The following is a 45,670-nucleotide window of genomic DNA, read 5'->3' on the forward strand; positions in this document are numbered from 1 at the left end:
TGGTAGGGTGTTGCGTGGCTTTCTTTTTTTCCTCTTTTCTCTTTTAGTAAAGGGAAAGACAGCTAAAAAGTAAAAAGAACGTTCTTATCTATTTACGATAATCCAGTCCCCTCAAGTTTCGGCTTGGGGGGATTTTTGTTGTAAACAAAAATTTCCGTTTTTGCTTGTTCGAGAGTATGATCATAGTATGCTAAGCGGTGAGATTGGATAAAATATTTACACATCGTAAAGTTGAAAGTCTCGAATAGGCAAAACGTGGAGAAGGATAGGGGCAATGTATGCGATTGGCGATTGAATGTATTGACTCAATTAAGTCAGCACAACAGATTTTAGGCTTATTGATTATTGAGAAGGTTAATTTTGAGAGCTTTGAGATAAGAAAATGTGTAGAAAAGGAAATGACCTATTTACATACAGAAACATTGTGTAAGGCACAGCAGAAACGGTTGATAGGCTTGATTACACAGCTTTCGGGAGTTGTTGCGGTTAATTTAATTGAAGAGCTGTCGCCATTTATGTCAAATCAACGCAGTGAATTTGATTATCTTGTGGCTCAAGATCTCAAAATGAAAGCGGTGGTTGAACAGGCGAAAAAATTTGCTCGGTTAAATGCACCATTGTTAATTCAAGGCGAAACAGGAACTGGCAAGGATATCTTTGCAAAAGCCTGTCATCAATTTAGTGGTCGTCGTTCACAAAAATTTATTGCCGTTAATTGTGCGGGCTTGCCAAAAGATGAAGCAGAAAGTGAGATGTTTGGCTATCATAGTCAGAGCGAGGGGCGAAAAAGTGTTGGTTTTTTTGAATATGCTAATGGCGGTACGGTATTGCTTGATTCTGTCGCAGAATTGTCTCTTGAAATGCAAGCCAAGTTGTTACGTTTTTTGAATGATGGCTCGTTTCGCCGTGTGGGCGAAGATCGAGAAATTCAGGTTGATGTGCGAGTGATTTGTACTTCACAAAAACCGCTAGAACGGTGGGTTGCAGAAGGGAAAATGCGAGAGGATTTATACCATCGTTTGAACGTGTTGGTGTTGAATTTGCCGCCATTGCGTGAGCGTCGCAAGGATTTGCCATTATTAGTTGAGGATTTTATTCAACAAATTAGTCAGCAACTTGCGATCACGCCGCCCCCCTATTCCACGCAATTTGTTCAGGCTATATTGGGTTACCCTTGGTCGGGTAATTTGCGTGAACTCTATAACAGCTTGTACCGTGCCTGTTCAATGGCAAATGGTCAGTTACGAATTGAGGATTTGAATTTGCCCAAAGAGCGTATTTTTGAGACTCATTTTGTCGATGAGATAGATGTGGATAGTTTCGAGCAAATCTCGCTTGAGGAATGTCTGAATCAGTTTGAAGCAAGATTGTTGAGTAAGTTTTATGCAAAATACCCAAGTACACGCAAATTAGCACAGCGTTTAGGATTGTCGCATACTGCTGTGGCAAATAAGTTACGGGCTTATGGGATTGGGAAACATAAGTGATGAGTAAGATGAATAAGATAAGACAAGCGGTCAGATATACGCTTTTTTTTGCAATTTTTTTCTTAAATTTGACCGCCTATGCTAACTCGGCTTCCTCTTCTTCCATTGCCGTTGTTCCCAGTATATTACGAGAGCAAAGTTTAATTTTTTGTACGCATTCATCAGATTTAGTAGACGAGCAAATCTACGATAAATTAATTGAGTTTGACCCTATTGAAAACAAGTTTATGCCTGCGTTGGCATCGCACTTTGAGGTGAGTGAAGACGGGCTATCGGTAACCCTATTTTTACGTCCAAATGTGGCTTTTCATCAGACAAAATGGTTTACGCCCACTCGCTTTTTGAATGCTGACGATGTTGTGTTTTCGTTAAACCGAATGTTAGACGAGCCTGCTTTAAAGCAATCTAATCTGGATACTAAGATTGTATCAATGACTGCTTTGGCAGATGATGTGATAAACATTCAATTGGCTGAACCCAATGCTTCATTATTGACTTATTTGGCAAGCCAGTATGGGAGTATTTTGTCGAAAGAATATGCGTTGCAGCTTGAGGCTGGTAATAATTTGCGACAATTAGATCTGTTGCCTGTTGGGACAGGGGCTTATCAGTTAAGTTTTGATGGTGAATATCAACAAAATGATTATGTGCGTTTGACTCCTCATTTAGGCTATTGGGGAGAAAAGGCGAATGTGGCAAATGTAATTGTGGATTTTTCAACTACTAGCACGGGAAGAATGGCAAAATTTTTAAATGGCGAATGTGATATTGTGGCGTTCCCCGAACCCAGCCAATTATTGATTTCTCCATTTTTATCTAAACAATACTCTTCTAATCCGCTACGAGCTCGTCTAGCAAAAGAGGGATATATGGTAGAGAGCCAAGGGGCAAATATAGCTTTTTTAGCGTTTAATATGAGACGGTCTAAAATGCAAGATAGGGCGTTACGTCAGCAGATTGCACAGTCAATTGTTCGTGAGCGGTTGGCAAAGGTGCTATTTTATGGATTGGCAGAGCCTGCTTATACGATGTTGCCAAAGCTGTTTTGGGAAAAAGGGCAAACTGTGGTAGGAGAGCAAGTGATAGACAATGTGGCACAACCTAATGGGGTATCAACGAGTGTTATTCGTAAAAATTTACAGGAAACTGACCGCTTATCTGATTTACCAGCCAATTCGTTGTTATTGTGGGTTGTGGACGAAAATCAGGCTCACCATTTGCATTCGCTGAAGATGGCGGAGTTAATCAGAGCGGATTTAGCGAGAAGTGGTTTGAACTTAAAGGTGCGTAAAGTTAGCCGAGCATATTTTATTCAGCAATTGCAGCAAGGGCAGGCGGATTATGATTTAATTTTGTCAAGCTGGTTGGCAGATAATGCTGATCTTGATCGTTTTCTAACGCCATTGTTAAGTTGTCAAGCACAGCATTCGGTAACGAATTTGGCAAATTGGTGTGATCCCAAACTGGATTTGTTATTAGATGCGGTGGGGTTAAGCGAAGAAAGTGAAGTTCGCCAATTGCTGTATCAGCAGATACAAAAGCGGTTAATTGAGACGTTGCCTATTTTGCCGTTAGTGAATGTGAAGCAGGCATTGTTGGTGAGAAATAATGTGAAACAAGTCCGCTTAACGCCATTTGGTCAGGTCAATTTGTCGCACATTAGAGTGGAATAACAGAGAGTGAGAGAAAAATGTGGAATGCCTTTATTCGTCAAATATTTCTGACGCTGATTACATTAACCATTCTATCTTTTATTAGCTATCATATTTTATTGCGTGATCCGCTCAGTTCGCTTGCCCAAGAAAACTATTTTTGGGGCTATTGGCTATATTTGACGGCTTTGCTACGAGGTGATTTAGGAGTGAGTTATCAGACAGGGGAGCAGATTATTCAGCAGATTTTAGTTGTTTTTCCTACTACCTTATCGCTTTGCTTATCAGCTTCATTTTTGTCGTTGTTATTGGGGATTCCACTGGGCTTTGGGGTGGCGATTAAGCATGAGACGGTGATTGGGCGTTTTTTGATTGCAATGGGGAATGTCAGTTTTGCGATTCCTGTTTTTTGGCTGGCGATTGTGTTGTTAGCCTATGCATCGCTTGAGCAATGGAGCATTTCCGCTGTGGGCGAACTGCACCCTATTTATGATGTGCCAGCGGTAACTGGGGTAAAAATTATTGATATTTTCTTGTCGGATTCACCCTATAAATTGGCGATGATACAAAATGCGTTACAACATTTAGCTCTACCCACGTTGATTTTATCTATACCTGCGACATTAGAAATTTTACGCATTACACATCTGCGAGCGAGCTATGTGATGCAGCAAAATTATGTCAAAGTGGCCAAGGCAAGAGGCTGGTCGCCGTTAAAAGTATGGCGTACGCATATTCTTGGCAATACGCTTTTTCCTCTTATTCCGTCGATAGCTCGTAATATTACCTTGATTTTTGCTTTTGGAATGTTGATTGAAAATGTGATGAGTTGGGGAGGGATTGGACGTTGGATTATTACCGCACTTAATTTGCAGGATTATCGTGCGATTTCAGCAGGGGTGATGGCGATTGGAGGCTTTATTTTGATGATTGATTTGCTGGCTCGAATACTCACCACAATGCTTGACCCTTATCAGAAAAAGGATTGGTATGTTAAATCGTGATGAAGTTGAACAATTTCGGCAGGTGGCTTATTTTTCGCAATTTTGGCGTGAACTAAAACGAGATCCGATTGCATTAGTCAGTATCTATCTCTTTTCAATGTTGTTGGTATTGGTTCTTTTGGGAAGGGGGCTTGCCCCTTATGCGGCAGAGAGCCAGTTTATTGGCAAGGAATTGTTGCCACCATTTTGGCACGCTCTTGGGCAATTTAGTCATTTTTTGGGTACAGATGATTTAGGGCGAGATATTTTCAGCCGTATTTTATATGGATTTCATTATACTGCAGGGGCTGCATTAGCGATTACTTTTGTGATTGCCTTTTTGGGGGGGCTGATTGGCATTTTAGCAGCCCTTAAAAAAGGGAGTTCTTTTACGTTATTAAATCATCTGTTTGATACGTTTTTATTTACGCCTATTTTGTTGATTGCGATTATCATCGCCACGTTAATGGAGCCGAGTTTAGTCAATGCGGTGTTGGCAGTTTTTTTGGCGATGTTGCCACATTTTAGCCACAAAATTTATCAAGCTACCCAGCAAGAATTAGCTAAAGATTATGTGATAATGCTACGTTTAGAAGGAGTAACCCATTGGCAACTTGTTGTAGAGGTGATTTTGCCGAATTTAATTATTGTGGCATTAAAAGAGCTGTCGTACATTTTTTCGATCGCTGTGTTGGATATTAGTGCTTTGAGTTTTATTGGGTTAGGGGCTCAAAGTCCAATGCCTGAGTGGGGGGCGATGATTCGTGATTCAATGGAGTTGATTTATCTTTCGCCTTGGGCTGTGATTTTATCTGGGGTTGCGATTATTCTTGTGATTTTTATTGTCACGTTGTTTGGTAACAGTATGGTACGAGTATTGGAAAAATACCGTTATTAAATCCCCCTCAAAGTGGTAGAAATAGGAAGCATAAAATAAATGGCATTGTTAGATATTCGTCATCTCACTATCGAAATTGATACCCCAAATGGGCGGATTAAAATGGTTGATAATATCAATTTAACCGTTGCTAGAGGGGAAATTTGCGGTTTGGTGGGGGAGTCTGGATCAGGCAAGAGTTTAATTGCAAAAGTGATTTGTGGTTTAATCAAAGATGATTGGATTATCAGTGCTGACCGTTTCCGTTTTAATGATGTTGAGCTACTTAAACTCACGCCAGCCCAAAGGCGTAAGCTGGTAGGTGATCAGATTTCGATGATTTTCCAAGATCCACTTTCTTGTTTAAATCCAAGTCAGCCAATTGGTCAGCAACTTGTGGCAACGATTCGTTTTAAGGGCAAATGGTGGCAGTGGTTTGGTTGGAAAAAACGTAAAGCGGTGGAATTGCTCCACCGTGTGGGGATTAAGGATCATCAAGATATTATGCAGAGTTATCCGTCTGATATTACACAAGGCGAAGCTCAAAAAGTAATGATTGCAATGGCGGTGGCAAACCAGCCTCGCTTGTTGGTAGCTGATGAGCCAACTAATACAATGGAAGCCACGACTCAATTGCAAATTTACCGTTTGTTATCAAGTATGAATAAAAACTTGGATACTTCAATTATTTTGGTCAGTAACAGTATGGTTGCTATACATCATTGGGTGGATACATTTAACGTGCTGTATTGTGGACAGACCGTTGAAATAGCAAGTAAAGATGTCATTATGCAGATGCCTTATCACCCCTACACAAATGCCTTGTTACATAGTGAGCCTGATTTTTCACAACCTTTGCTGTTTAAAGGACAGCTCAATACGTTAAAGGGCAGTATGCCGATGTTACAGAATATGCCGATTGGTTGCCGTTTAGGCCCTCGATGTCCTTTTTCTCAAAAAAAATGTACGGTAAAACCGCCATTGCGTAAGTTTAAGCAGCACGAATTTGCTTGCCATTTTCCAGTGAATTTCCAAGAGCAGGCTTTTTTAAAAAAACTGGATATGTCGCCTGTTGTAATAAGTGAAAAAAATTAAGAAATAGCTTAGAAAGCAAAATTAGATTTAAAGAAGCATAAAATGAAAAAGATAGATAACCCTAGAGGTTCCAGCGTGATTCGTCCAAAAGCGGCGAGATCGAATTCTGAACAGTATAGCCCAGCACAACAAGCATTACGGTCTCAACTCAACAACCTGACCTTGGTTGATGAGCGTCATTTGATTAGTCGCATAAAAGGGATTGGTCGCCTAAAAAAAGCAGCGTTGCAAGCAGCTGAAATTGCAAAAATAGAAGAACAATTGACCGCTTGTCAGACTCGATTTACCGCTCGTCAATTGCAACAACAGACCATTGCGATCGATTATCCTGATTTACCTGTTTCTGCTCGTCGAGAGGAAATCCTAAAGTTAATTGCAGAAAATCAAGTGGTGGTGATCGCAGGTGAAACAGGATCAGGTAAAACCACCCAGCTACCGAAGATGTGCTTAGAGCTAGGGCGTGGTGTGCGAGGCTTGATTGGACATACTCAACCTCGTCGCCTAGCCGCTCGTTCGGTGGCAAATCGCATTGCAGACGAGCTAAAAAGCGAGATGGGCGGAACGGTTGGTTATAAGGTGCGTTTTAACGATCAGATAAGTGAAAATACGTTGGTGAAATTGATGACAGACGGCATTTTGCTGGCTGAAATTCAGCAGGATCGCTACCTCAATCAGTATGACACGCTGATTATCGATGAAGCTCACGAACGTTCGTTGAACAATGACTTTATTTTAGGCTATCTCAAACAAATTTTGCCCAAACGTCCTGATCTTAAAGTGATCATCACTTCTGCTACCATTGATGTGGAACGTTTTTCCCGTCATTTTAACAATGCACCAATCATTGAAGTCTCTGGACGAACTTTTCCTGTGGAAGTTCGCTATCACCCTGTTGTGGAGGAAGAAGATCAAGACCAGTTACAAGGTATTTTGAATGCCGTTGATGAGCTACAAGCCGAAGGGCGAGGCGATATTTTAATTTTTATGAGCGGTGAGCGGGAAATTCGTGATACGGCGGAGGCGTTGGAAAAACAGAATTTGAGGCTAACTGAAATTTTGCCGTTATTTGCGCGCTTATCAGCACAAGAGCAGCAGCGGATTTTTCAGCCAAGCAGTTTAAATCGGATTATTTTAGCCACCAATGTGGCAGAAACCTCGCTAACCATTCCGAATATTAAATATGTGATTGATACAGGAACGGCTCGTATTTCTCGTTATAGCTATCGAACTAAAGTGCAGCGTTTACCGATTGAGCCAATTTCACAAGCCTCCGCTAACCAGCGAAAAGGGCGTTGTGGGCGAACGAGTGAGGGGATCTGTATTCGCCTTTATTCAGAAGAAGATTTCAACGCACGGCCTGAATTTACCGATCCTGAAATTTTGCGAACCAATCTTGCTTCGGTGATTTTGCAAATGACCTCACTGGGATTATCCGATATTGAGGCATTTCCATTTGTGGATCGTCCTGATACGAGACAGGTGCAAGACGGTATTCGTTTGTTGGAAGAACTAGGGGCAATAGTTGGGGCGCCACGTTTTGCGTGTGAAAAGGCGAATAAATTGACGACAATCGGTCGCCAACTTGCCCAATTGCCTATCGATCCCCGTTTAGGGCGTATGGTGATTGCGGCAAGCCAAAATGGTGCATTGCACGAAGTGATGATAATTGTGTCTGCTTTATCCATTCAAGATCCCCGTGAGCGTCCGCAAGAACGCCAGCAAGCCGCAGATGAAAAACACCGCCGTTTTGCAGATAAAGAATCGGATTTCTTAGCGTTTGTCAATTTATGGCATTATATTCAGGCAGAGCAAAAAATATTGAGCAAAAATCAGCTCCGCAAACAGTGTCAGAAAGATTTCCTAAATTATCTGCGTGTGCGTGAATGGCAGGATATTTATCATCAGCTACGTTTGAGCGTGCGAGAAATGGGATTGCCGATTAATAGCGAGCCTGCAAATTTTCAGCAAATTCACACCGCTTTATTGACGGGATTGTTGTCGCATATCGGTATAAAAGATAATGAAAAAATGCATTATTTAGGGGCAAGAAATGCGCATTTTTATGTATTCCCAAATTCAGTCCTTTTTAAAAAACAGCCTAAATGGTTGATGGCATCAGAATTGGTTGAGACCACGAAACTTTGGGCGAGAACAGCTGCAAAAATCGAGCCAGAGTGGATTGAACCCTTGGCTCAGCATTTAATTAAGCGAAGCTACAGCGAACCGCATTGGTCAAAATCTCGTGGTGCGGTGATGGCGTATGAAAAAGTGTCGCTGTATGGGATTCCGATTGTGTCAAATCGTTTAGTGAGTTATGCGACAATCGATCCCGTAGTGAGCCGTGAGATTTTTATTCGCTCGGCAATGGTGGAAGGTGATTGGCATAATAATTACAAATTTTTTAAAGAAAATCACCGCTTGATCAAAGAGGTGGAAGCGTTGGAGCATAAAGCTCGTCGCCGAGATATTTTGGTTGATGAGCAGACGCTCTTTGAGTTTTACGATCAGCGAGTGGGAACAGAAGTGGTGTCCAGCCGCCATTTTGATAGTTGGTGGAAAAAGGCTAGCCAACAAGATCCAGAACAATTGAATTTTGAGAAATCATTCTTGATGAATGAAAATGCTCAGACTGTGAGTGATTTGGATTTTCCTAATTTTTGGTATCAAGGCAATCTTAAATTGAAATTGAGTTATCAATTTGAATTGGGACAAGATCACGATGGGGTCACGGTGCATATTCCGCTGCCATTGCTAAATCAAGTGGAGCCAGAAGGCTTTGACTGGCAAATCGCAGGGTTGCGTCAAGAGCTTGTGGTGGCATTAATTAAATCGTTGCCGAAAACCTTACGCCGAAATTTTGTGCCTGCTCCCAATTATGCACAGGCATTTTTGGCGAGGGTTGAGCCTTATAAACAACCATTATTAGTCAGTTTAAGTCAAGAATTGCGTAAAATGACAGGCGTTACTGTTGAGACTAGCGTTTGGGATTTAACTCAACTTGCCTCACATTTACGGATTAACTTCTGTGTTGTGGACGAAAAAGGTAAAAAAATTCAAGAAAGTGAAAATTTAGATGAACTGAAATTTGCGTTGAAAGATCAGGTGCAGTCTAGCCTTTCGACTATTGCTGATGATGGCATTGAGCAAAGCGGTGTACATTTGTGGAATTTCGCTGAGTTACCACAGTGTTATGAGCAGAAAAAAGCCCATTTTAGTGTGAGAGCTTACCCTGCGATTGTCGATGAGAAGACTGCAGTAGGGGTGAAATTATTTGAAACGGAATTTGAGCAAGCAAGAGCAATGCAAGCAGGATTACGTCGTTTATTATTACTCAATGTGCCTTCACCGATTAAATATTTGCACGAAAAATTGCCGAATAAAGCGAAATTAGGCTTGTATTTTGCACCATTTGGTCAGGTGTTAGCATTGATTGATGATTGTATTGCTTGTGCTGTGGATAAATTAATTGATGAGTTTGGTGGATTAGTTTGGTCGGAAGAAAAATTTCATCAGCTACACGAATTTGTGCGAGCAAATTTAAACGACACTACCGTTGAAATTGCCTTGCAAGTCGAGAAAATTTTGACACTTGCTTTTGAATTGAATAAACGAATGAAAGGCAGAATGGATTTCACGATGGCATTTGCTTTGTCAGATATTAAAGCCCAGCTTAATGGATTGATTTATCCTGAGTTTGTTACCCAAATAGGTTATCAACGCCTTGCAGATTTACAGCGTTATTTGACCGCTATTGATAGGCGTTTAGATAAATTGGGCGTTGATATTAATGCAGATCGTGCGAAAATGTTGCGAGTTGAGCAAGTTGAGGCTGCATATAGGCAGCTTTTGGGGAAATTACCAAAATCGAAAGCCATTCCTGATGAGGTGTTGGAAATTCGTTATATGATTGAAGAGTTGCGAGTGAGTCTTTTTGCTCAGCAGCTTGGGACAAAATACCCCATTTCGGATAAACGGATTTTGAATGTCATTGAGGCAGTTGGGTAATCGTGATGTGTGAGGGTGTGTCATATACGTCTCTAAACCTTTTTCCTTACAGCTTGAATTTATGGCATAATGCTGCCTAAATGAAGGGTATTAGCAACGGTTGTACTGCAACCTTGTGGTAGAACGTAGTAGAAAATTGTATAGCGAAATGAATAAACGTTTAAATGGTGTCTTGCTGCTGATGGTCGCAGGGTTAATTGGGTGGTATTTAGGTATGCAACCAAATGAGATCGGCGATTTATCACGTTTGATTAAAAAACAAGGTGAGCCAGAATACATTGGCAGAGCTGTCTCTGCTAAAGTCTATGATATGCACGGTCAGCCACAATATTTTGCAAAAGCAAATGAGATCAAACATTATGAACAAACGGCTAAAACCGAATTGTTTCAACCGTTGTTATATTTGTTTAATACAAATACTGCAAAAGAGCAATGGAAAATTACTGCGAATCACGCAGAAATTACGCAAGAAAAATTGCTTTATTTAACAGGCGATATTCGACTTGAAAATATTGAGCCTAACTCACGTTTACAACGTTTGGAAACTCAAACGTTATTAGTGGACTTGATTACGCAAGATATTTCTTCTGAAAGTGAAGTGGTTTCAACAGGACTGGGGTTTAACACTTCAGGCATTGGGTTATCAGGCAATCTTAAAAAGCAAATTGCGACCCTGTTGAAAGATACTCGAACCTATCTTGAGCCGATATTGCTTGAAAAGCAGCAGTAGGTGCTAAAATAAAGAGTGTATTTTTATTAAGTAATGCAAGATAAAATTAAAGGCATATAGAATTAGAGGAATAATAAAGTATGAAAGCTACGATAAAATCGCTTTTCCTTGTGGTGTTATCTACATTTTCTGGGGCAATTTACGCATTAAAGAGTGATACTTCACAGCCGATTAATGTGCATTCAGGCAGCCAGTCATTGGATATTGAAAAAAATATTGTTACGTTCAGTGATAATGTATTGATTACACAAGGTTCGATTAAGATCAATGCCGCTAAGGTTGTTATTATTCGTCAAGAGGGCAAAAAAGAAAAAATTGAAGCTATGGGCAGTCCTGTTATTTTTGAACAAACATTAGACGATGGCAAACGAGTAGAAGGACGTGCAAATCAGATTAGTTATGATTTAGGAGCAGAGTTTTTAACACTTACAGGGCGTGCAGAACTTAAGCAACTAGACAGTTTTATCCAAGCTGAGAAGATAACTTATAGTGTGAAGAAACAACAATTAAATGCAACTAGTAGTAATAAATCTCGTGTAAAAACTGTATTAATGCCGACGCAGTTTCAAGAAAAGAAAAGCCAAGAAAAGAAAAAGTAGAGCGAAAAATGTCAATTCTGTATGCAGAAAATTTAGCTAAAAGTTATAAAAATCGCCAAGTGGTCAAAGGGGTGAGTTTGAATGTTAAAGCTGGCGAAATTGTCGGCTTACTTGGACCGAATGGAGCAGGAAAAACGACCACTTTTTATATGGTGGTGGGTTTAGTTCGCCACGATCAAGGTAAAATTCGAATTGATGAACGTGATATTAGTTTGTTACCAATGCATGAGCGAGCTAAGCAGGGCATTGGTTATTTGCCACAAGAAGCCTCAATTTTTCGCCGTCTGAGTGTGTATGAGAATTTGATGGCGGTGTTACAAGTGCGTAAGGATTTAAATGATCAACAACGCAGAGATAAAGCTGACGAACTAATTGCGGAGTTTCATATTGAGCATATTCGAGAGAACTTAGGACAGGCTTTGTCTGGTGGGGAACGTCGCCGTGTAGAAATTGCTCGTGCATTGGCCGCTAATCCGCAATTTATTTTGCTTGATGAGCCTTTTGCTGGTGTTGATCCCATTTCTGTGATTGATATAAAAAAAATTATTGTCAATTTAAAAGAGCGTGGGTTGGGTGTATTGATCACCGATCATAATGTGAGGGAAACATTAGCTGTGTGTGAGCGTGCGTATATTGTTGGTAGTGGAAAAATGATTGCAACAGGCACACCTGAAGCGGTGCTTACCAATGAAGATGTAAAACGTGTCTACCTAGGTGAAGGTTTTAAACTTTGAAACTGACGACTTTCCTTGCATTACAAAATGTACAGCATAATGTTTTTGTCTCTAGTAAGAAGCGTGCTTTGGAATTGGTTGCTAAACTTATAGCAAAGCAATTAAACCAGCTTAATCAACCCAATGAGGCATTGGTACAGCAGAATTGTGCAGAAAACAAAGGACAAGTTTGTCCTATTGAATGCTTTGCAAATTTATTTAAGCGAGAGAAATTAGGTTCGACTGCTTTAAATCACGGAATTGCTCTGCCACACGCTAAATTGTCGCTTAGTGAGCCATTATTTTTTAATGAACCAATGGCGGTATTTTTGCAATTGGAAAATCCCATTGATTATGATGCAAGTGATCATAGGGAGGTCGATTTAATCTATGCTATTTTGTTTCCTGAAAATGACAGTGAAAAATATCAAGATTATTTAGCTTATATTGGACAAGTTTTAACAAATAAAAATGTGCTGAGGAATTTACGAGCAGCAGAGAGTGTTGAAGATATTTGGCAAATTTTGGACTATGCGGAACCACTTGGCTGAGTATTTAGCTTGGATAAAAAATCAAACACAATGAAAGATGGAATAAAAGAGATAGCAAGAGATGGAATTGATTATTATAAGTGGACGTTCTGGAGCGGGTAAATCTGTTGCTCTTCGAGCGTTAGAAGATGTTGGTTATTACTGCGTGGATAACATTCCGTTGCCATTGATCCCTCAATTAGCGGAATTATTGGCGAAATCTTATCAAGCAGCGGTAGTTAGCTTAGACGTGCGTAATTTGCCAGCAGATTCGGCACTACTGGACGCTGTACTGGTAAAACTTCCATCGGATATTCGTGTTAAGTTGGTATTCCTTGATTGTGACTGTAAAACATTAATCCGTCGCTATAGCGACTCTCGCAGGATACATCCATTGGCAAGTGAGGAACCAACTTTAGAAAATGCCATTGAGTTGGAAGATTCTCATCTCGAACCATTATTACATCAAGCCAATTATGTGATTGATACCACTTATCTTTCTGCTCACGAATTGGCAGAAAAATTGCGTGAATTATTGCGTGGTACGTCTAAAAAAGAACTAAAAATCATAGTGGAGTCTTTCGGTTTTAAATACGGCGTGCCAACGAGTGCAGATTATGTTTTTGATGTACGTTTTTTGCCTAACCCTCATTGGAATTCAGAGTTGCGTCCTATGACGGGACTTGACCAGCCTGTCGTTGATTTTTTAGAACGCCAACCTGAAGTACACCATTTTATTTACCAAACTCGTAATTATTTAGAAATGTGGTTACCTGCATTGGAACAAAACAATCGCAGTTATTTGACAATTGCAATTGGCTGCACAGGTGGAAAACATCGCTCAGTGTTCATTGCGGAACAGTTGGTAAAATACTTTGCTAGTAGAGATAAGCAGGTACAGGTACGTCATCGTAGTTTAGAAAAGCATAAAATGAATTTATGAAAACAGCGGATATTGTGATTGTTGGCGGTGGAATGATTGGATTGGCACTTGCTGCATTACTAGCACAAAGTTCGTGCCAGATAAAAATTATTGAGAAATCACAGCCTAACTTGAAGGGAAATTCAGTTCAGCGAGTGAGTGCGATAAATGCAAAAAGCCAACAAATGTTTGATAGGATCGGCTTATGGCAATATATTCCGCAGGAAAAGCGTTCGCCTTATCACCAAATGTTGATTTGGGAAAAAGACAGTTTTGCTAAGTTGCATTTTGAACAACAAGATAGTGCAATCAGACAACTTGGTTTAGCTCAATTAGGTTTTATACTGGATAATCACGATATTCAGCATGCACTTTATCAGTTAGTTAATTTGCAAGAGAATGTAGAAATTTTGCATACTGTGCCGACTAATATGAGTATTACTGAAAATGGTGCGGTATTAATACTTGAAAATGGTGAAGTTATTTTTACCAAACTTGTGGTTGGTGCTGATGGAGCAAATTCTTGGGTACGCCAGCAGGCTAATATCCCACTTGTAAGCCGTGATTATTCGCACAGTGCTTTGGTGTGTCAAATTAAAACTGAAGAAGCACATCAAAAAATGGCACGTCAAGTTTTTACCTCAGACAGTATTTTGGCTCTACTGCCGCTACCTGATAAGCATTATTGTTCGATTGTGTGGTCGTTACCGCCAGAAAAAGCCATACAGCTTTTAAACTGCAATGAAATGGAATTTAATAAAGCACTGACTGTTGCAAGTAATAATCAGCTTGGTTTGTGTGAATTACAAAATCCGTCTAAATTGCAAAATCCCCGAGCCATTTATCCGCTTGTTGCACGTTATGCTCGTGATTTTGCTCAACCTCGCCTCGCATTAGTGGGTGATGCTGCCCATACTATCCACCCATTAGCTGGTTTGGGAGTAAATTTAGGATTTTCTGATATAATTATGCTTGCTGATGCTATTCAAATGAGTTTAGTGCAGGAGCGAGATATTGGAGAATATCGCCAGCTTCGCCAATTTGAGCGAGAGCGTAAGCTTGATGCGATGAAAATGTTAGCAACGATGGAGACGATTAAGCAGATATTTACGGGTGAGAATCCATTAAAAAAATTACTTCGAGGAGTGGGCTTAACCATAACGAACCAGCTCCCTGTAGTGAAAAAATTACTCATTGAACAAGCAATAAATGTTTAGTTATTCATCAAGTTGCTGATGATAAAAACAAAATGTGAACTAAACTACAAATAGTATGTCTTTGAGTAGTATTCTTTATAACCTATTGGTAAGGTTATTTTTATTTACTTTTTTATTCGAGGATATTATGGATAAATTTACTAAGATGACTGCTGCTACATTGTTTTCTCTTTTTTTAGCGGCTTGTGATAAACCAGCTGAAGCACCAGCTTCTTCAACGCAAGCCCCTGTAGCGACTGAAACAACAAATGTACAATCTACACAAGTAATGGATCAAGTTGGTGTTGAGGATTACAACAAATTAGCTGAGTGGAATAAAGAACACGAGAAATCAATTGAAACTGCACAACTATCATTACAAGAGCAATTACAAAGTCAAGATGAAAAACAAATTGAAGAAGCACTTAAGGCGTTTAAAGGGACACTTGATGAGGTATTGGTCAGTCTAGATAAACTTGATATTAAACACGTTGAAGTAAATGCTTTAAAAGGAAAGCTAAGAGAGATTTTAGTGGGATCTAGTGATGTAATGAATGAATCTGTTAATATTATGATGGCACCAGAAAAAGTAGCAACGGAAGAAATAAAACAAAGATTGCAAAATAAAACTGAAAATTTACAAAATACGGTGCTTGAACTACAGAAGCTCGAAGCTGAATTAAGCCAAAAATTTGGTGGTGCTTCACAACCACAACATTCACAGCCAAAATAATAATTTCCTTTCAATTCTAGATTATTTTATTCGCCCTTCCTTGACCAAGTCTAAAAGTCAGAAGGGTTTTTTGTTCTCTTCTTTTCAGTTTTTCTGTCCTCGTCATTTTTACCAATATAACTATATTTCTTGAACATTTTGCAGCTATTTTAGCTTTTTAAATTGTAATAGAATTTATTTTTATTTGTAAATTTATCTTATTAATATAGAATAATAATCATTATTATTTTTATTTTTTATTTGTTTACAATGAAAAAATCCATTATAGAAATCTTGTGTGTTATTTGTTTATCCATTTGTCTTGCGGCTTGCAGCACACTTTTTGAGCCTGAGCAAGCACAGATTTATGATATAAAGGCTCAAAAATACATCAGTGTCGAATCGCTGGTTAAACAGCTGGAAAAATCACCGTTAATTTTGGTTGGTGAGCGGCATGATGTGAAGTTGCATCACGATATCCAACGCTGGTTAATAGCTCAGTTGCACAGTCCACGTTCAGTTGTCTTGGAAATGTTGCCTTCTACACAACAAAAAACACTGGATCAAGAACTATCGGCTATACGCAAAAATATGATAAATAATGACCGCTTATACATCTTGCCAAAGCATATAAACTGGCAAGCAGCTTGGGATTGGCGGCAATATGGAGAACTAGTTAATACGATTGTTAATTCTCAGCATCGATTGATGGGCGGAAATTTAGATAAAGAGGAAATTCGAACGATTATGCAGGGTGCTTATCCATTAATAGGTAAAAAATCGACAGCTCTATCCGTTCAGCAACAATTGGAAGCACTTATCACACAAGCTCATCACGGTGTTGAAATACAGGATAAACAGCTTAAAAAATTTGTGCAGACTCAACAATTTAAAGATCGTCGAATGGCTGAGATTTTAGTTAAAAATAAGCCGAGTATATTGATTGCAGGCAATGTACATACTTCAAAATCAGTCGGTGTGCCGTTGCATTTAGATGATTATGAGCAAAGTGACTATGTTGTTTTAAAGCTTGGTTCGAAGCAAGATATTGAGCAAAAACAGGCAGATTTTATTTGGATAACTGACAAATGAGCAAAAAACATCGCAACGAAAAGTTTAACTAAGCCTTTGTGAATTGAGTAAGAGCAACAACCAGTAAATAAAAATGGAGAAAAATGAATGAAATTGCAGTTAAGTCCTGTGGCGAGAGTACTGATACCTGTGTTATTACCTTTAATCGCTTGGGCGGAAAATAATCAAACATTGACCTTGGAGTTCGAAGAATTAGACATCATTGCTCAGAAGCAAAGTATGGAAAGACAAGGATATTCTCGTTCTGGTGCGGTAAGTTCTATTTCAATTTCTGAAGATAAAAGAATGCAATCGTTGGATAGCGTGGTGCGTGCATTGGCGGGTAGTTATACAAATATCAATCCTACACAAGGAACGGTGAGTATTAATATCCGAGGCGAGAGCGGATTTGGGCGTGTCAATACGATGGTTGATGGTGTGCCGCAAGCATTTTATGGCACATCGGCAAATTCTGATGGTAAATATCATTCTGAAGAGAACGGATATGGTCCAACAAGTCAATTTGGCACAATGATTTCCCCTGATTTTTTAGTCGGAGCGGATATTGTTCGTGGATATGCTTCTGGAGCTGGTGGCGTGAATGGTTTAATGGGACACGCCAATTTACGCACATTTGATGTTGATGATGTGCTGATAAATGACCATCAGGTTGGTATATTGTCTAAGTGGCAGTATGGTACAAATCAAATTGGCAAAGGGGGAATGCTGACACTTGCGGGCAAAACATCAATATTATCGCAAGGAGAGGTTGGTGCGTTACTGGGATATAGTGCCAAAACAATAGGGGCAAATTATAAAACAGGCAGCGGTGTAAGGTTGTCTGAGAATATGGCGGTGAAAAAGCTTGAGCAAAAGCCGACTGCTTATCTAGCAAAGCTAGAGTTCAGCCCGAATCCTCAACATCAGTTTCTTATTGGGTATAACCAATTTGATAATAACGTTGGTGGTAGGGAAATAGATAATCGGGCATCGCAGTTAAAATATCAATATAGCCCTGCAACACCGCTGTTAAATATTTCATTTTTAGCTGCAAAAACACAAAGTAAACAACGCTTTAATGAGGATTCATTGATTTGGTTGCTGGAGAAAGGGCGGACACAGAATGAAACTCGCTATTTAAATTTGCAAAATATTGCGATTATTTCGCTGCTTGATACGCAGACCAGTTTCACTCTAGGGGCGAGTATGTTTGATAATCGTTATGAAAAATCAGCAGTAGGCATTGATCAAGATAATTTAGAACATACTACTTTTTCGCCTGAGGGCACACAAAAATTACAGAGCATTTATGCTGAATCTGAAGTGAAAAAAGGTATTGTTTTATTTAATAGCGGTTTGACATATACCGTAGGTGAGGTTAGGGGGTTTAAATCTGCTTGTCGAACTTATTTAGTTGAATCTGGTAAGCGAATTTTTTCGCAAAATTGTGTGCCAACTGGGGAAGGAGTAATGCGTTTACATAGCAGTGCGTTAAATGGCGTGGCTATGCTGACCTTGGAAATCAATGATGGGTTCAAACCATTTGTGAGTTATTCACAAAATACTCGAGTTCCTAATGTACAAGAAGTCTTTTTTAATAATGAGAGTGCAAGTTCTATGAACCCATTTTTAAAGCCTGAGGAAGTGGCAACGTGGCAGTGGGGATTTAACAGTCGTAAAGAAAATGTACTGCAAGAAGGGGATTTTTTAGGACTTAAGGTGGTCGGCTATCAGGCTCGGATTAAAAATTATATTCATAGTGTGAGCTTTTATTTATTGAACGATGGCGGATTAACTAGAAATATTCATGGTGATCTTGCCCCCGCCGCGTTTCACGCTCAAATGAATGTGAATGCAATAAAACCTGTTACCAATAAAGGTATTGAAGTTTCTGTACATTATGATAGCAAGAATACTTTTGCTTCAATGACTTACAGCTATCAAAAAACTAACCATCATTATAATGCATCTAGCACAACAGGGACTGGTTTTGGCACGATTAGCGTAACTGAATTACCAAGGGATTATGCCACACTTGATGTGGGGGGGAGGGCATTGAATAAGAAATTAACGTTTGGTGGTATTGCTAAATATACTGGCAAATTCCGTCGCTATTCCCCCGAAGGGCTGACAGTGGAGGAACAAGACCTGTTGCAAGATGTGCCGAGTATGCCAATCATTTTTGATATATATGCGCATTATCAGCTAAATGATCATATTCTACTGAAAGCGACAGTACAGAATGTTACAAATAGAAATTATATTGATGCGTTAAATGCACTTAATTCGACACAATCACAGCATATTGATGATAGCAAATTTAGCTATACCAATGCTGCACGAGGTAGGACTTATTTGTTGGGGACAGAAATTCGCTTTTAATTGATGACTTGCACTATTTTTAATCGTTTTAATTTTATTTTTAACATCTGAGTTAGTGTTTTTTTATCCACTTTTATTTTATTCAAGGAGAAAATAATGAAAATCTCGCAATTTGCGTTACCTGCTGTGTTTGTCTTTGCATTGACAGCCTGCTCAAGTAGTAAATCATCTTATGAACCAACCAAAAATTCGGCTGCACCAAAAAATGATGGAGCCAGCGTAACCCAGTCTAAAGTAGAGACAAAACCGCAGCCAACTTATCAAACAACTTATCCGCTAGCTGAGAGAGGATTTAAGGTATTAACCAGCACTGAGGGTGGATTTGCTAATGAACCGCCTGTTGCAAAAGACAATGTGGTATTTTATTCCAATGGGATGAATGGTTTACAAAAAGATAAACTGACTAAAGGGAAAAATATTGCTGATGTAATTAGAAAATCAGCAAGCACCATTGATCCTTATAAAATGAATGAGGTTAAGGTAACAGACGAGCAGGGCAAGTTGGTGGGTACTTTCCAAATTGTTAATCAACAATATGCAAGCTATGGCACTTTTATGTTTGATGATCCAATTAAAGACGATGCAGGTAAACCTAAGTATGAGCCAGTTGCTTTTTACAATGCACAGCTTACGACAGAGGAGCAGTTTAATAAGCAAACAGGTCAAGCTACTTATCGAGGCAAGCTAGTAGGTTATAAAGATGGCGTAAAAGGTAAAACACCAACAGAAGCCGCTTCGGCAGATATTACACTGAATGTGGATTTTGCGAAAAAGACAATTAGTGGCAAAGTGGCAGGAGAAACACGTTTTGATGGTTTAGTTAAATATCATAGTAAATTTTTAGGTTATGGTAAGGAAGAGTTTAAACACGATCCATATAATGCTGGCGATGTTACCGATAAAGGTGAAAAGTATTCTAAAGTTGATTTAATTCTTCAAGAAACAAAAATAGAAAGAAATGGTGATGGTGTGATGAGCTTTGATGGTTATGATAAAGTCGTGATTAATGGTATCTCACACCGTGATTGGCTCAATGCGAAAGAATCTGATTCGAATAGCGATCCAAATACTAAATTGGCTGAAAAAGTAATCACGATCGACTCCTATTACGGTGTTTTGGCAGGACCAAATGTTGAAAATATCGTTGGACAAATTGGCGATGGCGAAAACCGCTTAATGTTTGGTACGCAAAAAACGGATAAATAATGAAAAATATTATTTATAGTTTCTTGATGCTATTTGTAGGCTCAGCATTTGCTGAGCCTACAGCAGTAGATTTATTTGCAAATTCAACATTCGCACATGATTTTTCCATACAAGGAATGTATCACAATGCCCATTCCGTTGTAAAAATGGTAATGGTTATTTTAGTGTTTACCTCGGTGCTAACGTGGACTATTTTTTTTGCAAAAGCGATTCAGCTTTGGCGATACGCTCGCCAATGTAAACTCGCTTTGCAACAGCTTAGTAAAACCAATACGCTTGCTGAAGCACGCCAGCAAGTGTGCCGTTCCGATTTTCATATTTCGACTAGTCTACTGGCGGAAATTGACGATGAGATGGTGTGTAGTCAGCAGCAATATGATCAGGATTTTATTCAGAGAGTAGAAGATCGACTTACGCAAAAGATGACAGAGTGGCAAGTTAAAACACGTTATAGCATTGGTATTCTTGCAACAATCGGTGCGGTTACGCCTTTTATTGGGCTGTTTGGTACGGTATGGGGCATAATGAACAGTTTTATTGGTATCTCAAATGCTAGAAATGTTACGCTATCTGTGGTTGCACCAGGCATTGCAGAAGCATTATTTGCCACAGCTTTAGGACTTGTTGCCGCAATTCCTGCTGTTGTCATCTATAACCAATTTAACCGTCAAAGTATAAATTTCCAGCAGCAACTTAACCGTATTGCTGCACACTTTTTTTTGACATTAAAGCGAGATGTTTCGCTAAATCGCTTGACATACAAAAATTAACTTTATTGCAATGATGAAATTTGAAAACTCTTCACAAGAAGAAATAAGCGAAATAAACGTTACTCCTTTTATTGATGTATTACTGGTTCTGCTGGTTATTTTTATGGTAACAATCCCAATTTCTACTGTTACTATTCCTTTAGAATTACCTGCAAGTAATAGTCAATCAACAGCATCAACTGATAAGCCTATTATATTATCATTGACGGCAGAAAATAAACTTTTTTTGGGTGATAAGCCAATAACGCATGAGCAATTAGCAGATAATGTTTATCAACAAACACAAGGCAATTTTAACTCAGTGATTTTTTTTCACATTGATAAGCAAGTAAATTATGCAGAACTGATGGGTGTGATGAATATTTTACGTCAAGCAGGTTACCTCAAAATCGGTTTAGTTGGATTAAATCAAGGTGAAGAAATGCAATGAAATACAGGGAGGCACATTTTCACTGGAGCATTGCTTTTATCTTATCAATTATGCTTCATTTGGCTATTTTTAGTTACATTTCTGCAAAAGAATCAGAGAAATCGACCGCTATCTCCAGCCATATGTTGATGGTAGAATTCTCAGATTTTCCCGAATCTATGGTTGTGAATATATCGGACTTGCCTATCGGTTTGTTGAAACAACAAAATTATGTTCAACAAGCTGTGCAAAATGTGGATAATTTTGATGAACCACCCATTGAACAAATGTTACCAGAAGTGAGTAAAACAATTGAAGCAGTAAAGCCGAACATTATTGCTAAAACGAAAAAGATAGGGGATTCTGAAAGCAAAAAGCAAGAAACGAAGAAAAAATTAAACAATAAGCCAAGAAAAGCCGAGTTATTGCAGCAAGTAGAGCAATCCAATGTTTCTTCTATTGAGCAATCCGCTTCTTCTCCGCCGCCAATGGAAGGGAGGCAACTTACTGCTCCAGTGAGTAGCTTAGCAGATAAGCAAGGTCGTACAAAAAACTGGCAAGCAATAGTATTAGCTCATTTAGCACATAATCAAGGTTATCCTTCAATGGCATTGGCTGGCGGAATAGAGGGCGTTGTACGAGTTAAAATAACAGTTGGGAGAGAAGGGCAAGTCAATCATATTGAGCTTCATGCCAGTAGTGGTTATCCCATATTAGATGACCACGCACTTGAACTAATTCGCCATAAATCGCCATTTCCTCCACCATTTCAAGAAGTTATTGGCAATCGTAATCAATTAACGATCAATTTACCAATTGCGTATAACATTAAACGCTACAAACGCAGTATAAAATAATGAAAAATAATACACTCTATTTTATTATATAGGTGATCTGTTTTTTACTTTTTGATAAGTAGCCGTTATCCTTTTGAATAGCAAATAAAATAACTACCATACTGTATGACCAAAGGTAATGTTATTTCTTCAATATCGCATTGTAATAGATCTTGTTCATATTTTGTTACTTCCAAAATCTTATAAAAGTCCATCAAAAAAGTCTCTAAATGGTGTTTCTGCAGAACCTGAAGTTGTTCCAAATAGACCTCCAATTCTTCCTCTAGATAGCTTCCCACGATATCTTTTGATTTTTCCGTCTACTATATATCATTAATAAAGTCTTTGGTTGCACTCTTCCTATGATGCTCAAATTCTCTCTATTTTTCTGATCAATCTATCGACTTTCTCACATCGAAATTATCCACAGAGATATTCCTTAAAATGTGTCATTCAAATCTCTTTAATTTAACCAAATAAAAACGACTCTTATCTAGTGAGTATCGATTGTAAATATATGCAATAGCTGCGGATCGCTTTTTTTGCTGTCTGGAAGTCTTATTTGTTGTATTTGGAGTAAAGGACGATTAGGTTGAGAAAGTAAAAATAATTTGCCCTTATGGACTAAAAAAATTATTATAGACGTCTAGACGGAAAAACATCTAAATGCAAAATTTTTGCAGATTCAGACCGCTTATCATTCAGACTGTTTGTTAATCAATAATGTTATAGATCAAAAGGATAAAAAATGGCTATTAATTTATTTACTTCTGAGTCAGTATCAGAAGGGCACCCAGATAAAATTGCAGATCAAATTTCTGATGCTGTATTAGATGAAATTCTTAAGCAAGATCCAAAAGCTCGAGTGGCGTGTGAAACCTACGTTAAAACGGGTATGGCGTTAGTGGGCGGGGAAATTACCACTTCTGCGTGGGTTGATGTGGAAAATTTGACCCGCCAAGTCATTTGCGATATTGGCTATCAGCATTCTGATATGGGCTTTGATGGACATTCTTGTGCTGTGTTGAATGCGATTGGTAAACAATCACCAGATATTAATCAAGGCGTGGATAGGGCTGATCCACTGGAGCAAGGGGCTGGTGATCAGGGCATAATGTTTGGATATGCGACGAATGAAACAGAGGTATTAATGCCAGCACCAATTACCTATGCTCATCGTTTAATGGAGCAGCAGGCTAAAGTGCGTAAATCGGGTAAATTAGATTGGTTGCGTCCTGATGCTAAGAGCCAATTAACCTTTGCGTATGAAAATAATAAAATTATTGGGATTGATGCGGTCGTACTTTCTACCCAGCACGCTGAGCAGGTTTCACAAAAAGAGTTGGTAGAAGGGGTGATGGAAGAAATTATTAAGCCTATTCTGCCAAGTGAGTGGTTAAATCAAAATACCAAATATTTTATCAACCCAACAGGACGTTTTGTGATTGGGGGACCGATGGGGGATTGTGGTTTAACAGGACGTAAAATTATTGTGGATACTTATGGTGGTGCGGCACGACACGGTGGTGGAGCATTTTCAGGTAAAGATCCATCTAAAGTGGATCGCTCTGCGGCTTATGCTGCACGTTATGTTGCAAAAAATATTGTTGCCGCAGGGTTGGCGGATCGTTGTGAAATTCAGTTGTCCTATGCAATTGGTGTCGCAGATCCAACGTCTATTATGGTGGAAACTTTTGGGACAGGTAAAGTATCAAATGAAACGTTGGTGAAATTAATTTATCAACACTTTGACTTACGTCCTTACGGTTTAATTCAAATGTTGGATTTAATTCGTCCAATTTATCGTGAGACTGCGGCTTATGGACATTTTGGTCGTGAGCATTTCCCTTGGGAAAAAACTGACAAGGCTGATGTATTGCGTGATGCCGCTGGTGTGAAATAACAGGCAATTTGTTGTTGAAATAGTCATTAATAGCTTATATAGAAATAAATAGCGAGTGAAAACTCGCTATTTTTTCGTTGATGATTATCAAATTAAACAAATGCGTCGCTCGCCAGAATAAAGGGTTGTTTTATTTTGGCGTGTAAAAGCAAGTAGGCTGAAATGATTTTGACGTGCAATTTGTATTGCCATTACGGTTGTAGCAGAAATGGCATATAGCATTTCAATGCTACAAGCAAGGCATTTTTGTACCATTTCAAACTAGCTCGGCTGGTAGTGAAAACAAAGCCTAATGGGCTTTCTGATTTAGCGTACCAACCCAGTAATTTATCAAGGGCAACGTGTCTGCCGACATCTTCTCGAATCGCTAATAATTCCCCTGTAGGGGTAAAATGCAGCAGTGTGGTCTGCTCCTGTTCGCTGTGAGGGTTGTTGAGCAGCTTCAAGCTGAATTAAGCAATAGTTGAAAATAGTGGGATTAAGTGTTTGCAAGCGGTTAGATTGTTTAAAATTATTGCAATGTTGTTTTACTTGAGCAAGTTGTTCCACACCACAAATACCGCAGCTTGTTCTGCCAGCCATTGTCCTGTGTTTTTCTTTTAGATAGAAAGTTGTGGTGATTGTAATAGTTATTTAAAGCGGTATATCAAGAGAAAGATCCGTATGTTGAGCCAATTGCTGATGATTTAGCGACTTTATTCCTTGATGCTGAGATGGAGCAAAAAAGTTTTGCCAGAAGTACGATAAATCCTTTTCTTTCCCCTTCCGAATAGCTTTAGTCTAAGAGGCGGTTTTCTATGGCTGCTTCGATTTCGTTACATTCTCTTTCTCTCAAATTTCTGCTATACTCACGCCCAATTTTCAGCAGAATTGCTGATTTCCATTTTTTACAATAATTAGGAATGACAATGTCTGAACAAAATCAACCAAATAGCTATGATTCTTCAAGTATTAAGGTCTTGAGAGGGCTTGATGCGGTGCGTAAACGCCCAGGTATGTATATTGGGGATACTGATGATGGCACAGGATTACATCATATGGTCTTTGAGGTTGTGGATAATGCGATTGATGAAGCATTAGCAGGACATTGTAAAGATATTGTGATTACAATTCATTCTGATAATTCTGTTTCTGTGCAAGATGATGGGCGTGGTATTCCTGTTGGCATTCACCCAGAAGAAGGCGTGTCTGCCGCTGAGGTCATTATGACAGTATTACACGCAGGTGGTAAATTTGACGATAACTCTTATAAGGTTTCAGGTGGTTTACACGGCGTTGGGGTTTCGGTTGTAAATGCCTTGTCATCTAAATTGCAACTGACTATCCGCCGTGAAGGGAAGGTTCACGAGCAGTTTTATACGTTGGGTGAGCCTGATGCACCGCTAGGCGTTATTGGAGAAACGACCAAAACAGGAACAACAGTTCGTTTTTGGCCAAGCTATGATATTTTTAAAAATAAAACAGAATTTGAATACAAGATTTTATCAAAGCGTTTGCGTGAGTTATCTTTTTTGAATTCAGGTGTTTCAATCCGATTAGTTGATGAACGTGATAATAACGAAGAGCATTTTAAATATGAAGGTGGCATTCGTGCTTATGTAGAGTATTTAAACGAAGGTAAAAACCACATTCACCCAACACCTTTTTACCTTTCCACAGAAAAAGATGGCATTGGTGTAGAGGTGTCGTTGCAGTGGAATGATAGCTATAACGAAAATGTGTACTGTTTTACCAATAACATTCCGCAGCGTGATGGCGGTACGCATTTAGCGGGTTTTCGTGGTGCATTAACACGAGCATTAAAAAGCTATATGGACAATAGTGGTAAGTTGAAAAAAGCTGATGCCAATATTGATGCGTCAGGTGATGATGCTCGTGAGGGATTGGTAGCGGTCATTTCAGTAAAAGTGCCTGATCCAAAATTTTCCTCGCAGACTAAGGATAAATTGGTGTCATCTGAAGTTCGTCCAGCGGTTGAGAGTTCAATGAATGAGGCGTTACAAGCCTATTTATTGGAAAATCCTAATGATGCACAAAGTATCGTTTCTAAAATTATTGATGCAGCACGAGCGAGAGAAGCAGCCCGTAAGGCTCGAGAAATGACAAGACGTAAAGGGGCGTTAGATTTAGGCGGCTTACCAGGGAAGTTAGCCGATTGTCAAGAGAAAGATCCTGCATTGTCGGAATTGTATCTCGTGGAAGGCGATTCTGCTGGAGGTTCTGCAAAACAAGGGCGAGATCGTAAGAATCAAGCTATTTTACCGTTAAAGGGAAAAATTTTGAATGTGGAAAAAGCACGTTTTGACAAAATGCTTTCTTCTCAAGAAGTTGCAACGCTGATCACGGCATTAGGTGCGGGTATTGGGCGTGATGAATATAACATTGAAAAATTGCGTTACCATAAAATTATTATTATGACCGATGCAGACGTAGATGGTGCACATATTCGTACTTTGTTATTAACATTCTTTTACCGCCAAATGCCAGAGCTAATCGAGCGTGGCTACGTTTATATTGCCCAGCCCCCCCTTTATAAAGTGAAAAAAGGTAAGCAAGAAAAATATATTCAAGATGACGCAGAGATGATTCAGTATGAGTTAGCGATTGCTTTAGATGGTGCGGCACTTTATGTCAGTGAGAATGCACCAGCATTAAACGGATTAGCGTTAGAAAACCTGATTTCAGAGTATAATGGCGTTCAGAAATTATTTGAGCGTCTTGTTCGTCGTTATCCTTTGGCATTGTTGAATGAGTTGATTTATCAGACAGATTTATCTGCTGAATTTGCAAAAGATCAAGAAAAAGTAACCGCTTGGACTGATCAGCTTGTGAAGCAATTAAATGAAAAAGAGGCAAACGGAGCAAGTTATCAAGCGAATGTTTTCTATAATATGGAACGGCATATTTATGAACCTGAAGTGGTCGTAACCGCACATGGTATGAATACCATATATCGTGTTGATTTTAATTTTATTCATTCTAATGAGTATGCACGTATTACCAAACTAGGTGGGCAGTTGCGAGGGCTACTTGAACCAACTGCTTATGTTGTGCGTGGAGAGCGTCAGCAGGCGATTGCAAGTTTTGAAGAAGCCATTGATTGGTTTGTTAAAGAGTCTCGTAAAGGGCTGACTATTCAGCGTTATAAAGGGTTGGGTGAAATGAATCCTGCACAACTTTGGGAAACAACGATGGATCCTGTGGTGCGGAAAATGTTGCAAGTTACGATTACAGATGCGGTAGCAGCGGATAAGTTATTTACTACATTAATGGGTGATGATGTTGAGCCTCGTCGTGATTTTATTGAAAGTAATGCACTTTATGCAAACCTAGATATTTAGATAACAAGCTGAACTAATAGTCAATTAAAAGTAGATAAAGGATATATGATGACTGAACAATTAGAAAATCAAGAGTTAGATTTTAATGGTGAAATGCTGGCTCGTCGTGATAAGTTAGCACAGTTACGCACTCAAGGAAATGCTTTTCCAAATACATTTCGTCGTGAAGACAAAGCGGCTGATTTACACAAAAAGTATGGTGAAATGGACAGTGAAGTGTTAAAGGAGCAAGCTATTCCTGCCGTTGTTGCAGGGCGAATTATGCTTCGTCGTGCAATGGGTAAAGCGACGTTTATTACCATTCAAGATGTGAGTGGTAAAATTCAGCTTTACGTTGCACGAGACAATTTGCCAGCAGGTGAATATGAAAAGACCATTTCTCTTCTTGATTTAGGTGATATTGTTGGCGTAAAAGGAACGTTATTTAAAACGAAAACTGGCGAATTAACGGTTCGTGCAAGTGAGTTACAATTATTAACCAAAGCGTTACGTCCTTTGCCAGATAAACATAAAGGATTGACTGACCAAGAAACACGCTATCGTCAGCGTTATTTAGATTTAATCGCAAATGAAGAATCTCGCCGAGCTTTTGTGATTCGTTCCAAAGTCGTATCAGGTATCCGTCAGTTTTTCTTGGAAAAAGACTTTATTGAAGTTGAAACGCCAATGCTCCAAGTGATTCCAGGTGGTGCAGCGGCAAAACCATTTATTACGCATCATAATGCATTAGATGTAGATATGTATTTGCGTATTGCACCAGAGTTATATTTAAAACGGCTTGTGGTGGGCGGTTTTGAGCGAGTGTTTGAGCTTAATCGTAATTTCCGTAACGAGGGCGTTTCTGTTCGTCATAATCCTGAATTTACGATGATCGAATATTATCAGGCTTATGCTGATTATGTTGATTTAATGGACAATACCGAAGAACTATTGCGTAAGTTAGCATTAGATATTTTAGGTACCACAACAGTGCCTTACGGTGAATATGTTTTTGATTTTGGTAAGCCGTTTGAACGCATTACTATGCACGATGCAATTGTGAAATATGGTAACGGTATTCAACGTGCCGATTTGGACAGTTTTGAAAAAGCACTTGAAATTGCTAAAGGGTTGAATATTGAAATCCAAAAATCGTGGGGGCTTGGTTCGGTCGTGAATGCTATTTTTGAAGAGGTAGCAGAACATCAGCTTATTCAGCCGACATTTTTAATGGCACACCCTGCCGAAATTTCACCACTTGCACGCCGTAATGATGAAAACCCAGAGGTTACTGATCGTTTTGAATTATTTATTGGTGGGCGTGAAATTGGAAATGGTTTCTCTGAATTAAATGATGCAGAAGATCAAGCGGAACGTTTCCAAGCACAAGTTGCAGCAAAGGAAGCTGGAGATGATGAGGCGATGTTCTATGATGATGATTTTGTTGTTGCACTTGAGCATGGCTTACCGCCTACAGCAGGCGAAGGATTAGGGATTGATCGCCTAGCAATGATTTTTGCGAATGCACCTTCAATTCGTGATGTGATTCTTTTCCCAGCGATGCGTCAGAAGTAATTGTTAAAAAAGAAGTAATTGTTAAAAAGCACTTATGTTACAAGCGGTCGATTTTTTGCAAAATTCTGCAAATTTCTGACCGCTTGTGTTTTTTCTTTCTTCCTCACCAAGCTATTTTTATAACTCATCAAAGTAGCTATCTCCCAGTACCTTTTCAGCAAGTTGTAATAGTTCAGCAAAGTCTTGATAAGAAGGGACGGCTTGATCATCGATTTTACATTGCTGCTGTATCAATTTTTGACGCAATGTTTCGTACCATTCTAATAACGAGAGAGGTAAAGGTGATGTTGCTCGTCTGCCTAGTAAAAATAGTCCTTGGAATGGAATACTGAGGGCGAAAAGTGCAGTGATTAGGGCATTGACTAGAATGGACTGCTCTGGGTCATCAAAAAAATATTGCCAAAAGAAGGCAAAGCAGGCGAAAGCTGGCATATATTTTGCTGCAAATTTGATCCATTTGATAAGCCGATAGTCAGGCATAAATAGGTTCAGTTTTTTCTGATTTGGGTAAGTGTTGAGATAACGTTGCCCTGCTTGAATTGTGTTATACATAATTTCCTTGCCCTGCTAAATCTTACAGTCATTAGAACTAACCATTCTAGAACTTGAACGGCAAATCTACAATAGCGAAATGATTGAACTATTGCTATACTTCAGCACTTTTAGATTTATGTTGAGGAGAGAAAATGCAGATCAATTTTCTAAAGTTGTTACAAGATAGCTGGAATTTTATACGCAATCATTCTTATTTTAGCCTAATGAGCTTCGCTGTGTTGTTGGTGATAAGCTATGTTCAGTTTTATTCTGTCCCTAACGTTGCAGAAATTCAGCAGGCTGCACCAGCAGAAACTGCTTTATTCGTGATGCTTGATCGATTTGAGATTTTCTTATTATTTGGCTTTCTGGGTACGTTATTTAACATTTTAGTGATCTTGAATATCAAAGCAATTACCGAGGGACATTATCAACATTTTTTTCAACATACTTTTCAAGCATCTAAAGCATTATTATCTGTCGTTATCTTGTATATCATTATCTCGTTGCCATTTAGTTTAGGTATCGCCTTGATATCTGATCTGTTGAACAGCAGTACTATAGGTCTTCTTGTCCTTATTTTTGGTGTCTACTTTTTTGTTAGGCTCTCTTTAGTTGTGTATATGTATTTACTTGAAACGTCACAGAACGGTATTGGGCAAACATTAAAATTGAGTTGGCAACTGAGCCATAATCGGTTTAAACCCATATTTTTATTTTGCTTAATTGTTTATTTTTTGTTTGGCTTACTTGAAATGTGGCTTGGTGGATATGTGGATAATATTTTAGTTATTTCGCCTGTGGTTAAGGCTGCAATCAATTATTTTATTATTGTTTTTAGCTTTCGATTTTATCAAGTTTACCGCCAGCAAGGAGTTAAATAATGAAGCAATTACTGGACTTTTTGCCACTTGTGCTCTTTTTTATTCTTTATAAAACCTATGGCGTGCAAGAGGCTGCGTTGGGGTTGGTTGTGGCAACGGTCATTCAGCTAGCCTTACTAAAAGTGCTTTATAAGAAGATTGAAAAATCTCAATGGGTTACAGGTGGTTTTGTTATTTTTTTCGGATTATTGACCGCTTATTTTAATGAATTAGCCTTTTTAAAATGGAAAGTTACTATTATTAACCTACTTTTTGCAATGGTGCTTTTAGTTAGTCAATTTATTTTTCACAAGCCACTTATTCAGATTCTTTTAGGTAGAGAATTAACCTTGCCTCAACATATTTGGCATAAATTAAATATTAGTTGGGCTGGATTTTTTATTTTTTGTGCAGTGATTAATATTGTGATTAGTGAATATTTTTCTGATGATGTGTGGACAAATTTTAAAGTCTTTGGATTAACAGGATTAAGTCTGTTGGCAGTGTTGATAACAGGTTTCTATCTTTACCCTTACCTAAAACAATCTTCAGAACTGGAAAATGAGGAGCAAAATGACAAATAAAGAAAATCGCCAACCAGATGGTACACTTATTTTGCGTACACTCGCAATGCCATCAGATACAAATGCTAATGGGGATATTTTTGGCGGCTGGATAATGTCGCAAATGGATATGGGAGGTGCTATTCTTGCGAAGGAATTAGCACAGGGCAGAGTGGTTACTGTTTCAGTCGAAAGTATGAGCTTCCTGCGTCCTGTTGCCGTAGGTGATGTGGTCTGTTGCTATGGAAAGTGTATCAAAGTTGGACGAACTTCACTGAAAGTAAAGGTAGAAGTTTGGATAAAAAAAGTAGCAGATGGAATTGGAGAACGTTACTGTGTTACAGAGGCGTTGTTTACTTTTGTTGCGATTGATAAAAACGGAAAACCTCGTCCTGTTCCTCGTGAGAACAATGCTGAACTTAATGAGATTTTAAAATTAATTGAATCCTAATGAAACTTGGAGCGATATATGTATTATGTGATTTTTGCACAAGATGTGCCGAACAGTTTAGAAAAACGCCTAGCTGTGCGTGAGAAACATTTGGAACGGTTAAGACAGTTACAATGTGAAGGGCGATTATTAACGGCAGGTCCAAATCCTGCCATTGATGATGAAAATCCCCAAGAAGCAGGCTTTACAGGTTCAACAGTGATTGCTGAATTTGATTCTCTTGAGATTGCAAAGCAGTGGGCGAGTGAAGATCCTTACATTGCAGCAGGTGTATACGGTGAGGTGATCGTTAAACCTTTTAAAAAAGTTTTCTAAATTGAGTAAAAATTTTTCACTTTTTTGTAAAAGTCTGTATAATTCCGACACCCTGTTTTTGCTTAGATTTCCCGCTAAGCAAGTTTGGTTAGAATAAATTCGAAGGGATTGAATTCTGCCGCTAAGGTAATATTCGAACGAATATTGGGTTATAAACTAAATTTTGGTATTAAATTAATGAAAACTTTTGTAGCAAAACCAGAAACAGTAAAACGTGACTGGTATGTAGTAGATGCGACAGGTAAAACTTTAGGTCGTTTAGCTACTGAATTAGCACGCCGTCTTCGTGGTAAACACAAGGCAGAATATACTCCGCACGTTGATACAGGTGATTACATTATCGTTATTAATGCAGAGAAAGTAGCAGTAACTGGCAAGAAAGAAACCGATAAGCTTTACTACTGGCACACTGGCTATGTAGGTGGTATTAAACAAGCTACCTTTAAAGAAATGATTGCTCGTCGTCCAGAAGCTGTGATTGAAATTGCAGTAAAAGGTATGTTACCGAAAGGTCCTTTGGGTCGTGATATGTATCGTAAATTAAAAGTTTACGCAGGTAGCGAACATAACCACGCTGCGCAACAACCACAAGTTTTAGATATTTAATCACGGAGCATAAAAATGACAGTAGCAAATCAAAATTACGGCACAGGTCGCCGCAAAAGCTCTTCAGCTCGTGTGTTTATCAAACCGGGCACTGGTAATATTACAATCAACCAACGTTCTTTAGAAGTTTACTTCGGGCGTGAAACTGCACGAATGATCGTGCGTCAGCCATTAGAATTGGTTGAATTAACCGATAAATTAGACCTTTATATTACTGTAAAAGGTGGTGGTATTTCAGGTCAAGCGGGTGCTATCCGTCACGGTATTACTCGTGCATTGATGGAATATGACGAAAGTTTACGTCCAGCATTGCGTGCAGCGGGCTTTGTTACCCGTGATGCTCGTCGTGTTGAGCGTAAAAAAGTGGGTTTACACAAAGCACGTCGTCGTCCACAATACTCAAAACGTTAATTTTATGTTATCAAAGGCAGGATTATCCTGCCTTTTTCTATTTAGTTCATTCTGTCTCAATTCAGGTAATTTCATTAAAATTTACTATGTTAGCTATTATTTCACCTGCCAAAACGCTTGATTTTTCAAAGCCAGTAGAGAACTTTGCAAATTCAGTACCCAAATTGACCGCTTACAGCCAGCAACTAATTGATATTTGTAAAAAATTGTCTCCACAAGAGGTTGCTTCTTTGATGTCAATTAGCGATAAGTTAGCCAGTTTAAACGTTGCTCGTTTTGCCCAATGGCAGCTAAATCATACCAAAGACAACGCAAAGCCTGCTTTATTTGCTTTTAAAGGTGATGTCTATACAGGGCTTGATGCTGAAACACTATCAGCACAACAAGTGGATTATGCACAGCAGCATTTGCGTATTCTTTCTGGTTTATATGGTTTACTTTGTCCATTGGATTTGATGCAGCCTTATCGGCTGGAAATGGGAACAAAGCTAAAAAATCCAAATGGAAAAGATCTCTATCAGTTTTGGGGGAATGTGATCACCGATTATTTACAACAAGCCATTGATGAACAAGGTGATAATATTCTGATTAATTTAGCTTCTGATGAATACTTTAATGCGGTTAAAGTGAGTGCATTATCCGCTAGAATTATTAAACCTATTTTTTTAGATGAAAAAAATGGCAAGTTTAAGGTGATTAGTTTTTATGCTAAAAAAGCACGGGGAATGATGGTGCGTTTTATACTTGAGCAGCAACCTAACTCGGTGGACGCATTAAAATCCTTCAATTTAGGAGGCTATTGGTTTGATGAAGAGACCTCTTCAGAAAATGAGTGGGTGTTTAAACGAGAAGCTTGCTAATGAGATTGCTTCGTTGGCTTAAATTGAGTGTTATCTATTTATTAACAAGCTGTACTCTGTTGTCATCAGCAGATTTTGTAGTGCCTAGTGTTGTGAATTTTAAGGGTGTCATTTATCAAAAAGTAACAGATACTTCTCTTGATGCTATGCAGCAAATGTTATATCTAGCACAAGATAGCACAAAAGATCCGAATAATTGGCAACAAGGTGTTCTAATTTTTTTGGATAAAAATAAGACGGGAAAAACGCTACAATCTCGGGTAGCATTACGTCAGCAACATTTTCGTCAGCAAAACACATTGGCAAAAATAATGCTTACTGATCAAGAACTTCGCACCGAAGTGATTTATCCGCCGACAGAACGTTTTGATAATGTGCAATTAGAAATCACTCGAGGTCGAGACTCTCACTGCGGCTACAGCCAAATTCAATTTGCAGAAAAGCGGTCAATTTCTGCAAAAAATTGGCAAAATCTAACCGCTTATCAGCAAGCATTATCAACGCTTGCCAATGAGTTTGCACAGCTTCCTTGGTTAATTGAGTGTCATTAAATGCAGCAAGAATATACAAAATATGTAAAACGAGCCGCTAGTTTTGCGATTGTCGTTGCAGTCGTGCTGATTGTGATTAAAGCCTTTGCGTGGTGGCAAACGGGTTCAATGGCAATTTTAGCAGCAATGACAGATTCGTTGGTCGATCTTTTTGCTTCTATCACTAATATTGTGGTGTTGCGTTTTGCTTTACAGCCTGCTGATGATAACCATACTTTTGGACACGGAAAAGCCGAATCGCTGGCAGCACTAGTGCAAAGTGCATTTATAATGGGGTCAGCAGCTTTTTTGTTGTTGCAAGGTATACAGCGTCTTACTGATCCGCAATGGGTCCAAAGTAGCGAATTAGGTATGATAGTGAGTCTGATTTCTATTGCTATCACTGCAATATTAGTTTGGTATCAACAAAAAGTTGTGCGTTTGACCCAAAGCCCAGCTATTCAAGCAGATTCATTACATTATCAAACAGATTTATATATGAATGCGGCTATATTGGTGGCAATGTTGCTGAATATGCAAGGTATCATTTATGCTGATGCAATTTTTGCAATTGGGATTGCATTTTATATTTTATACAATGCAGCTAAGATGTTATGGGAAGCAATACAATCCTTACTTGATCAGGCATTGCCACAAGAGGAGATTGATCTGATTTGGACAATTGCATTGGAACACCCTCGTATTATCAGTATTCACGATTTAAAAACTCGCCGAGCTGGAGCTGTGCGGTTTATTCAATTGCATCTAGAGCTAGACGATGACTTACCGCTTGTTGTTGCACATAATATTACTGATAGCTTAGAGCAGAAATTACTGCAGGCTTTTCCTCTTTCCGAAGTGATTATTCATCAAGAGCCGACAAGCGTTGTTAAACAAGAAAACGCAACACAAGACAAGCGATAATTAAGTAAAAATTCAGGTAAAAATAAAAATGAGGAATAATGATGGAAGGTCGTAATGTTTCGTGCTGTTGCTTATTTTAGCTATCAAGATTTTAAACAAGACCCTGTGTTGTTGATTAACCAAGTCGTTAATCAATGGCGATTAAATGGGCAAATTATGGGGCGTGAAGTGGCGGTTACACATCGAATAGAAAATGCTCAAGCACAGTTTGAAGTTCATCTTTGTTTACCTGAACAAGTTAGCTTATTCAATGAAAATAATAATGTATTCGTCAGCGAAGCATTGCTACAAGCGGAAGAAAATGGTGTGGCACTGGAGGCATTTGAAATTCTTGGTAGAGACTATCAAGCAGAAGAAACGAGTTGTACTGTATCTGAATTTCAACTACTTTATACCACGCATCTAGATAGCTGCTCTCCGCTTTACAATGGAGAAACTTTTCAGCCCATTCCGCTGTATAATTTGAGTGATTATCCTGAATTGACAGAGAAACTCATAAAATGGCAAGAAAATTGGCAGGCATGTGATCAGTTACAGATGAACGGTGGAGTGCTTGAAATGCAAGCATTAGCTGAAATTTCAGAATATCATAGTCAATTAAGCCAGCAAGGGCTGGAATTGGCTAAAACAGTTGAAAAAATTACTCATATTCCAACTTTTTATTATCTTTATCGTTTAGGTAAAGATGTTGTGCAAGAGCAGCAACGGCATTGTCCTAATTGTCAAGGTCATTGGCGGTTAGCAGAACCATTGCACGATATTTTTCACTTTAAGTGTGATCGCTGCCGATTAATCTCAAATTTAAGTTGGGAGCTTTAGTTGGGACTTGGCGGAAAAACTGCGTTTTAGTAAGCGGTGATTTTCTATTCAGTTTTTGCAAAGATATACTAAATAAAATTTAATAAAGACTACCTAAATAAATTAAAAGTGCGTAGAATAGTGCTGTTTTTATTTACGCAAACGTTTACTTAAAGTTTAATTTATAGGAGTTCCTGATGTTAAGACGTGATATGAATATCGCAGATTATGATCCAATTTTATGGCAAGCTATTCAAGATGAAAATCGCCGCCAAGAAGAGCATATTGAGCTTATCGCATCAGAAAACTATGCCAGCCCACGAGTGATGGAAGCTCAGGGTTCACAATTCACTAATAAATATGCGGAAGGTTATCCTGGTAAACGTTACTATGGTGGCTGTGAATATGCGGATATTGTCGAGCAATTAGCCATTGATCGTGCTAAAGAACTATTTGGGGCGGATTATGTGAATGTGCAGCCACATTCTGGTTCACAAGCAAACGCAGCCGTTTATATGGCTCTATTGCAGCCACACGATACCATTCTTGGTATGAGTTTAGCACACGGCGGGCATTTAACGCACGGGGCGTCTGTGAGTTTCTCGGGCAAAATTTATAATGCAGTGCAATATGGCATCACAGCTGAAGGCTTTATTGATTACGATGATGTGCGTCAAAAAGCATTAGAATCTAAACCAAAAATGATTGTTGCAGGCTTTTCTGCATATTCGCAAGTGGTAGATTGGGCGAAAATGCGTGAAATTGCGGACGAAGTAGGAGCGTATTTATTTGTGGATATGGCTCACGTTGCAGGTTTAATTGCAGCAGGTGTTTATCCAAGCCCATTACCACACGCTCACATTGTTACTACAACAACCCATAAAACACTTGGCGGACCTCGTGGTGGCTTAATTCTGTCTAATGCAAAAGATGAAGAACTCTATAAAAAACTGCAATCTGCTGTGTTCCCAGCAGGACAAGGTGGACCGCTTGTTCACGTTATTGCAGCAAAAGCAGTGTGTTTTAAAGAAGCATTAGAACCTGAATACAAGATTTATCAAACTCAAGTCATTAAAAATGCGAAGGCGATGGTGGAAGTGTTCAAGCAGCGTGGTTATAACGTTGTCTCTAACGGTACAGAGAACCACTTATTCCTCGTTGATTTAGTTAGCCACGGTTTGACAGGCAAAGCAGCGGACGGTGCATTAGGGAAAGCCAATATTACGGTAAATAAAAATGCAGTGCCAAATGACCCTCAGAAACCATTTATTACCTCTGGTATTCGTATTGGTACGCCATCTGTTACACGTCGTGGTTTTAAAGAAGCAGAAGTAAATCAGCTTGCAGGCTGGATTTGTGATGTGCTAGATGCTATCGGTAAAGAAAATGAAGCCAGCGTGATTGAAGCCACCAAAGCAAAAGTGCTAGACATTTGTGAACGTTTACCTGTTTATCCCTAATTGCAAAATTTTGATAAGAAATGACCGCTTATTCTATTAGGAGCCATTTCGTAAAATTTGATAAAGCCTCATTATTGAGGCTTTATATCTTATACCGTTCAGAAAAAGAATTAAACGAGAATGCTATTTTTTATATTGCTTTATTTTATTATCGTGAACTTATTAAGTTTCATTATGATGCTTCGTGATAAAAAATTAGCACAACAAAAAAAGTGGCGAATTCCTGAGTCTAATTTACTCTTTTTATGTTTTTGTGGTGGTGGAATTGGGACATTTCTTGCAATGAAATATTTTCGCCATAAAAGCAAACATTGGAAGTTTCATATCAGTGTGTTAATTTCAATTGCAGTTTGGCTATGGTTAATTCCTACGTTTTACTTTTTTATGATGGTAAATGATCAACGTTATTAAATTGAATTAATTCTATCTTTTGGTTATCAACTTTTACCACACTGATAGCCGTATTTGCAACAAAAGTGTGTAAATCAGGGTTGCGGAAGTTATGCCAATGTATGCCTTTCAGAACAGCAGTCAGCAATGTGAGTGTCATACCGTGCGAAACCACTAAAATATTATCCCCATCTTTATGTTGTGCTACGATTTGCTCAATAGCATTCATTACACGTTTGTGAAGCTGATCAATCGTTTCCCCTTTATTTTCAATAGCTTGATAACTTTTAGGATCGGTTCTTAGCAAGATATATTCGGGATTTTCTGCCAATTCTGCTGAACGTTTACCTTCCCAAGAACCAAAATGGATTTCGTTTAAACCTCGATGATGAAAATGAGGGATATTTCTGTCGCCAATAATAAAATCTGCTGTATCCTGTGCTCTTTTCATCAGGCTTGAGTAGCAAGCATTAAATGCGACATCAGCAAGAGCTTTTCCTGTCAGTTTAGCTCCCTGAATACCCTCTTCTGTAAGTGGCGAATCTCCAGTCCCCTGCAATAGCCCTAAGGTATTCCATTCAGTACGTCCGTGGCGAATTAAATAAAGATGAATAGCCATTTTTTCTCCTAATATTAATTTCTAAAGCCTTGCCAGCCAGTAATTTCCAAATAACCTAAAATAAACGTAAATATAACATATAAAATAATTGTTGGTTAGTTTGATACCTTTATAATAATTCTGTTTAAAAATAAATAAGATGATAAGTTATACTTCGTTTATCTGTTTTCTTTATTTATTTTTATATGATAATGCCATTATATCTTGAGCTATTTAAGGATAGAATATGACAACAAAGCGTATAGTGATTGGGATTAGTGGGGCGAGTGGTTTTCAGTATGGTTATACTGCATTGAAAATTATTCGTCAAATTGAGGGAGTTGAGAGCCACTTGGTTGTGTCTCAAGGGGCACAATTGACTCGTCAATATGAAACGGGTATTTCTGCTGATGAGGTATTGGCGTTAGCTGATGTGGTGTATCCTATTCAAAATTTGGGAGCCAGTATTGCAAGTGGCTCATTTAAAACATTAGGCATGTTGGTGGCTCCTTGCTCAATGCGAACGCTGGCTTCAATTGCTCACGCATTGAGCGATAATCTTTTATCTCGAGCGGCTGATGTGGTGCTTAAAGAACGTCGGAAGTTGGTGCTGATGGTGCGAGAAACGCCACTTAACTTAGCACATTTAGACAATATGCGAAAAGTAACAGAAATGGGGGGGATTATTTTTCCGCCTGTGCCAGCACTGTATCATCAGCCTAAGAGTGTTGAAGAGATTATTTCTCACAGCGTTACTCGTGCGTTAGATTTATTTGATATTGATGTGCCTGATGTGGCACGTTGGGTAGGAAAATAGAGACTGATATGAATCCAATTTCAACAACCATTGCGGAATTTATTGCGAAAAATCATCTTGTGAGTCTAGCTTGCCAAGATGAGCAAGAACTATGGTGTGCAAACTGTTTTTATGCGTTTGATCGTGAAAATTGCCGTTTAATTATTTTGACTAAAAGTACGACGAAGCACGGTATGATGATGTTAAAAAATAGTCGAATTGCAGGTACAATTGCTCCTCAAAGCGAGAGTATTCGTCATATTGCAGGTGTTCAATTTGTGGCAAATGCACGCTGTTTAAACGGTAATGAAAAAGAGGTTGCTCATCGGTATTATAGTGCGAGACACCCAATTGCAGCACTGATTCCAAGCGAGGTATGGGAAGTTAAATTTGAGCAAATTAAATACACTAATAACAAAATGGTATTTGCTAAAAAAGAGTATTGGAATGCTACAGATTAAGTTAATAGCCTCTCATTTCATAAGTTAATTGTTTTCTAGAAAGCTTTCTAGTAGATCATTTAGAAATAACTTACCGTGTTGTGTGATCTGCCAGTGGGAAGGGGTTTCAGTCAGGTAGTTTTTACCTAGAGCCTGCTCAATGATAGGCTGAATTGTTTGATAGTTTAAGCCTGTGAATGCTTCAAATTCTTTTTTCGGTGTAGGTTCAAGCAGGCGAAAGCGATTCATAAAAAATTCAAAGGGACGATCAGTTAGCTTAATATTGTGTGTTTGGTATAAATAATCACCTCTCATATAACCTTTAGGATGTTTGGTTTTACTAAAACGTATAATTTCGCCTGTTGATGAGCTAATTTTGCCGTGTGCTCCGCAGCCAATGGCTAAATAATCGCCAAAACGCCAATAGTTTAAATTATGCTGACATTGATAACCTTGTTTGGCATAGGCGGACGTTTCATATTGTTCATAACCTGCTTGTGTAATCAGTTGATGACCTTGCTCGAAAATATCCCACAATTCATCGTCATCAGGTAGTGTGGGCTGCCGATAGTAGAACATCGTGTTAGGTTCAATGGTTAGTTGATACCAAGATAAATGTGGTGGAGAGAGTGAAATGGCTTTTTGTAAATCATCTAGTGCTTGCTTGACGGATTGGTTCGGTAAGCCGTGCATTAAGTCTAAATTAAAACTAGATAAACCATATTTTGCAGCATTTTGAGCAAAACTAACCGCTTGTATGGCTTCTTGGCTATCATGAACTCGACCTAGTTTTAATAATTTCTCGCTTTCAAAACTTTGAATGCCCATTGAAATTCGATTTACCCCACCTTGTGCGTAGCCGATAAAACGTTCAGCTTCAGCAGTACCAGGGTTAGCTTCAAGGGTAATTTCAATTTTCGGGTTAAAATCAATTTGTTGGTGAATTTGAGTTAATAAATAATGGATACTTTCGGCTGAAAAAAGACTTGGTGTGCCACCGCCAATAAAAATAGAGTGAAGTTTTCTGCCATTAATATTGGCTTGGTAGCGATGTAAATCTTGACGCAAATCTGCTAGTAAATGCTCAATATAGTCAGTTTCTGGGATAATCCCTTTTTGTGCGTGTGAATTAAAATCACAGTAAGGGCATTTTTGTACACACCAAGGGATATGAATATATAAACTCAGCGGAGGTAACGAAAGATTCACGATATCCTACTTAAATCAATAATGAAAAGACAACGAAAGATTAAAAATTTAAAAGCCAATAAATAAAGAAGGCAAAAAGACAGCCTGCCAAAATTTTGACTGATTTTGGCAGGCTATATGGCGGATTGCAAATTATTTTACGAATTTAGCCGCTTTTGTGTGTTATTTATAAATGATGTCATCTTTTGGTGCATATTTTGAGGGATCAATTGGCGAGTTTTCCTCAAAATATTTTTTCAACATTTCTGCATCAATAAAGCCAGTGTTTACATAGCTTGGGTGTTTTTTCAATACAGGATAGCCATCGCCACCGCCAGCGGCATAGTCTGGTACGGATAGTTTATAGACCTTCTTCAAATCCAATGCTTTACCGCCAATTTTCACATTTGAGACTTGTTTCGCTTGGCGATCAACGATCATAGACACACCTGCAAATTGAGGGTAGGCACCCATATCCACATCTTTAAGTGCAACAACATTCAAGTAGTCTAGTAATTCTTGACCTGTTAAATCAACCGTTGCAATCATATTACCAAATGGTTGAACGGTAAGAAGATTTTTGTAGGTAACCTCTCCCTCTTCAATTGAGGCACGGATACCGCCAGAATTCATTACGCCAATGTCTGCTTTAACACGTTCCATTTGAGATTGTGCAATTAAACGACCTAAATTGGTTTGTTGGAAACGAATGATTTCTCTCGCCCCTTCAAGTTTACCTCCTTTTACTTCCCCCACTTTCACTCCAAGTAATTTATCGCCCTCATCTTGGTAAGTTTTTAAGTGGTTGAATACAGCTTGGTCTTCAGCAATTTCATCTTGATAAAGTTTGTATTCGCTTTTCCCATCAGCCAATTTAATTTTTTGTTTGAGATTAATTGGAATGAGCTGATACTTGACCAGTTTTGTCTCGCCGTTTTTAAATTCAAAATCAGCACGCCCTAAGAACTTACCCCATTCGCCAGCTTGAACAATCCAAGAGCCATTTTGGAAATCGGGTTGGCACGCTTCACCTGGGGTATATTTCGCTTTAAATTGACCTTTATCATCAATACAAACGGTATCGTGTGTATGCCCACCGATAATCAAATCAAATGCCCCTTTATCAAGACTACGAGCTAAGCTAACATCACCTGGTGCATTCATTCCGTGTTTGCCGTCAAAATAGTATCCCATATGCGTTAATGCAATACGCACATCAGGTTTTTCCGTTTTATTGAGTTCTGCTAATGTGGTTTTAGCTGCTGCGATCGGATCATTGAAGATAACGTGATCAACCACATCAGGATTACCTAATTTTGCTGTATCTTCAGTAGTGAGTCCAACGACAGCAATTTTTAGACCGCCTTTATCAAAGGTTACATACGGTTTGACTAATGGTTTATTGGTTTGTTTATTGATCACGTTTGCGGAAATAAGGGGAAATTTTGCCCATTTTTCTTGTAGTTGCAGCACTTGCATTGGGAAATCAAATTCGTGATTACCTAATACCGCAGTATCTACCCCTAACATATTCATTCCTTCTATATCAGGTTTTGCATTTTGCATATCTGACTCAGGCACACCTGTATTGAAATCGCCCGCATGAAGTAAAATCACTTCGCCACCTTTTGCTGCCACTTCTCTACTAACATTGTCAATAGCGGTTTTTTGTGCGGCAAAGCCATATTCGCCTTTATCGTTTTTCCAGAAATGACCGTGTGTATCATTCAAATGTAGTACTGTGAATGAATAGGTTTTATCTGCTTCATACGCCATCGCCGAAGTTGTGCTAGCGAGTACTAAAGCAAGTAATGTTTTGTTAAATTTCATAAGATTTCCTATTATTGAAGTGATGAGTAAAATATTAATAAAACAGTATTAGCAGCCAAGTAATCACAAAAATAAGCATTGCAATAAACACAGCAGCGGAGCCGATATCTTTTGCTCTGCCAGATAATTCGTGAAAATTGCTACTGATTCGATCCACTACATTTTCAATGGCACTATTGAGTAATTCTGCCATTAAAACTAATAACACCGAACCAACTAACAGTATTTTTTCTACCACATTATCGCCTAAAAAGAAACCACTTGGGATCAATAAAAAAGAAAGCCACACTTCTTGACGAAATGCAGCTTCGTATTTATATGCTGATTTAAGTCCTTTCATTGAATAGCCCGCAGCACGGATTATACGTCTAAAATCAGCCTTATTTTCAGGTTTCATTCCATTACTCTTTAAAAATTTGCGGATTATGCCACCGCTATTCATTGTATAAATTAGCTGTAACTGAGTTGTTTACCAGCGACGCACTAATTCTAACCAAAATCTGTCAAATTTGAAATAACTTTGTAAAAATTGTAAAAAAATATAATCGTATTGCAAACTTTTTATGGGAAATGACCGCTTAACTATTCCCTTATTGAGTAATTTCAGCTAATCTTTCAGCCGATTTTATATAGGGCTAGCTGTCTAGACTGTTCATTTTATGAGTGATTTATGTTTACAGGAAATGTTATGAGTCAATCAATATTAAAAAAAATCCTTGATGGTAATTTAGTTTTACGAATTTCTGTAGGATTAGTGCTAGGGATTATTCTAGCACTTGTTCAACCTGAAATTGCAAAAGATGTCGGTGTACTAGGGCAATTTTTTGTTAAATCATTGCGTGCGATTGCACCTATTTTAGTTTTTGTACTCGTGATTGCTGCCATTGCCAATAAGGAAGTTGGGAGTGATGGACGTTTAAAGCCTATTTTAGTGCTTTATGTGTTAGGCACATTTTTGGCCGCACTAACGGCGGTTGGATTAAGTTATTTGTTCCCAACAACCTTAGAGTTGGTCGCTAGTCCTGATAATCTCAGTCCACCTCAAGGCGTATGGGAAGTGCTAAAAACCGTTATTTTTAACTTAGTGGATAATCCATTAGGGGCGATTACTAATGGGAACTTTATCGGTATTTTAGCGTGGTCGATTGGATTAGGTGCTGCTTTACGTCATTCAGCTCCTAGTACGAAAGTTTTTTTAAGTGATATGTCAAATGCGGTTTCTTTTGTTGTAAAAGTTGTGATTGCATTCGCTCCGATTGGCGTATTTGGTTTAGTGGCAGAAACGGTAGCGGTAAATGGCTTAGATGCGTTTGAGGGGTATGCAAGATTGCTTGCGGTATTACTTGGTGCAATGGCTATTGTTACCTTTATTTTAAATCCACTTTTAGTTTTTTGGAAAATCCGCCGCAATCCATACCCACTCACATTTACTTGCTTGCGTGAAAGTGGTGTAACTGCCTTCTTTACTCGTAGCTCTGCTGCAAATATTCCTGTGAATATGGGGCTTGCCAAACGCCTTGGCTTAAAAGAGGAAATTTATTCTGTATCTATCCCATTAGGTGGCACAATTAATATGGCGGGTGCGGCGATTACGATTACGGTTTTAACACTTGCAGCGGCTTATACGCAGGGTATTCAGCCAGATTTTGCAACAGCATTATTATTAAGTTTTGTGGCTTCGATTTGTGCTTGCGGCGCTTCAGGTGTTGCTGGTGGTTCACTTTTATTAATTCCGTTAGCTTGTAGCTTATTTAATATTCCAAATGACATTGCGGCTCAAGTGATTGGAGTAGGGTTTGTCATTGGAGTAATTCAAGATTCTGCCGAAACGGCATTGAATTCTTCAACTGATGTGCTTTTTACTGCTGCTGTCAGTATGTCAGACGATAAGTAGTTAGTGAGATAACATTTGTTTAGTAGCCAGATCGTTATGATCTGACCCTAAAAAGTTAGACAACTATTTGAAGGATTGAGTACGGCATTGTATGGAACTCAATCCTTTTAATGTTGGTTGAACTCGCTCATTGTTGTAATATGCAATGTAATCGTAAGGGTTTGTTCAAGCTCTGCATAGGTTTTAAACGCCTTGCCGTCGTAGCATTCCGCTGTCACTCTTCTTCCCTCCTTATCAGCAACTCCAACTTTTTAGGTAAGCGACCTCTGTTCGCAAACGCAGGTTTTCAAGCTCCAATTCTTCGAGCTGATTTAATCAGTTGGAGGTTAGTCGAACTAATTAAGGAGCAGACAATATTCGGCTTTTTTATTGAATTTCATATATTCCCCATACTGTGGTATTCGCACTGCTTTTCCTCTTTAGCTAAAACAAAAAATAAAATTTTTACCTATTTTGAGCGTAGTCGCTTGACAAAATATGCGGGGGGGGGGGGATAATCCGTGGTTAAGTCGCTGTCTGTATTAGACAGCGTAATATTACTTAACTTGGAGAATAATGTTATGCAAAAATCTGTGTTTAGCTTAAAGAAGTCTGTGATTGCCTTGGCTGTGTTGAGTGTGAGTGGTGTGGGGGTGGCGAATACTAGTACAGTTGATAATCCTACGCCAGATAACCTGAGTGTTGCCAAAATAAAGCATAGTTTGGGAGATGAAAAGTATAATCAAGCGATGAAAAATCAAGTTTTAGGCAATATTAAGACCGAACTTGAACTTCTTACTCTCAATAATTTTGCGGGAATTGCTTATAATAGCGTACATGCGAATGGTGTTTATAAACGTATTGAAGAAAAAGAAAAATTATCATTTCCTATTGGGAGACAACAAAATCTACAAGAAGCAGTGAAATTTTACGTTAATGTTATTGGTCGACTGTCAGATAATACAAAAATAATAGACAATATTCAAAATGGTGAAAAAACTGAAATTAGAGATTTAGCTAAACAAGTACAGAAAATACTAAAAGATAGGGAAGGCTCCAATTCAGAATTGATAAAAATGGTGGAATTTCTGAAGAAAACATACCCGAATGATGGTCCCAAAGACGCCGCCCTAATCGCCGCCCTAAAGAACCAGTCTATTATCAATCAGAAGCTACAAGAACTGACGGTTGGTTCACATAAACAATTAAAGCTAGACATTGACCGTTTGGACGATGTGGTGAAGGGACATAGGGAGGAGATTAATTG

At 38.7% G+C, this 45,670-nt stretch carries 44 protein-coding genes and 2 pseudogenes; 39 read left to right on the top strand and 7 right to left on the bottom strand.

Annotation, left to right across the window (positions count from 1 at the left end):
• Positions 1–278 precede the first annotated feature (278 nt).
• The 20 genes from EV693_RS08620 (at position 279) to metK (ending at position 24,078) form a co-directional block, all read left to right on the top strand.
• Positions 279–1,487, top strand: coding sequence for a sigma 54-interacting transcriptional regulator (locus tag EV693_RS08620; RefSeq protein WP_132501967.1), 1,209 nt, complete (start codon positions 279–281; stop codon positions 1,485–1,487).
• Positions 1,488–1,495: 8 nt separating this feature from the next.
• Complete coding sequence (locus EV693_RS08625; protein ID WP_132501968.1) at positions 1,496–3,160, top strand: ABC transporter substrate-binding protein; 1,665 nt, start codon at positions 1,496–1,498, stop codon at positions 3,158–3,160.
• Positions 3,161–3,177: 17 nt separating this feature from the next.
• Positions 3,178–4,143, top strand: coding sequence for an ABC transporter permease (locus EV693_RS08630; RefSeq protein WP_132501969.1), 966 nt, complete (start codon positions 3,178–3,180; stop codon positions 4,141–4,143).
• Positions 4,130–5,020: an ABC transporter permease subunit gene (locus EV693_RS08635; protein WP_132501970.1), complete on the top strand. Its 891-nt coding sequence runs from the start codon at positions 4,130–4,132 to the stop codon at positions 5,018–5,020. Before EV693_RS08630 ends, EV693_RS08635 begins: the two co-directional genes overlap by 14 nt.
• Before the next feature lie 39 nt (positions 5,021–5,059).
• Positions 5,060–6,094 carry a peptide ABC transporter ATP-binding protein gene (locus tag EV693_RS08640; protein WP_132501971.1) on the top strand — a complete coding sequence of 345 codons (1,035 nt, stop codon included), beginning with the start codon at positions 5,060–5,062 and terminating at the stop codon, positions 6,092–6,094.
• Positions 6,095–6,136: 42 nt separating this feature from the next.
• Positions 6,137–10,099 (top strand): ATP-dependent RNA helicase HrpA, encoded by a 3,963-nt coding sequence (hrpA, locus tag EV693_RS08645; protein ID WP_132501972.1) that lies wholly within the window; start codon positions 6,137–6,139, stop codon positions 10,097–10,099.
• Positions 10,100–10,247: 148 nt separating this feature from the next.
• On the top strand, positions 10,248–10,829 hold the full coding sequence (gene lptC, locus EV693_RS08650; protein WP_132501973.1) for an LPS export ABC transporter periplasmic protein LptC: 582 nt from the start codon (positions 10,248–10,250) through the stop codon (positions 10,827–10,829).
• Between the two features lie 80 nt (positions 10,830–10,909).
• Positions 10,910–11,428, top strand: a complete 519-nt coding sequence (gene lptA, locus EV693_RS08655; protein WP_132501974.1) for a lipopolysaccharide transport periplasmic protein LptA — start codon at positions 10,910–10,912, stop codon at positions 11,426–11,428.
• An 8-nt stretch (positions 11,429–11,436) separates the two neighbouring features.
• Positions 11,437–12,162 carry an LPS export ABC transporter ATP-binding protein gene (gene lptB, locus EV693_RS08660; RefSeq protein ID WP_132501975.1) on the top strand — a complete coding sequence of 242 codons (726 nt, stop codon included), beginning with the start codon at positions 11,437–11,439 and terminating at the stop codon, positions 12,160–12,162.
• On the top strand, positions 12,159–12,692 hold the full coding sequence (locus EV693_RS08665; RefSeq protein ID WP_132501976.1) for a PTS sugar transporter subunit IIA: 534 nt from the start codon (positions 12,159–12,161) through the stop codon (positions 12,690–12,692). The genes lptB and EV693_RS08665 overlap by 4 nt, the downstream gene beginning before the upstream one ends.
• 61 nt (positions 12,693–12,753) lie before the next feature.
• Positions 12,754–13,614, top strand: coding sequence for an RNase adapter RapZ (rapZ, locus tag EV693_RS08670; RefSeq protein WP_132501977.1), 861 nt, complete (start codon positions 12,754–12,756; stop codon positions 13,612–13,614).
• A complete protein-coding gene (locus EV693_RS08675) occupies positions 13,611–14,810 on the top strand; it encodes an FAD-dependent monooxygenase (protein WP_132501978.1) in 1,200 nt (399 codons plus the stop codon). The genes rapZ and EV693_RS08675 overlap by 4 nt, the downstream gene beginning before the upstream one ends.
• Before the next feature lie 127 nt (positions 14,811–14,937).
• On the top strand, positions 14,938–15,522 hold the full coding sequence (locus tag EV693_RS08680) for a lipoprotein HlpB (RefSeq protein WP_132501979.1): 585 nt from the start codon (positions 14,938–14,940) through the stop codon (positions 15,520–15,522).
• Positions 15,523–15,771: 249 nt separating this feature from the next.
• Entirely contained in the window at positions 15,772–16,593 is an 822-nt protein-coding gene (locus EV693_RS08685) for a ChaN family lipoprotein (protein ID WP_132501980.1), read from the top strand.
• A gap of 87 nt (positions 16,594–16,680) precedes the next feature.
• A complete protein-coding gene (locus tag EV693_RS08690; protein WP_132501981.1) occupies positions 16,681–18,954 on the top strand; it encodes a TonB-dependent receptor domain-containing protein in 2,274 nt (757 codons plus the stop codon).
• A 96-nt stretch (positions 18,955–19,050) separates the two neighbouring features.
• Positions 19,051–20,160 (top strand): hypothetical protein, encoded by a 1,110-nt coding sequence (locus EV693_RS08695; RefSeq protein ID WP_132501982.1) that lies wholly within the window; start codon positions 19,051–19,053, stop codon positions 20,158–20,160.
• On the top strand, positions 20,160–20,930 hold the full coding sequence (gene exbB / locus EV693_RS08700) for a tonB-system energizer ExbB (protein WP_132501983.1): 771 nt from the start codon (positions 20,160–20,162) through the stop codon (positions 20,928–20,930). The genes EV693_RS08695 and exbB overlap by 1 nt, the downstream gene beginning before the upstream one ends.
• Positions 20,931–20,940: 10 nt before the next feature.
• On the top strand, positions 20,941–21,360 hold the full coding sequence (locus EV693_RS08705; RefSeq protein ID WP_207906503.1) for a biopolymer transporter ExbD: 420 nt from the start codon (positions 20,941–20,943) through the stop codon (positions 21,358–21,360).
• On the top strand, positions 21,357–22,196 hold the full coding sequence (locus EV693_RS08710; RefSeq protein ID WP_132501984.1) for an energy transducer TonB: 840 nt from the start codon (positions 21,357–21,359) through the stop codon (positions 22,194–22,196). The genes EV693_RS08705 and EV693_RS08710 overlap by 4 nt, the downstream gene beginning before the upstream one ends.
• A 727-nt stretch (positions 22,197–22,923) precedes the next feature.
• Positions 22,924–24,078, top strand: coding sequence for a methionine adenosyltransferase (metK, locus tag EV693_RS08715; RefSeq protein WP_132501985.1), 1,155 nt, complete (start codon positions 22,924–22,926; stop codon positions 24,076–24,078).
• An 87-nt stretch (positions 24,079–24,165) separates the two neighbouring features.
• Here the strand turns inward: metK and EV693_RS08720 are convergent.
• A pseudogene (locus tag EV693_RS08720) lies at positions 24,166–24,681 on the bottom strand (formate dehydrogenase accessory sulfurtransferase FdhD); the annotation flags it as partial.
• A 3-nt stretch (positions 24,682–24,684) separates the two neighbouring features.
• Between EV693_RS08720 and EV693_RS08725 the strand changes: the two are divergent.
• From EV693_RS08725 to lysS, 3 genes and pseudogenes are all read left to right on the top strand, one after another.
• A pseudogene (locus EV693_RS08725) lies at positions 24,685–24,851 on the top strand (formate dehydrogenase accessory protein FdhE); the annotation flags it as partial.
• Between the two features lie 135 nt (positions 24,852–24,986).
• A complete protein-coding gene (gene gyrB, locus EV693_RS08730) occupies positions 24,987–27,419 on the top strand; it encodes a DNA topoisomerase (ATP-hydrolyzing) subunit B (protein ID WP_132501986.1) in 2,433 nt (810 codons plus the stop codon).
• A gap of 48 nt (positions 27,420–27,467) precedes the next feature.
• Positions 27,468–28,973, top strand: coding sequence for a lysine--tRNA ligase (lysS, locus tag EV693_RS08735; protein ID WP_132501987.1), 1,506 nt, complete (start codon positions 27,468–27,470; stop codon positions 28,971–28,973).
• Positions 28,974–29,090: 117 nt separating this feature from the next.
• On the opposite strand, the gene yfbV is transcribed toward lysS, so the two are convergent.
• The gene (gene yfbV / locus EV693_RS08740) at positions 29,091–29,525 is read right to left on the bottom strand and encodes a terminus macrodomain insulation protein YfbV (RefSeq protein WP_132501988.1); all 435 of its coding nucleotides are present in this window, start codon (positions 29,523–29,525) and stop codon (positions 29,091–29,093) included.
• 134 nt (positions 29,526–29,659) lie between these two features.
• Between yfbV and EV693_RS08745 the strand changes: the two genes are divergently transcribed.
• The 12 genes from EV693_RS08745 to EV693_RS08800 all read left to right on the top strand — a co-directional run bounded on the left by EV693_RS08745 (position 29,660) and on the right by EV693_RS08800 (position 37,699).
• Positions 29,660–30,391 carry a hypothetical protein gene (locus EV693_RS08745; RefSeq protein WP_132501989.1) on the top strand — a complete coding sequence of 244 codons (732 nt, stop codon included), beginning with the start codon at positions 29,660–29,662 and terminating at the stop codon, positions 30,389–30,391.
• Positions 30,391–30,954, top strand: coding sequence for a septation protein A (locus tag EV693_RS08750; protein ID WP_132501990.1), 564 nt, complete (start codon positions 30,391–30,393; stop codon positions 30,952–30,954). The genes EV693_RS08745 and EV693_RS08750 overlap by 1 nt, the downstream gene beginning before the upstream one ends.
• The gene (yciA, locus tag EV693_RS08755; RefSeq protein ID WP_243694595.1) at positions 30,944–31,384 is read left to right on the top strand and encodes an acyl-CoA thioester hydrolase YciA; all 441 of its coding nucleotides are present in this window, start codon (positions 30,944–30,946) and stop codon (positions 31,382–31,384) included. The genes EV693_RS08750 and yciA overlap by 11 nt, the downstream gene beginning before the upstream one ends.
• 18 nt (positions 31,385–31,402) lie before the next feature.
• The gene (locus EV693_RS08760) at positions 31,403–31,699 is read left to right on the top strand and encodes a YciI family protein (protein WP_132501992.1); all 297 of its coding nucleotides are present in this window, start codon (positions 31,403–31,405) and stop codon (positions 31,697–31,699) included.
• A 177-nt stretch (positions 31,700–31,876) separates the two neighbouring features.
• A complete protein-coding gene (gene rplM, locus EV693_RS08765) occupies positions 31,877–32,305 on the top strand; it encodes a 50S ribosomal protein L13 (protein ID WP_132501993.1) in 429 nt (142 codons plus the stop codon).
• Positions 32,306–32,320: 15 nt separating this feature from the next.
• Complete coding sequence (rpsI, locus tag EV693_RS08770) at positions 32,321–32,716, top strand: 30S ribosomal protein S9 (RefSeq protein WP_132501994.1); 396 nt, start codon at positions 32,321–32,323, stop codon at positions 32,714–32,716.
• An 86-nt stretch (positions 32,717–32,802) separates the two neighbouring features.
• Positions 32,803–33,576: a peroxide stress protein YaaA gene (gene yaaA / locus EV693_RS08775; RefSeq protein ID WP_132501995.1), complete on the top strand. Its 774-nt coding sequence runs from the start codon at positions 32,803–32,805 to the stop codon at positions 33,574–33,576.
• Positions 33,576–34,127: an ABC transporter ATPase gene (locus EV693_RS08780; protein ID WP_132501996.1), complete on the top strand. Its 552-nt coding sequence runs from the start codon at positions 33,576–33,578 to the stop codon at positions 34,125–34,127. Before yaaA ends, EV693_RS08780 begins: the two co-directional genes overlap by 1 nt.
• Positions 34,128–35,030 (top strand): cation diffusion facilitator family transporter, encoded by a 903-nt coding sequence (locus EV693_RS08785; RefSeq protein ID WP_132501997.1) that lies wholly within the window; start codon positions 34,128–34,130, stop codon positions 35,028–35,030.
• A 54-nt stretch (positions 35,031–35,084) separates the two neighbouring features.
• Positions 35,085–35,849, top strand: a complete 765-nt coding sequence (locus EV693_RS08790; protein WP_132501998.1) for a Zn-ribbon-containing protein — start codon at positions 35,085–35,087, stop codon at positions 35,847–35,849.
• Positions 35,850–36,025: 176 nt separating this feature from the next.
• A complete protein-coding gene (glyA, locus tag EV693_RS08795; RefSeq protein WP_132501999.1) occupies positions 36,026–37,288 on the top strand; it encodes a serine hydroxymethyltransferase in 1,263 nt (420 codons plus the stop codon).
• 120 nt (positions 37,289–37,408) lie between these two features.
• Positions 37,409–37,699 (top strand): DUF1294 domain-containing protein, encoded by a 291-nt coding sequence (locus EV693_RS08800; RefSeq protein WP_132502000.1) that lies wholly within the window; start codon positions 37,409–37,411, stop codon positions 37,697–37,699.
• Here the strand turns inward: EV693_RS08800 and EV693_RS08805 are convergent.
• Positions 37,671–38,297, bottom strand: coding sequence for a histidine phosphatase family protein (locus tag EV693_RS08805; RefSeq protein WP_132502001.1), 627 nt, complete (start codon positions 38,295–38,297; stop codon positions 37,671–37,673). The two genes, EV693_RS08800 and EV693_RS08805, sit on opposite strands and share 29 nt — an antisense overlap.
• Before the next feature lie 226 nt (positions 38,298–38,523).
• Between EV693_RS08805 and EV693_RS08810 the strand changes: the two genes are divergently transcribed.
• Together EV693_RS08810 and EV693_RS08815 are read left to right on the top strand one after the other, a co-directional pair.
• On the top strand, positions 38,524–39,093 hold the full coding sequence (locus tag EV693_RS08810; protein ID WP_132502002.1) for a UbiX family flavin prenyltransferase: 570 nt from the start codon (positions 38,524–38,526) through the stop codon (positions 39,091–39,093).
• A gap of 8 nt (positions 39,094–39,101) precedes the next feature.
• Positions 39,102–39,533 carry a PNPOx family protein gene (locus EV693_RS08815; protein WP_132502003.1) on the top strand — a complete coding sequence of 144 codons (432 nt, stop codon included), beginning with the start codon at positions 39,102–39,104 and terminating at the stop codon, positions 39,531–39,533.
• Between the two features lie 24 nt (positions 39,534–39,557).
• On the opposite strand, the gene hemW is transcribed toward EV693_RS08815, so the two are convergent.
• The 3 genes from hemW to EV693_RS08830 all read right to left on the bottom strand — a co-directional run bounded on the left by hemW (position 39,558) and on the right by EV693_RS08830 (position 42,927).
• Complete coding sequence (gene hemW, locus EV693_RS08820) at positions 39,558–40,721, bottom strand: radical SAM family heme chaperone HemW (RefSeq protein ID WP_132502004.1); 1,164 nt, start codon at positions 40,719–40,721, stop codon at positions 39,558–39,560.
• A 162-nt stretch (positions 40,722–40,883) separates the two neighbouring features.
• Positions 40,884–42,530 (bottom strand): bifunctional UDP-sugar hydrolase/5'-nucleotidase UshA, encoded by a 1,647-nt coding sequence (ushA, locus tag EV693_RS08825; protein WP_132502005.1) that lies wholly within the window; start codon positions 42,528–42,530, stop codon positions 40,884–40,886.
• A gap of 34 nt (positions 42,531–42,564) precedes the next feature.
• The gene (locus EV693_RS08830; protein WP_132502006.1) at positions 42,565–42,927 is read right to left on the bottom strand and encodes a diacylglycerol kinase; all 363 of its coding nucleotides are present in this window, start codon (positions 42,925–42,927) and stop codon (positions 42,565–42,567) included.
• Positions 42,928–43,218: 291 nt separating this feature from the next.
• Between EV693_RS08830 and sstT the strand changes: the two genes are divergently transcribed.
• Positions 43,219–44,424 (top strand): serine/threonine transporter SstT, encoded by a 1,206-nt coding sequence (sstT, locus tag EV693_RS08835; RefSeq protein WP_132502007.1) that lies wholly within the window; start codon positions 43,219–43,221, stop codon positions 44,422–44,424.
• Positions 44,425–44,487: 63 nt separating this feature from the next.
• On the opposite strand, the gene EV693_RS08840 is transcribed toward sstT, so the two are convergent.
• Positions 44,488–44,571, bottom strand: a complete 84-nt coding sequence (locus EV693_RS08840) for an IS3 family transposase (RefSeq protein ID WP_424991512.1) — start codon at positions 44,569–44,571, stop codon at positions 44,488–44,490.
• 413 nt (positions 44,572–44,984) lie between these two features.
• Here EV693_RS08840 and EV693_RS08845 point away from each other — a divergent pair.
• The coding region (locus EV693_RS08845) for a hypothetical protein (protein ID WP_132502008.1) at positions 44,985–45,670 on the top strand (686 nt) is incomplete at its 3' end.

The organism is Nicoletella semolina (assembly GCF_004345745.1).
Lineage (GTDB): Bacteria > Pseudomonadota > Gammaproteobacteria > Enterobacterales > Pasteurellaceae > Nicoletella > Nicoletella semolina.

Excerpts from the sequence above, each read along its gene's own strand:
- EV693_RS08630 (WP_132501969.1), top strand. The coding sequence starts at position 3,178 with ATGTGGAATGCCTTTATTCGTCAAATATTTCTGACGCTGATTACATTA.
- metK (WP_132501985.1), top strand. The coding sequence starts at position 22,924 with ATGGCTATTAATTTATTTACTTCTGAGTCAGTATCAGAAGGGCACCCA.
- yaaA (WP_132501995.1), top strand. The coding sequence starts at position 32,803 with ATGTTAGCTATTATTTCACCTGCCAAAACGCTTGATTTTTCAAAGCCA.
- EV693_RS08680 (WP_132501979.1), top strand. The coding sequence starts at position 14,938 with ATGGATAAATTTACTAAGATGACTGCTGCTACATTGTTTTCTCTTTTT.
- EV693_RS08780 (WP_132501996.1), top strand. The coding sequence starts at position 33,576 with ATGAGATTGCTTCGTTGGCTTAAATTGAGTGTTATCTATTTATTAACA.
- lysS (WP_132501987.1), top strand. The coding sequence starts at position 27,468 with ATGACTGAACAATTAGAAAATCAAGAGTTAGATTTTAATGGTGAAATG.
- ushA (WP_132502005.1), bottom strand. The coding sequence starts at position 42,530 with ATGAAATTTAACAAAACATTACTTGCTTTAGTACTCGCTAGCACAACT.
- EV693_RS08805 (WP_132502001.1), bottom strand. The coding sequence starts at position 38,297 with ATGGCTATTCATCTTTATTTAATTCGCCACGGACGTACTGAATGGAAT.
- yfbV (WP_132501988.1), bottom strand. The coding sequence starts at position 29,525 with ATGTATAACACAATTCAAGCAGGGCAACGTTATCTCAACACTTACCCA.
- EV693_RS08625 (WP_132501968.1), top strand. The coding sequence starts at position 1,496 with ATGAATAAGATAAGACAAGCGGTCAGATATACGCTTTTTTTTGCAATT.
- EV693_RS08690 (WP_132501981.1), top strand. The coding sequence starts at position 16,681 with ATGAAATTGCAGTTAAGTCCTGTGGCGAGAGTACTGATACCTGTGTTA.
- EV693_RS08635 (WP_132501970.1), top strand. The coding sequence starts at position 4,130 with ATGTTAAATCGTGATGAAGTTGAACAATTTCGGCAGGTGGCTTATTTT.
- exbB (WP_132501983.1), top strand. The coding sequence starts at position 20,160 with ATGAAAAATATTATTTATAGTTTCTTGATGCTATTTGTAGGCTCAGCA.
- EV693_RS08675 (WP_132501978.1), top strand. The coding sequence starts at position 13,611 with ATGAAAACAGCGGATATTGTGATTGTTGGCGGTGGAATGATTGGATTG.
- EV693_RS08705 (WP_207906503.1), top strand. The coding sequence starts at position 20,941 with ATGATGAAATTTGAAAACTCTTCACAAGAAGAAATAAGCGAAATAAAC.
- hrpA (WP_132501972.1), top strand. The coding sequence starts at position 6,137 with ATGAAAAAGATAGATAACCCTAGAGGTTCCAGCGTGATTCGTCCAAAA.
- rapZ (WP_132501977.1), top strand. The coding sequence starts at position 12,754 with ATGGAATTGATTATTATAAGTGGACGTTCTGGAGCGGGTAAATCTGTT.
- lptC (WP_132501973.1), top strand. The coding sequence starts at position 10,248 with ATGAATAAACGTTTAAATGGTGTCTTGCTGCTGATGGTCGCAGGGTTA.
- lptB (WP_132501975.1), top strand. The coding sequence starts at position 11,437 with ATGTCAATTCTGTATGCAGAAAATTTAGCTAAAAGTTATAAAAATCGC.
- rpsI (WP_132501994.1), top strand. The coding sequence starts at position 32,321 with ATGACAGTAGCAAATCAAAATTACGGCACAGGTCGCCGCAAAAGCTCT.
- EV693_RS08785 (WP_132501997.1), top strand. The coding sequence starts at position 34,128 with ATGCAGCAAGAATATACAAAATATGTAAAACGAGCCGCTAGTTTTGCG.
- sstT (WP_132502007.1), top strand. The coding sequence starts at position 43,219 with ATGAGTCAATCAATATTAAAAAAAATCCTTGATGGTAATTTAGTTTTA.
- EV693_RS08710 (WP_132501984.1), top strand. The coding sequence starts at position 21,357 with ATGAAATACAGGGAGGCACATTTTCACTGGAGCATTGCTTTTATCTTA.
- rplM (WP_132501993.1), top strand. The coding sequence starts at position 31,877 with ATGAAAACTTTTGTAGCAAAACCAGAAACAGTAAAACGTGACTGGTAT.
- EV693_RS08640 (WP_132501971.1), top strand. The coding sequence starts at position 5,060 with ATGGCATTGTTAGATATTCGTCATCTCACTATCGAAATTGATACCCCA.
- lptA (WP_132501974.1), top strand. The coding sequence starts at position 10,910 with ATGAAAGCTACGATAAAATCGCTTTTCCTTGTGGTGTTATCTACATTT.
- EV693_RS08790 (WP_132501998.1), top strand. The coding sequence starts at position 35,085 with ATGTTTCGTGCTGTTGCTTATTTTAGCTATCAAGATTTTAAACAAGAC.
- EV693_RS08830 (WP_132502006.1), bottom strand. The coding sequence starts at position 42,927 with ATGAAACCTGAAAATAAGGCTGATTTTAGACGTATAATCCGTGCTGCG.
- EV693_RS08750 (WP_132501990.1), top strand. The coding sequence starts at position 30,391 with ATGAAGCAATTACTGGACTTTTTGCCACTTGTGCTCTTTTTTATTCTT.
- EV693_RS08695 (WP_132501982.1), top strand. The coding sequence starts at position 19,051 with ATGAAAATCTCGCAATTTGCGTTACCTGCTGTGTTTGTCTTTGCATTG.
- gyrB (WP_132501986.1), top strand. The coding sequence starts at position 24,987 with ATGTCTGAACAAAATCAACCAAATAGCTATGATTCTTCAAGTATTAAG.
- EV693_RS08810 (WP_132502002.1), top strand. The coding sequence starts at position 38,524 with ATGACAACAAAGCGTATAGTGATTGGGATTAGTGGGGCGAGTGGTTTT.
- EV693_RS08760 (WP_132501992.1), top strand. The coding sequence starts at position 31,403 with ATGTATTATGTGATTTTTGCACAAGATGTGCCGAACAGTTTAGAAAAA.
- EV693_RS08815 (WP_132502003.1), top strand. The coding sequence starts at position 39,102 with ATGAATCCAATTTCAACAACCATTGCGGAATTTATTGCGAAAAATCAT.
- EV693_RS08745 (WP_132501989.1), top strand. The coding sequence starts at position 29,660 with ATGCAGATCAATTTTCTAAAGTTGTTACAAGATAGCTGGAATTTTATA.
- yciA (WP_243694595.1), top strand. The coding sequence starts at position 30,944 with ATGACAAATAAAGAAAATCGCCAACCAGATGGTACACTTATTTTGCGT.
- EV693_RS08620 (WP_132501967.1), top strand. The coding sequence starts at position 279 with ATGCGATTGGCGATTGAATGTATTGACTCAATTAAGTCAGCACAACAG.
- EV693_RS08800 (WP_132502000.1), top strand. The coding sequence starts at position 37,409 with ATGCTATTTTTTATATTGCTTTATTTTATTATCGTGAACTTATTAAGT.
- EV693_RS08685 (WP_132501980.1), top strand. The coding sequence starts at position 15,772 with ATGAAAAAATCCATTATAGAAATCTTGTGTGTTATTTGTTTATCCATT.
- glyA (WP_132501999.1), top strand. The coding sequence starts at position 36,026 with ATGTTAAGACGTGATATGAATATCGCAGATTATGATCCAATTTTATGG.